The organism is Pseudomonas sp. NPDC086278, from assembly GCF_050280905.1.
Lineage (GTDB): Bacteria > Pseudomonadota > Gammaproteobacteria > Pseudomonadales > Pseudomonadaceae > Aquipseudomonas.
Window position 1 is genome coordinate 1 of the sequence record NZ_JBNNWE010000006.1, and the last position, 57,671, is coordinate 57,671.

Annotated in this window: 46 protein-coding genes and 2 pseudogenes; 21 read left to right on the forward strand and 27 right to left on the reverse strand. The window is 61.2% G+C overall.

Features of this window, described 5'->3' with window-relative positions; translation table 11 throughout:
* The first annotated feature begins 426 nt into the window (after positions 1–426).
* The 5 genes from ACQKP4_RS03350 to ACQKP4_RS03370 all read left to right on the forward strand — a co-directional run bounded on the left by ACQKP4_RS03350 (position 427) and on the right by ACQKP4_RS03370 (position 8,902).
* Positions 427–1,875 carry a sensor histidine kinase gene (locus ACQKP4_RS03350; protein WP_427630389.1) on the forward strand — a complete coding sequence of 483 codons (1,449 nt, stop codon included), beginning with the start codon at positions 427–429 and terminating at the stop codon, positions 1,873–1,875.
* Positions 1,876–2,061: 186 nt separating this feature from the next.
* Complete coding sequence (locus ACQKP4_RS03355; protein ID WP_427630391.1) at positions 2,062–4,869, forward strand: multicopper oxidase domain-containing protein; 2,808 nt, start codon at positions 2,062–2,064, stop codon at positions 4,867–4,869.
* On the forward strand, positions 4,866–5,909 hold the full coding sequence (locus ACQKP4_RS03360; protein WP_427630393.1) for an SCO family protein: 1,044 nt from the start codon (positions 4,866–4,868) through the stop codon (positions 5,907–5,909). The genes ACQKP4_RS03355 and ACQKP4_RS03360 overlap by 4 nt, the downstream gene beginning before the upstream one ends.
* Positions 5,910–6,012: 103 nt before the next feature.
* Positions 6,013–7,506, forward strand: coding sequence for a sensor histidine kinase (locus ACQKP4_RS03365; RefSeq protein WP_427630395.1), 1,494 nt, complete (start codon positions 6,013–6,015; stop codon positions 7,504–7,506).
* On the forward strand, positions 7,475–8,902 hold the full coding sequence (locus ACQKP4_RS03370) for a sigma-54-dependent transcriptional regulator (protein ID WP_427630397.1): 1,428 nt from the start codon (positions 7,475–7,477) through the stop codon (positions 8,900–8,902). Before ACQKP4_RS03365 ends, ACQKP4_RS03370 begins: the two co-directional genes overlap by 32 nt.
* 2 nt (positions 8,903–8,904) lie before the next feature.
* On the opposite strand, the gene ACQKP4_RS03375 is transcribed toward ACQKP4_RS03370, so the two are convergent.
* Positions 8,905–9,291 carry a hypothetical protein gene (locus ACQKP4_RS03375; RefSeq protein WP_427630398.1) on the reverse strand — a complete coding sequence of 129 codons (387 nt, stop codon included), beginning with the start codon at positions 9,289–9,291 and terminating at the stop codon, positions 8,905–8,907.
* 167 nt (positions 9,292–9,458) lie between these two features.
* Here ACQKP4_RS03375 and ACQKP4_RS03380 point away from each other — a divergent pair.
* A pseudogene (locus tag ACQKP4_RS03380) lies at positions 9,459–9,620 on the forward strand (SAM-dependent methyltransferase); the annotation flags it as partial.
* Positions 9,621–9,645: 25 nt separating this feature from the next.
* On the opposite strand, the gene ACQKP4_RS03385 reads toward ACQKP4_RS03380, so the two are convergent.
* The 19 genes from ACQKP4_RS03385 to ACQKP4_RS03475 all read right to left on the reverse strand — a co-directional run bounded on the left by ACQKP4_RS03385 (position 9,646) and on the right by ACQKP4_RS03475 (position 30,859).
* Positions 9,646–9,954: an addiction module antidote protein gene (locus tag ACQKP4_RS03385; protein WP_427630400.1), complete on the reverse strand. Its 309-nt coding sequence runs from the start codon at positions 9,952–9,954 to the stop codon at positions 9,646–9,648.
* A gap of 576 nt (positions 9,955–10,530) precedes the next feature.
* Positions 10,531–11,805, reverse strand: coding sequence for a hypothetical protein (locus ACQKP4_RS03390; protein WP_427630402.1), 1,275 nt, complete (start codon positions 11,803–11,805; stop codon positions 10,531–10,533).
* 202 nt (positions 11,806–12,007) lie between these two features.
* Positions 12,008–12,700: an N-acetyltransferase gene (locus tag ACQKP4_RS03395; RefSeq protein WP_427630403.1), complete on the reverse strand. Its 693-nt coding sequence runs from the start codon at positions 12,698–12,700 to the stop codon at positions 12,008–12,010.
* A 158-nt stretch (positions 12,701–12,858) separates the two neighbouring features.
* Positions 12,859–13,653: a carbohydrate deacetylase gene (locus tag ACQKP4_RS03400; RefSeq protein ID WP_427630405.1), complete on the reverse strand. Its 795-nt coding sequence runs from the start codon at positions 13,651–13,653 to the stop codon at positions 12,859–12,861.
* On the reverse strand, positions 13,625–14,845 hold the full coding sequence (locus ACQKP4_RS03405; RefSeq protein ID WP_427630407.1) for a GNAT family N-acetyltransferase: 1,221 nt from the start codon (positions 14,843–14,845) through the stop codon (positions 13,625–13,627). The genes ACQKP4_RS03400 and ACQKP4_RS03405 overlap by 29 nt, the downstream gene beginning before the upstream one ends.
* Positions 14,846–14,849: 4 nt before the next feature.
* Positions 14,850–15,536 carry an N-acetyltransferase gene (locus tag ACQKP4_RS03410; RefSeq protein WP_427630409.1) on the reverse strand — a complete coding sequence of 229 codons (687 nt, stop codon included), beginning with the start codon at positions 15,534–15,536 and terminating at the stop codon, positions 14,850–14,852.
* Between the two features lie 84 nt (positions 15,537–15,620).
* Complete coding sequence (locus ACQKP4_RS03415; RefSeq protein ID WP_427630410.1) at positions 15,621–17,540, reverse strand: hypothetical protein; 1,920 nt, start codon at positions 17,538–17,540, stop codon at positions 15,621–15,623.
* Complete coding sequence (locus tag ACQKP4_RS03420; protein ID WP_427630412.1) at positions 17,537–18,841, reverse strand: lipopolysaccharide biosynthesis protein; 1,305 nt, start codon at positions 18,839–18,841, stop codon at positions 17,537–17,539. The genes ACQKP4_RS03415 and ACQKP4_RS03420 overlap by 4 nt, the downstream gene beginning before the upstream one ends.
* Positions 18,838–19,839, reverse strand: a complete 1,002-nt coding sequence (locus ACQKP4_RS03425; protein WP_427630414.1) for a polysaccharide deacetylase family protein — start codon at positions 19,837–19,839, stop codon at positions 18,838–18,840. Before ACQKP4_RS03425 ends, ACQKP4_RS03420 begins: the two co-directional genes overlap by 4 nt.
* Positions 19,840–19,851: 12 nt before the next feature.
* Entirely contained in the window at positions 19,852–20,988 is a 1,137-nt protein-coding gene (locus tag ACQKP4_RS03430; protein ID WP_427630416.1) for a glycosyltransferase, read from the reverse strand.
* On the reverse strand, positions 20,981–21,949 hold the full coding sequence (locus tag ACQKP4_RS03435; protein ID WP_427630418.1) for a glycosyltransferase: 969 nt from the start codon (positions 21,947–21,949) through the stop codon (positions 20,981–20,983). The genes ACQKP4_RS03430 and ACQKP4_RS03435 overlap by 8 nt, the downstream gene beginning before the upstream one ends.
* Positions 21,946–23,316, reverse strand: coding sequence for an O-antigen ligase family protein (locus ACQKP4_RS03440; RefSeq protein WP_427630420.1), 1,371 nt, complete (start codon positions 23,314–23,316; stop codon positions 21,946–21,948). Before ACQKP4_RS03440 ends, ACQKP4_RS03435 begins: the two co-directional genes overlap by 4 nt.
* A complete protein-coding gene (locus ACQKP4_RS03445; protein ID WP_427630422.1) occupies positions 23,313–24,407 on the reverse strand; it encodes a glycosyltransferase family 4 protein in 1,095 nt (364 codons plus the stop codon). The genes ACQKP4_RS03440 and ACQKP4_RS03445 overlap by 4 nt, the downstream gene beginning before the upstream one ends.
* On the reverse strand, positions 24,404–25,996 hold the full coding sequence (locus tag ACQKP4_RS03450) for a GumC family protein (protein WP_427630424.1): 1,593 nt from the start codon (positions 25,994–25,996) through the stop codon (positions 24,404–24,406). The genes ACQKP4_RS03445 and ACQKP4_RS03450 overlap by 4 nt, the downstream gene beginning before the upstream one ends.
* A gap of 17 nt (positions 25,997–26,013) precedes the next feature.
* On the reverse strand, positions 26,014–27,039 hold the full coding sequence (locus tag ACQKP4_RS03455; protein WP_427630426.1) for a polysaccharide biosynthesis/export family protein: 1,026 nt from the start codon (positions 27,037–27,039) through the stop codon (positions 26,014–26,016).
* 21 nt (positions 27,040–27,060) lie between these two features.
* Positions 27,061–27,708 (reverse strand): CpsD/CapB family tyrosine-protein kinase, encoded by a 648-nt coding sequence (locus tag ACQKP4_RS03460; RefSeq protein WP_427630428.1) that lies wholly within the window; start codon positions 27,706–27,708, stop codon positions 27,061–27,063.
* Positions 27,709–28,455 (reverse strand): sugar transferase, encoded by a 747-nt coding sequence (locus ACQKP4_RS03465; RefSeq protein WP_427630430.1) that lies wholly within the window; start codon positions 28,453–28,455, stop codon positions 27,709–27,711.
* Positions 28,452–29,510 carry an NAD-dependent epimerase gene (locus ACQKP4_RS03470; protein WP_427630431.1) on the reverse strand — a complete coding sequence of 353 codons (1,059 nt, stop codon included), beginning with the start codon at positions 29,508–29,510 and terminating at the stop codon, positions 28,452–28,454. Before ACQKP4_RS03470 ends, ACQKP4_RS03465 begins: the two co-directional genes overlap by 4 nt.
* Positions 29,507–30,859, reverse strand: coding sequence for a UDP-glucose dehydrogenase family protein (locus tag ACQKP4_RS03475; protein ID WP_427630433.1), 1,353 nt, complete (start codon positions 30,857–30,859; stop codon positions 29,507–29,509). Before ACQKP4_RS03475 ends, ACQKP4_RS03470 begins: the two co-directional genes overlap by 4 nt.
* A gap of 389 nt (positions 30,860–31,248) precedes the next feature.
* On the opposite strand from ACQKP4_RS03475, the gene ACQKP4_RS03480 reads away from it, so the two are divergent.
* Positions 31,249–32,946 (forward strand): sulfatase-like hydrolase/transferase, encoded by a 1,698-nt coding sequence (locus ACQKP4_RS03480; RefSeq protein ID WP_427630435.1) that lies wholly within the window; start codon positions 31,249–31,251, stop codon positions 32,944–32,946.
* Positions 32,947–33,100: 154 nt separating this feature from the next.
* Here ACQKP4_RS03480 and ACQKP4_RS03485 read toward each other — a convergent pair.
* Both ACQKP4_RS03485 and ACQKP4_RS03490 read right to left on the reverse strand, forming a co-directional pair.
* A pseudogene (locus ACQKP4_RS03485) lies at positions 33,101–33,331 on the reverse strand (helix-turn-helix domain-containing protein); the annotation flags it as partial.
* Between the two features lie 18 nt (positions 33,332–33,349).
* Positions 33,350–34,138 (reverse strand): AraC family transcriptional regulator ligand-binding domain-containing protein, encoded by a 789-nt coding sequence (locus ACQKP4_RS03490; protein WP_427630437.1) that lies wholly within the window; start codon positions 34,136–34,138, stop codon positions 33,350–33,352.
* Between the two features lie 71 nt (positions 34,139–34,209).
* Between ACQKP4_RS03490 and ACQKP4_RS03495 the strand changes: the two genes are divergently transcribed.
* Positions 34,210–35,124 carry a LysR family transcriptional regulator gene (locus ACQKP4_RS03495; RefSeq protein ID WP_427630439.1) on the forward strand — a complete coding sequence of 305 codons (915 nt, stop codon included), beginning with the start codon at positions 34,210–34,212 and terminating at the stop codon, positions 35,122–35,124.
* Positions 35,125–35,228: 104 nt separating this feature from the next.
* On the opposite strand, the gene ACQKP4_RS03500 is transcribed toward ACQKP4_RS03495, so the two are convergent.
* Positions 35,229–36,152, reverse strand: coding sequence for a LysR family transcriptional regulator (locus tag ACQKP4_RS03500; RefSeq protein WP_427630441.1), 924 nt, complete (start codon positions 36,150–36,152; stop codon positions 35,229–35,231).
* Between the two features lie 98 nt (positions 36,153–36,250).
* On the opposite strand from ACQKP4_RS03500, the gene ACQKP4_RS03505 reads away from it, so the two are divergent.
* From ACQKP4_RS03505 to ACQKP4_RS03525, 5 genes are all read left to right on the forward strand, one after another.
* Complete coding sequence (locus ACQKP4_RS03505) at positions 36,251–37,087, forward strand: helix-turn-helix domain-containing protein (RefSeq protein WP_427630443.1); 837 nt, start codon at positions 36,251–36,253, stop codon at positions 37,085–37,087.
* A 207-nt stretch (positions 37,088–37,294) separates the two neighbouring features.
* On the forward strand, positions 37,295–39,118 hold the full coding sequence (locus ACQKP4_RS03510; protein ID WP_427630444.1) for a DUF1302 domain-containing protein: 1,824 nt from the start codon (positions 37,295–37,297) through the stop codon (positions 39,116–39,118).
* An 11-nt stretch (positions 39,119–39,129) separates the two neighbouring features.
* Positions 39,130–40,467 carry a DUF1329 domain-containing protein gene (locus ACQKP4_RS03515; protein ID WP_427630446.1) on the forward strand — a complete coding sequence of 446 codons (1,338 nt, stop codon included), beginning with the start codon at positions 39,130–39,132 and terminating at the stop codon, positions 40,465–40,467.
* Positions 40,468–40,618: 151 nt separating this feature from the next.
* A complete protein-coding gene (locus ACQKP4_RS03520; protein ID WP_427630448.1) occupies positions 40,619–41,962 on the forward strand; it encodes a DUF1254 domain-containing protein in 1,344 nt (447 codons plus the stop codon).
* Complete coding sequence (locus ACQKP4_RS03525; RefSeq protein ID WP_427630450.1) at positions 41,959–43,344, forward strand: DUF1254 domain-containing protein; 1,386 nt, start codon at positions 41,959–41,961, stop codon at positions 43,342–43,344. Before ACQKP4_RS03520 ends, ACQKP4_RS03525 begins: the two co-directional genes overlap by 4 nt.
* A 104-nt stretch (positions 43,345–43,448) precedes the next feature.
* On the opposite strand, the gene ACQKP4_RS03530 is transcribed toward ACQKP4_RS03525, so the two are convergent.
* Positions 43,449–45,422 (reverse strand): alkyl/aryl-sulfatase, encoded by a 1,974-nt coding sequence (locus ACQKP4_RS03530; RefSeq protein ID WP_427630452.1) that lies wholly within the window; start codon positions 45,420–45,422, stop codon positions 43,449–43,451.
* Positions 45,423–45,559: 137 nt separating this feature from the next.
* On the opposite strand from ACQKP4_RS03530, the gene ACQKP4_RS03535 reads away from it, so the two are divergent.
* The 7 genes from ACQKP4_RS03535 (at position 45,560) to ACQKP4_RS03565 (ending at position 52,098) form a co-directional block, all read left to right on the forward strand.
* Complete coding sequence (locus tag ACQKP4_RS03535) at positions 45,560–46,228, forward strand: ABC transporter ATP-binding protein (RefSeq protein ID WP_427630453.1); 669 nt, start codon at positions 45,560–45,562, stop codon at positions 46,226–46,228.
* 1 nt (position 46,229) lies between these two features.
* On the forward strand, positions 46,230–48,701 hold the full coding sequence (locus ACQKP4_RS03540) for an FtsX-like permease family protein (RefSeq protein ID WP_427630455.1): 2,472 nt from the start codon (positions 46,230–46,232) through the stop codon (positions 48,699–48,701).
* Positions 48,691–49,749, forward strand: coding sequence for a lipocalin-like domain-containing protein (locus tag ACQKP4_RS03545; RefSeq protein WP_427630457.1), 1,059 nt, complete (start codon positions 48,691–48,693; stop codon positions 49,747–49,749). The genes ACQKP4_RS03540 and ACQKP4_RS03545 overlap by 11 nt, the downstream gene beginning before the upstream one ends.
* 62 nt (positions 49,750–49,811) lie before the next feature.
* Positions 49,812–50,054: a hypothetical protein gene (locus tag ACQKP4_RS03550; RefSeq protein WP_427630459.1), complete on the forward strand. Its 243-nt coding sequence runs from the start codon at positions 49,812–49,814 to the stop codon at positions 50,052–50,054.
* 11 nt (positions 50,055–50,065) lie between these two features.
* Complete coding sequence (locus tag ACQKP4_RS03555; protein WP_427630461.1) at positions 50,066–50,227, forward strand: hypothetical protein; 162 nt, start codon at positions 50,066–50,068, stop codon at positions 50,225–50,227.
* A gap of 87 nt (positions 50,228–50,314) precedes the next feature.
* Positions 50,315–50,893: a hypothetical protein gene (locus ACQKP4_RS03560; RefSeq protein ID WP_427630568.1), complete on the forward strand. Its 579-nt coding sequence runs from the start codon at positions 50,315–50,317 to the stop codon at positions 50,891–50,893.
* Between the two features lie 527 nt (positions 50,894–51,420).
* On the forward strand, positions 51,421–52,098 hold the full coding sequence (locus ACQKP4_RS03565) for a type 1 glutamine amidotransferase domain-containing protein (RefSeq protein WP_427630463.1): 678 nt from the start codon (positions 51,421–51,423) through the stop codon (positions 52,096–52,098).
* Positions 52,099–52,155: 57 nt separating this feature from the next.
* Here the strand turns inward: ACQKP4_RS03565 and hglS are convergent, their stop codons facing one another.
* From hglS to ACQKP4_RS03580, 3 genes are all read right to left on the reverse strand, one after another.
* Entirely contained in the window at positions 52,156–53,526 is a 1,371-nt protein-coding gene (gene hglS, locus ACQKP4_RS03570; protein ID WP_427630465.1) for a 2-oxoadipate dioxygenase/decarboxylase HglS, read from the reverse strand.
* 168 nt (positions 53,527–53,694) lie between these two features.
* The gene (locus ACQKP4_RS03575) at positions 53,695–54,642 is read right to left on the reverse strand and encodes an alpha/beta fold hydrolase (RefSeq protein WP_427630467.1); all 948 of its coding nucleotides are present in this window, start codon (positions 54,640–54,642) and stop codon (positions 53,695–53,697) included.
* 22 nt (positions 54,643–54,664) lie between these two features.
* Positions 54,665–56,119 carry a flavin-containing monooxygenase gene (locus ACQKP4_RS03580; protein WP_427630469.1) on the reverse strand — a complete coding sequence of 485 codons (1,455 nt, stop codon included), beginning with the start codon at positions 56,117–56,119 and terminating at the stop codon, positions 54,665–54,667.
* Between the two features lie 193 nt (positions 56,120–56,312).
* Here ACQKP4_RS03580 and ACQKP4_RS03585 point away from each other — a divergent pair, with 193 nt between their 5' ends.
* A complete protein-coding gene (locus tag ACQKP4_RS03585) occupies positions 56,313–57,386 on the forward strand; it encodes a diguanylate cyclase (protein WP_427630471.1) in 1,074 nt (357 codons plus the stop codon).
* Positions 57,387–57,671: the final 285 nt, after the last annotated feature.

Consider the following 57,671-nt stretch of genomic DNA (forward strand, 5'->3'; position numbering starts at 1 on the left):
GTGTGCAGTAACTCTTCGAGTTTCAGGTCGGGGCGGCTGCTGACCAGTTCGATGTCGAAACAGAAGGGCTGATTGAGGGTTTCGCGACCGACGAAGCTGAGCACTTGCAGGTCGGTGGAAACGCCTTCGAGGGTCAGGGAAATATGAATTGCGTTCGCGTCCTGCATGCCTTGAATTCCGTCCGTTGGATAAGCAGGGGCGGATGGTGCGGGAATAAATCCATTACCTCAATGCAAAAATTTGCCCGGGGTCCTGTTTCAGACATTTCCTATAAGGAATGTCAGGTTTACTAAGCGCCGATATCTCCCGTGTAAAAGTTACGTCCCGAAAGGGCACTTGCCACCAATCCAGGGCCAAAACCCCCGACACCGGGCAAACACCCCGCAGTGGGCTATAACCCTATAGGGCGACCCTGGAACAACACCCATGAATATTCTGACCACCTCCCTCCAGCAAGAAGAGGGCGATATTCGTCTGAGCTCGCGCAAGCAGCCGTTCAATCTGCTGCGTTGGTTTTCGCTGATCAGCATGGCCGTGATCGGCACGGTGGCGGTGGCGTTAGGGGCGGTGTCCACGCGGTTTGTGCTTACCGAAAGCGTGCAGCGCGATGCGTTGCTGACCTCGCAATTCATTCAGGCGATTGCCTCGGCCGAGGTCCGCCATGTGTCGATTCCCAACGTGCGGACCATGGGCGAGCTGCTCGACCCGCGTCAGGACAAGAACTTTCCCGAGGTCGACCCACTGGCCCGCGCCAGTGCCCGGGGTGAGTTTCTCGACCACATCGAACACCTGCCGGACGTGATCCTCGCCAACATCTATGCCCCTGACCGCATGGTGATCTGGTCGACCAACCCGGCGTTGATGGGCACCACGATTGATACCGACGACGATCTGGATCAGGCGTTTTCCTCCAAGACCCCGGTGTCGGCCAGTTATCACGACGTCGACCATGCGCGGATGGAGCAGAAGTTCATCACCCCGCCGGACTACATTTTCATCGAGAACTACATTCCGCTGTTCGACGCCGACGGCGACACCGTCACCGCGATGGTCGAGATCTACAAAGAGCCCAAGGACCTGATCGACCGCATGGAGCGCGGACTGGCGCTGATCTGGCTGGCCACCGCGCTGGGCGGCGGCCTGATTTACCTGGGGTTGTACTGGATCGTGCGGCGGGCGGCGAACCTGTTGGCCGCGCAGCAGCAACAATTGATCACCAACGAAACCTACGTGGCCCTCGGCGAGATGTCTTCGGCGGTGGCCCACAGCTTGCGCAACCCGCTGGCGACTATTCGTTCCAGCGCCGAGCTGGCCCTGGAATTCGACAGCGGTCCGGCGCGCAAGAACATCAACGACATCATCGGTCAGGTCGACCGCATGTCGAAATGGGTCCGCGAATTGCTGCAATCGTTGCGTCCGCTCAACGACGAGGCCGAGCCGGTGAACCTGGTGGCGGCGCTGCACGACAGCTTGATGGCCTTCGAACTGCAAATCGCCAGGGCCAATGTTCATCTGGTGTTTGCGCCACTGGAGACGCCGATGGTCGTGAGCCAGCAAATGCAGCTCACGCAAATTCTCAACAGTTTGCTGGCCAATGCCGTGGAAGCGATGGACCGGGGCGGCACGCTGAGCATCACGCTGGAGCCGGTCGACGCGAGGATGGTTTGCGTGGTCATCAGCGACACTGGCAAAGGCATGAGCGAAGAACAGCGCAGCCTGGCGTTCCGTCCGTTTTTCACCACCAAGCAAGGCGGGCTCGGTGTCGGGCTGGTGCTGGTCAAACGGATCATGGAGCGTTTTGGCGGCTCGGTGACCCTGGGCAGCCGGGAAGGCCAGGGCACGACTGTCCGTCTGTCGTTCAAACGGATTCCCTGAAACTGGGGGCGAACTTTCCCCGGTAGCGGGTGTCAAGCCCCAGTCACTTTTGTGAGGTATGGCAGATTGATGTTGATAAGCCATTGTTTTGCCGGGTATTAATACTTTTGTATAAAGTAGTTACAAATTTGGCGGGCTCTTTGCAAAACCCCCATCACCCCCTTCATGACTTCGAGGCGGCTGGTGATGGACAGAAAAGCGCGTTACCCCTTCAAGTGGTTCGGCCTGATGACGCCCCTGAGCGTCGTTCTGACAATGACGCTGGGCTCAGCGACACTGCGCGCCAGTCCCATCGATGATGAGCGACAGCCAGAACCGTCGGACCCTTCGGCTTATTACGACGAACCGGCTGACGAACCGGCGGCGTTGAATGCCATTTTGACCATGCCCGAGGCCAACGAAGATTCCTTCGACCTGCCCGATGGCGTCAAAGGCAGCCGCAACGACACCCGTAAGGAAAACGTTCTGCCGCCAGCGGTGCAAACCAGTTTCAATTACCCCACCAACGGCAAGCCGAGCCCATTGTTTGGCGCGCAGCCGTTCACCCAACAGCTGGTGCTGTTTGAAGAGTTCGGCCCGGAAAAACTCGACCCCACCACACCGGCGGCGCCGTTGGGATTTCCACCGGCCGCTATTGGCCCGTTGCCGCAGCAAGACCCGACCAACGCCGCCCGCAGTGCGCCGCCGAGCGCGGCCCTCGATGCTTTCTTGCGGCAACCGGGGCTGACGCCGTTTCCGAGTCAGTTCTCCAACGTGGTAGACCGCAACCCGTGGCAATCGCAGATTGAAGTGTTCCTCAATCGCCATATCGGTTCTTCGGCTGAAGGCCGTCCGCCAGGAAAAGGCTGGTCGCACCAGCGCTGGAACGAGTTCTACCCGCAACTGGCCTACAAAACCGTACAAACCGGGGCGCGGGTCAACAGCGGTTGGCGTGACAGTCGGCAGATGCATGGGTATGCCGTCGGCGAATTCGGCCCCGGTGGCCTCTATCACAACGTCGCCGGTGTGCCGGCAACGGAAGGCACCGCCAAAGGCGTCGATGCGCGTTTCCACCCGAACATGCCGGTGCAGAATCACAACTCGGTCTGGACCTTCGACGGCACCTTGCCGCCCAAATTGCTGATGGTGCGCTACGGTCAACCGGTGTTGATGCGTCATTACAACGGCTTGCCCATCGACCCGTCGGCCAACATGGGTTTTGGCCTGCACACCATCAGCACCCATGAACACAACGGTCACGCACCGGCGGAAAGCGACGGCTATGCCAACGCGTTTTTCTTCCCGGGGCAGTATTACGACTATCGCTGGCCGATCCAGTTGGCCGGCTACGACACCATCAACACCGACGCCCATGACCCACGCGCAGCGTTCCCATGCTCGCCGGGCGAAACCCTGTGGACCAACGACATCAACCCCAGCCGCAAGACCTGCGAGAACGGCACGATCAAGATCCGTGGCGACTGGCGTGAAACCATGAGCACCCACTGGTTCCACGACCACATGCTCGATTTCACCGCGCAAAACGTCTACAAGGGCAACGCGGCGATGATGAACTATTACAGCGCCCTCGACCGTGGCAACGAATCGGTGAACGACGGCGTCAACCTGCGTTTCCCCAGCGGCAGCGCCTTGCCTTGGGGTAATCGCGACTACGACGTCAACCTGGTGTTTGCCGACAAGGCCTGGGATCAGAACGGCCAATTGTGGTTCAACCCGTTCAACACCGACGGCTTCCTCGGCGATCAGGTGATGGTCAACTGGCAGTGGAAACCGGCCCTGGATGTACGCGCCCGCAGTTACCGGTTCCGCATGCTCAACGGCTCGGTCTCGCGTTACTACAAATGGGCGCTGGTGCGTGAAATCAAGGGCTCCAGCGGCGAGTTCCAGGGGCCCAAGGGTTCGGGTCTGTCCTATGCCCGAGTGCCGTTCCACATGATTGCCAACGACGGCAACATCATGGAACACAGCGTGCCTTTCGACGGCACCATGGACCTCGACGCCGACGGCGATAAACAGAACCACAACGCAATCCTGCCTACCCAGGGCATTGCCGAGCGCTTCGACATCATCGTCAACTTCGCCAAAAACGGCATCAAGCCAGGGGACAAGATTTTCTTCGTCAACCTGCTGGCCCATGACGACGGCAAAGGCCCGAAAGACGCTATCTCGCTGGCCGACGTGCTGTCGGAGAAATACCTGGCGGTGATCAAGCAGAGCAGCAAAGGCCCGCAGTGGGACAAGGGCGATCCGGCGGTGGGCAAGGTGTTGCAACTCAACGTCAAGGCCTACACCGGTCAGGACCTGGCCATGGACCCGGCGCTGTACGAGCCGGCCAAACCGGGCAAGGCTGAAGGCCTGGTGATGATCCCGCTGAAGATTCATCGTGACACCGCGGCCGACAAGGCATTGCTGGCCAACGCCCGCCACCGCACCTTCACGTTTGGCCGGTCCGACGGCACCGATGAAGCGCCCTGGACGGTCAAGACTGACGGCGGTTTCGGCTTCCACATGGACCCACGGCGCTTGAACACTGCCACCCAATTGAAAAACGGTCCTACCGATGCCGGCACGGCCGGGTTCGGCACCCTGGAAGTGTGGAACATCAAGGCCGGCGGCAAGGGCTGGAGCCACCCGGTGCACGTGCACTTCGAAGAGGGGATCATCCTCAGTCGCGGCGGCAAGGCGCCACCGGAATGGGAAAAATGGGCGCGCAAGGACGTGTACCGCATCGGTTCGGAAAACGATGGCCTGGACAGCGTCGAGATGGCGATCAACTTCCGCGAATTCGCCGGGACGTACATGGAGCACTGTCACAACACCCAGCACGAGGACAACTCGATGCTGCTGCGCTGGGACATCGAGCATCCAGGGCAATTCCAGTTGATGCCGACACCGCTGCCGAGCTGGGATGGCGTGCGCTATGTCAACTCCGCCGCGTTGCCAACCTTCCGTAATGGCGATGGCTTCGGCCCACAAGTGACGGTGAAAAAATGAACCGCCGGGGAGCCGACACGTCACCGCACACGCCGCGCTCCCGCGCCTTGGGTATGCACCTGATCTTGGTGCTGGTCACGTGTTTGCTGGCCAGTCAGGTGCTGCTCGCGCATGAAGGCGCTCTGGAAAATGCCGGGGCGCCAACGGAATCGGCAACCCCCTGGGGCAGCGACTATTTCCCCAATACCCTGCTGACCGATCAGGACGGTCGGCAGGTGCATTTTTTTGACGACCTGATCAAAGACAAAGTGGTGGTGATCAACTTCATCTTCACCTCGTGCAGCGACTCCTGCCCGTTGGAAACCGCACGCTTGCGCCAAGTGCAAAAACTGCTCGGTGACCGCGTCGGGCAGGACATTTTTTTCTACTCCATCAGCATCGATCCCTTGAGCGATACCCCCGAAGTGCTCAAGGCCTACGCGCAGCGGTTCAAGGTCGGGCCGGGCTGGAAATTCCTCACCGGCGAATTCGCCGACGTCACCGACCTGCGCAAGAAGCTCGGGCTGTTCATCGAAGGTGTCGATAACGGCCGCAGCAAGGACCATAACCTGAGCCTGATTGTCGGCAACCAGTCCACGGGCCGCTGGATGAAAGCCTCACCGTTCGAAAATCCGTGGATTCTGGCCGATCAGTTGGCTAACACCTTGCAGAACTGGAAGAGGGCCAGCGCCGAAGAAAGCTACGCCAACGCACCAGAGATTCGCCCACCCAGCAACGGCGAAGAACTGTTCCGCACCCGCTGCGCGTCGTGCCACAGCCTGGGCCCGATGGACGGCCAGGGCATCGGCATGCGCAGCATCGGCCCGGACCTGATCGGCGTGACCCGGCAACGCGCCCCGGCCTGGCTCAAGCGCTGGATTCGCGAGCCGGACCGCATGCTCGCGGAGAAGGACCCGATTGCGATGGAGTTGTTTGAACGTTTCGACAAGATCCCGATGCCCAACGTGCGCATGGACGAGCAGTCGGCGCAGTCGATCATCGAATTTCTACAGGAAGAAACCGACCGCCAGCAGCCGCTGCAAGCGGCGCAGGCGCAATAGCGGCGAAATACAATCATTGGAGCCGTCTGTCACGATCATTGCCACCTACACTGATCGCAGAGACGGCTGGAAAAGGCCAGATGCAAGCATCCGGGACAACCCAATGCAGCTACCAGAACAACAAAAAGTACCTGCGCCGGCCTCGTCGGCAGCAGAGGGGCCCTGCAAACGCGGACAGTTCAATCTGTTGCGCTGGTTTTCACTGGGCAGCTTTCTGATCATCGCCGCCGTGGCGCTGGGGCTGGGCTACATTTCCACGCGGTTCGTGGTGACCGAGAGCATCGAGCGCGATTCGATGCTGACGGCGCAATTCATCCAGGCGATTGGCGATGCCGAAATTCGCCATGCCTGGATCAGCCCAAAACGGACCATGGGCGAAATGCTCGACCCGCGCCAGGACGCCTTGTACCCCGACGTCAACCCGGCTTCGCGCGCCGCTTCACGCATCGAGTTTCTCGACCATGTGGAGCATCTGCCGGACATTTTGCTGGCCAACGTCTACGCCCTGGACCGCACTATCGTCTGGTCGACCAACCCCGAGATGATCGGCATGCGCATCGAGGACGACGATGAACTGAATGAATCGTTTGAAATGAAGACGCTGGTCTCCACCAGTTACCACGAAATCGACGAGGAACGGCCCGAACAAAAGCTGCTGCGTGAACCTGAATACCTGTTCATCGAGAACTACATTCCGATGTTCAATGCCGACAAAAGCAAAGTGATGGCGATGGTCGAAATCTACAAGGAACCGGTGGACCTGGTGGAGCGCATCCAGCGCGGCTTCAAGGCGATCTGGATGGCCACGGTGCTTGGCGGCGCGGCCATTTATCTGGGGTTGTTCTGGATTGTGCGGCGGGCGGCGATGTTGCTGGAGAGCCAGCAAAAACAGCTGATCGCCAATGAAACCTTTGTCGCGCTGGGGGAGATGTCCTCGGCGGTCGCGCACAGCCTGCGCAACCCGCTGGCGAACATTCGATCCAGCGCTGAACTGGCCCAGGAAATCGCCAGCCAGAGCGCGCAGAAAAACATCGGCGACATCATCAATCAGGTGGATCGCATGTCGCGCTGGGTTCGGGAATTGCTGGTGTCGCTGCGACCAGTGAACGACGACTACGAAACCGTGGATTTGCTGCTGGCCATCGACGATACGCTCAGTGCTTTTGACCCGCAGATCAAGCGCTCGAACATCGCCGTGCAATTCACCCCGCAGCCGTGTCCGCCAGTCGTCAGCCAACAGGTGCTGCTCACGCAGATTCTCAATAGCCTGTTTGCCAACGCCCTGGAAGCTATGCCCAAGGGCGGCACGCTGACCATCGAGATCGAACAACCGCAGCCGGGGCATGTGCGCATGACCCTCAGCGACACCGGAAAAGGCATGAGCCAACAGCAGCAGCAAATGGTCTTCAAGCCGTTTTTCACCACCAAGACAGGCGGCCTCGGCGTTGGCCTGGCGTTGGTCAAACGAATAATGGAGCGGTTTGAAGGCTCGGTCGAACTGACCAGCCAAGAGCAGGAGGGAACCCGCGTCAGTCTCAACTTCAAAGTGGCAACGGGAGGGGAATATGGAGCACAGCATATTGCTGGTCGAGGATGATGAACTCCTCGCCGAAAATATCCAGACCTACCTGGAGCGCAAAGACTTCGAGGTGACGGTCTGCCACTCGGCTGAAGAGGCGTTGGAGCAACTGAGCACGTTCGCCCCGGACGTGGTGTTGACCGACAACTCGTTGCCGGGCATGAGCGGTCACGACCTGATCCAGAAGCTGCGCATCAGCGCGCCGGACCTGAAAGTGATCATGATGACCGGTTACGGCAATGTCGAAGACGCCGTGGTGGCGATGAAGGAGGGCGCGTTTCACTACGTGACCAAACCGGTGGCGTTACCGGAACTCAAGCTGCTGCTGGACAAGGCGCTGGCGACGGATCGAATGGAACGCACGCTGTCGTTTTATCAGGAGCGCGAAGCCCAGAAGTCAGGCGTGCAGGCGTTGATTGGTGAGTCGGCGCCGATGCTTTATCTCAAAGGCACCATCGCCCAGTTGCTCGACGCCGAGCGGCGCATGGCCAACACCGATCTGCCGCCCGTATTGGTCGAAGGCGAGACCGGCACCGGCAAGGAACTGGTGGCCCGCGCATTGCACTTCGACGGCCCGCGCAGCAAGGGACCGTTCATTGAATTCAACTGCGCCTCGATTCCGTCCAACCTGGTGGAATCCGAACTGTTCGGCCACGAAAAGGGCGCGTTCACCGACGCCAAGGACCGCCGTGTCGGCTTGGTGGAAGCGGCGGATGGCGGCACCTTGTTCCTCGACGAAGTCGGGGAAATGGACCTGCTGCTGCAGGCCAAACTGCTGAAGTTGCTCGAAGACCGCACCATTCGCCGGGTCGGTTCGGTGAAAGAGCGCAAAGTCGATTTGCGGGTGATCAGCGCCACCAACTGCAACCTCGAACAAATGGTCCAGCAAGGCAAGTTTCGCCGCGACCTGTTCTTCCGCTTGCGCATCATTTCGATCAAGGTCCCGCGCCTGTACGCCCGTGGCGAAGACATCCTGGTGCTAGCGCGGCATTTTCTGGCGGTCCACGGCAAGCGTTATGGCAAGCCGAACCTGTATTTCAGCGACCAGGCCGAGGAATTGCTGCTCAGCTACAGCTGGCCGGGCAACGTGCGCGAGTTGCGCAACATGCTTGAGCAAACCGTGCTGCTGGCCCAGCACGAGACGATTGCCGCGCATCAATTGAACGTGTGCCTGAGCCTGGTCGATGACCCGCCAGTGATGCAGGAAGCGCAGCACCACGAACCGCGCCCGACCTACAACGGCAACGAGTCGATGAACCTGCCGGAAGTCGAGCGCGACATGGTGCGCAAGATGCTCGATAAAACCGACTGGAACGTCACCAAGTCGGCACGGCTGCTAGGCCTGAGCCGCGACATGCTGCGTTACCGGATCGAAAAGCTTGGCCTGGCGCGCCCCGATAAACGCCAGTGGTAAGCCTATTGCAGCACCGGGCCTTGCCGGCTCAGGCATTCGAGCACGCAGCTCGGGTCGAGCACTTCTTCGTTGACGTAGACGCCGTGCACCGCGTCGTAGGAACGGATGAAGACCCGCACGGAAGCATCGGCCACCGTCGGCAAGCGCGAGTCGGTGAAGTCATGCTGGCTGGCAATCGGGATGAAGTTCTGCGGCGAGGTCGAGATGTACGAGCCCGGCGGCACCGTGCTGATGGACGGCGGCACGGGATGGGCGAAGGGCTGGTCAGCGCCGTAATAGTTGAACTCACTGCTGTAATCGGTGGTGGGCGTCAGGGTGTCGTCTGCGCAAACGCCAGTGGTGGCGGTCAGGCAAAGGGCGAACAGCAACGTCAGATCGGTTTTTTTCATGGCAACACCTGCGAACTCGGTTTTTGCGCAATTCCCCAAGGCCATTAACTATAGCTGCCGTGCGCGAACGCGTTCGGCAGGTGCGGTTTACAAGTTTCCAACAGGTTTGGTCCAAGCGCTGATCTAGACTCGTGCCGGTCAATCAAGACCCGAATCTGGAGCGCGCAATGGAAGTGCCAACAAACGAAAAAGCCATCGCCAGCAACCGCGATGCCTGGAACGACTCCGCCCGACACCACAAAGACACCGCCGAATGGCAGGAACGGTTGATCGCCGTGGGCCAGGCGGATTTTTCCTGCCTGGATGAGACTCTGACTGCCGTGTTGCAATCGCGTCAATTAGCAAAAGCGGCTTTCAGTGCGTCGATGGATTTACCGAATGACCCGGCTGTGCGCAGAGATCAATTCCAAGGGCATGAATAACTTTCAGGACCGTATCAAAGCGAGGTTTTGCACCCGGCGCGAAGGCCTTGTACAGGCTTTCGCGACCCATTCCCGAGTCTTTGGCTATTTGTGTCATTCCACGTGCTTTTACCACGTAGCCGATCGCACGAAGAAACTCCTCGTTGTCACCGTCGGCAAGCACTTGGGAAAGGTACTCGCTGATGGCTTCGTCGCTGTCCAGCAGCGCCGCCATATCGAAAGTAGTCAAAGTCTGGCTCATGGTTAAACCTCCTTTGCCATTTTTTTTGCCCGTCTGATGTCCGTGGGCTGTGAGGATTTATCGCCGCCGGCCATGCCAAGCGGCAAAGATCATAGTTTGCTCAACAAGATAATTCATTACTCAAATGTATCCATTTGGATACAGATAAGCCGTCAGGCGGTTCCTTGCCTGACTGTGTTTTTTCCTAGAGGTATGTAGGCAGCATGCCCGTTTTGTAGGAACACTCCCCGGAGCCGGCCCGCTCCCACAATGGTCCGGGGCGTTTACAAAAGGTGATGCCCTACGCAATTCCTGTGGGAGCGGGCTTGCTCGCGAAGGGCGCGACGCAGTTTTACCAGTCGAACATCAAGCCTGTGGCATTCCGGTAAGACATGCTGTGCTTTGGATGGCCTCTTCGCGAGCAAGCCCGCTCCCACAATTTGATCTGTGCTGGAGATCTCATGTGGGAGCGAGCTTGCTCGCGAAGGGCGCGATGCGGTCTACCCGCTCGTCATAAAGCCATCGCGTTCGCAGCAAGCCCAACCGCGAAGCGGTTGCAGCTGACAGCCGTTCTACATTGATGAAGTGATCAAGGCGCTAGGGCGCAACCGCCGGCGGAATCACAACAGCGCCCGATTCCAGAATCGGCGGTTTCAGGGCGGAGTCAGACAGAGCAAAACCGATGGCATATTCCTTGCCGTCGGCCCCGGTCGCGGAACCTACCGCGTAATTGCCGTCCTGATTGATCTCTTTTACATAACTTGCTTTACCGCCTTTGAAGAAGCCAATTCCGACCGTCTCAAGCGACCTCGACAAAAAAGCGCCCTGGTCGACGTTTTGGGCGTCGCGGGTGTTCAGCAACACAATGTTGTTATTGGCCGGGCCAATAGTGCTCAGGGTATCTGTTTTAGGCAGGGGCGTGATGGTGCTGACTTTGTTCTGGTAAATATTCCAAAGTGCATCGAAGTAAACCCGAGTGTCGGTATAGACGATAAGTGCATTCCCGCTACTGTTCAGTTTGGTCGGGGCATTTTGAGGGTAGGGCGGTTTATCCAGTGAGGTCGGTGGGCTGTCGATAGTTTGCCAGTACGTTGTGCGAAGTACTCCATTCGGGAAGTGGCAGACAGCTATTGTCTGGCCGGGATCATTGGTATTACCCAGTGTGCACTGAGTGCTTTTATCGGGAAGTTGCAAAGCCGTGACCACATACGTTGGACTGTTTGGCTTTTTGGTGGCGACTTTCGCTGTTGAGTTGTTCGGTGAACCGGGGCAATTGAGCGATATCCAGGTATAACCCGTGGTCGACTCCATCATTGAGGTCGGCACGCAACTGTCGCGAGATCCGGTGACCGGCTCGGCGACACCGCTGTCGAAACGCCAAACCACTGGCATCGATTGCCCTTTCTGGTTTGCCTCGGTAAAGCTTTGACCGACCAGACTGCTGCTGCCCATCGTGGTAACCGCGACGCTTTTATCCTGTCCCGCCGGCTTGAGTGCAATGGGCGCGGAACTTGGCCTGGAGCCATCCCACACCACATTTATATTCACTTCACTGGCATCCAGGCACAGGCCGTAGATTTTGCCCTGTTCGGAAATACGCAGTGCTCTACAAGATTTATTGGAGGCCAAGGGCGGCAAGACGAATATTTCGCCGGTTTTATGCCTTAGCCACGCCACTTGAAGCGAGTTGCCTTTTTCCGCGGAGCATATCCCGACGGCGCTCTGATTATTGTTTGTGGCATTGGCCACGCAGTATTGATAACCGGCTGGGCCGATGCTTTCCAGCGTCGGTGCACGCTCTTGGCCGACGGCACTGCCTATATAAATGAGAGACCCGGTTAATGTTGTAATTGCCAGAATGGTGTTTTTCATTTTGCATATCCTTACGGGTTGGCTTTCCTTTAATCGTGCGAAGTCATACCGTTACGGAAACGAAACTAGAACATAAAAAACCCCTTGCCTAGCTGTCATATATGACAGGTAGGCAAAGGGTTTTTTTATGTATTTTTATTGGGTTTTAAAGATTGATCATGTCAGCCGGCGAATGACACACCGCCGCGCTGTCAGACATCCATCAAGCCTGCGCCGCACTCGTGACCACGGGCTGGCCGGGTTTGCGCAGCGGGTCGAGGCGCGAGCCGGTGTAGCGGGTTTCGCGGTAGAAGCGCCAGAAGCCGAACAGCCCATAGACATGGGTGATGCGACTTTGTTCGTGGTAGCCCATGCGGATGTGCAGTTTGAGCGCCGGGACGTTGTGGCTTTCGCAGACGTCCACCACTTTGTTGCAGCCTTGAGCGGCCATTGTTTCCCAGAGTTCGACCTGAGCGTCCACCGACAGCTGGGTGCCAAAGTAGGGGCGGGCCAACTCACCACCGAACTGGAAGTACTCTCCAGGTTTGACCGGGAACCGGCAGCCGTAATAGTGACGGTCGTGATAATCACGGGTGCTGCCCCAGATGAACGCCACCGCATGGCCGTCGTCGTCCAGGTACATGTGCCCGGTGTGACCTTCGGCGGCGAGTTCGGCCATGGTGTCGACGCGGTCACCGAAATGCTTGCCGAACGCCGTGGCGTTTTGCGCAGTGATGGTGACCCGGCGCAAGCCGGAATAGGGGCGCAGTTTGTGCGCCGGCACCGGGCTGATCAAATCGCGCTCCGTCCACAGCAGTTCCCAATGGAAGAACACGTAGCGCTTCCACAACGTACCGAATGTTCGTCCCAGGCCCTTTTGTCTGATGCGTTGGCGAAGCTTGTCGAGTACGTTCATGAAGCCCTCCTTAGCCAAGGATGTGACCGTGCGTGGTGACGGTAACGATGGGTATAGATCACGATGGCCAATCCATGGCACTGGCTTCACCGGCAATTTGTTTCAATGTGTGTAACAGTTCTGACACATTTTCAGGCGTCAAAAAAACGCGTGATTTTTCACTCCAGAATTGTCTCCGCACGGTCGCTGAACGACTTGCCCACTACGTTGTAGGCGACCCGTTTTACCCCCGGCAAGCGTTGTTCCAGCAGCGCACTCAGCGACTCACCCTGATTGAGGTACGCATCGCCAAAATCGGCACCGAGCTGATTCGGATGGGCGACGATTTCCAGCAAGCCATCGACCGGCGGCGCCGCGTTGCGCAAGTCCACCGGGGTGCACACGTAGTCGGCGGTCGCCCCGGCCAGGCGGCTCAAACGGCGATTGAGCAAGTCCTTGAACACGCGCTTGGGCAGGCTGAGGTTTTGCCCAAGATTGCGCGCCAGGCGCACCGCAACCCCTTGGCGCGCGGCGAAGCGGGCGACGATTTCGCCAATCGGCCAGATGTTGTGCACGTGTTGATGGGAATCGAGATGACTCGGCCGTACGCCGTTATCGAGGCAGCGTTGCCATTGCGCTTCAAGTTCTTCCAGTACCGCCTCGCGATCCAGTCGACTGAGCCAGAGGCGGTGGCGGGGCAGGTTGAGGTCGAACACGCCGGCGCTGTCGCAAAAGGACCGTCGACGCAGAATCGACTGGCTCAGGGGCTTGCCGTAAGTCAGGTTGAAGTGCAGGCCGATCCGCCCCTCCAGCAACGGATGCCGGGCCAGCACACACGCCGCTTCGAAGGCCGGCATGTTGGCCATGGCCGTGGCGGAGCTGATGACGCCGGCCTGGAACGCGCCGAGGATCACCGCGTTTTCGCAGGCACTGAGCCCGAAATCGTCAGCGTTGACTATGACTTGGCGAGGCATGCTCTCCCTCCATGATTTTTTCTGTCGGCGCGGCGGGTGTGGCCGTTTTTGCGGCAGGCGCGGCCTCGGCTGCGGGTTTGACCGCCGCCGCACGCCGGGCCTTCCAGCGTTGCACCCCAGGCTTGAGCCGCTGCCAGAAACGCAGCGCCCCTCCCAATGCGAGGCCGCTCGGGCGCCACGAATAGAAACTCCAGCGCCAGTGTTCCAGTTGCCCGGTCATGCGCTCGTGGAGTTGATGGCTGGAGTTTTCCAGGCTGACCCGCGAAGCGTCGATCCAGCGCCAGTGCTCGTCCAGCCCCCAGCGAATCCACTCTTCGAGCAGCACCCGGCCGCTGCCCAGATCGGCGTATTGCGGCAGGAACGCCAGGTTGTAATCGTACAGCCGCCCCTGCTCCAGCAAGCCCAGGCGATAGCTGATGCAGCGGCCGTCGAGTTCCAGCACCACCACCCGCACCAAGCCTTGTGCGGCGAGGGCGGTAAAGGCGCGGTCCATCCATTGTCGGTGGCGCTCGTCGGCGAAGATGCCGACGCCTTCGTCACCTTTCCAGCTCACCGCTTCGACTTCGCTGATCGCCTGCAGCAACGGGCCCATGGTCGATGCGTCGGGGGTGATCCGCCGCACCTGGGCGCCACACGCGGCGATGCGTTTGCGTGCGCGCCGCAGTTTGTAGCGCGGGTCGCCGGAGACTTCCTGATGGTCGGCGTCGCTGATCACGTGCACCGGCACTCGACAACTGATCCGCCGTTCGCCGGTCGAGCTGTGGGCCATCCATTCGCTCAGCAGGCTTTCTTCGCCGACCGGTTCGGACAACTCGTTGAGTTGCAGCAACGCATGCGGGACGTGCCGCCGTATTTCGACCAGCGCCTTGCGCACGTCCCCGGCGTCCATGCTGGCGAGCAACGCGAGGCGGTCGGCGAGGGGATAGCCCAAGTGGTGCAACACCTGAAACGGCAGCCCGGCGAAACGCTCGACGCACGCCACCAGCGGCAGGCACAACACCAGCTCGTCGCCTTGCCAGCCCAGCAACACGTGCAACCGCTGGCCAGCCGTCAGCGCCTGTTCCGACGCGGTCATCCAGGCCAGCGTGTTGAACGGCGTGTGATCCTTCACCCGCAGACGCAGCGCTTCGTAAGCCGCTGCCGGGAAGTCCGTGGCGCACAGCGAAGTGCGCCATTCAAATCGAGCCGCCATAAGGTCAGGTCGCCGAGGCTGGGACAGGGTCGCGGGCCGGTTTGCGCAAGGCATCCAGCCGCGAGCCTGTGTAACGGGTTTCGCGGTAGAAGCGCCAACCGAACAGGTTGTACACGTTCATGATCCGCCCTTGCTCCTGATACCCCATGCGAATGTGCAGCTTGAGGGCCGGAATGTTATGGAACTCGCAGACATCCACCACCTTGTTGCAACCCTGCGCCTGCATGGCTTTCCACAGTTCCAGTTGCAGGTCCACCGACAGCGTAGTGCCCCAATAGGCGCGGGTCAGTTCGCCGCCGAACTCGAAGAATTCGCCGGGCTTCACCGGGAACCAGCAGCCGTAGTAATGCTTGTCGTAATAGTTGCGCGCGGCGCCCCAGATGAAGGCCACGGCATCACCTTGATCGTCGAGGTGCATTTGCCCGGTGTAGCCCTCGCGCGCCAGTTCGGCCATGGTTTCGACGCGGTCGCCGAAGTATTGGCTGAAGGCCACGGCGTTTTCCGGGGTGATCGTTTCGACCCGCAGCGGCGGGTACGGCCGCAGTTTGTGCGGGGGCACGGGACTGACCAGATCGCGCTCCATCCACAACAATTCCTGGTGGAAAAACACGTAGTGCTTCCACACCTTCTTGACGGTGGCGCTCAGGCCTTTCTGTTTGATCTGCTCGCTGAGTTTGTGCAAAACGCTCATGTTGTGTGCTCCTGACGGAATACCCGTGAGTGGCGTCATTTCAACGCGCGGCACCCGGCCTGCGCGCAACAGTGTCGATGAGGGTCATGAGGCGCTCCAGCTCAGGGCGAACAGGGTTTGCCCTGGCAGCTCGAAGCTGACGCGACCGTTTTGGCAGTTGAAGGGCGCGTCGCGGCTGCGATTGTCGGCGCCGAAATAACGCAAGGAACCTTTGCTCAGTGGGCAAGAGGTCCCGGCCAGATTGACACGCTGGAGCCGCGTGCCTTTGTTCACGCCGAGCACACTGCGCTGGGCATCGGTGGCCATGGCCAGCGCGTCCACCTCGAACGCGTCGTTCTCCAGACGCATCACGCTGCCCAGCCAGTGTTGCTGGATAAACTGCTGGGCCAGGCCCACCGGTTTCAATTCGAAATGATCGTCGCCGAGCACCTTCAACATGCCCTTGGGGTAGTTCGGCTCATCGGCGGCCTGGAACCAGTTGAGCATCTCCAGCAACCCGTCCTGCGCCGAATTGATCGCCACCGACGCCCACCACAGCGAGGCGTAATGGGTGTCCTGATCGTAGGGGCTCAGGCTGGAGCCGCTGGACATGTTGGTCTGGTCCAGCAACAAGGCCTTGCGCGGCCGCCCCTTGGCATCAAGGCCCACCAGCTCGGCGGCGCGGCGCACGCTGTCGCGGTAGACCCGCGTCGCGAGCAAGTCGCGGATCATCCATTCGTGCCAGGCCAGCGCATCGATCTGCGGGCCGGATTCCGCCAGCAGACGCCGGGCCCAATCGATGCCGCGCTTGTCCGCCGCGTTGTCGGCGAATGGGCCATTGACCAGCCGTGAACTGGCCGGCATCGCGATGCGCACGCCGGCCTTGGCGTTGGCCGGGTTGCTGCGAACCTGGCGGGCCATGCTGTTGAAAATGCTTTGGTACTGCGCGTAGTTGGCGTAGTTGAGGTTGGGCTCGTCGGCAAAGCCGATGTAATGCGTGCCGTTGCCGCCGAGGGCGCGGGTCGCGGCTAGCCAGGCATCGAGCCCGGCGTTGCTCAGGGTGTCGGCGCGCAAGTCGGCCTGGCGTTGGCTGCCGGCCAGCAGCGTGATGTCCTGGGTGATGCCGAAACGGTCCTGATACACCTGACGGAACGCGTCTTCGTAATGCGGGTTTTTCGCCGTGACGTCGACAAAGGTGTAGTAGGCGCCAGCCTTGGGTTTGAGCGCGTCGAGCAGCGCGTAACTGGAGGGCGGCGGCATCACGTAAGGCAGGGCGATGCCCAGGTTCGGCGTCGGCCCGAGCACGTCGTTGCTCAGGGCCAAACGCACGTCGCCCGCGTCCTCGCGCAGCGGTTTGAGCTGCTGCGGAGTCTGCGCGAACAGGTTGGCGGTGCCGTCGAGCCAGAACGCGACTTTGCCGCTGCCGTGCAAGTGCAGGCGCCAGACTTGTTCGTTCTGCGTGACCGGCAACTCGACCTGATCGAACTGCCAATAGGCCCGGTACGGTTTCAGCGCCACTGACAGCTGTTTGCCGTCGCCGACGCGTTGCGCTTGCAGGGCGCTGACGCCGCCGTGGAACTTGCCCGCCAGCACCGCGTGCTCGCCCGCTGCGACCTTGAAATACAACTCGTCGCCGTCACGGGTTTCGGCGCTGAAATGCACCTTGGCCGGGGCGAACAGCGCCACCGTGTGTTCGTCGTGTTCGACCTGGTAGCGACGAAAGCTGTAGCCCGGAATCTCCAGTTGGTAACTGGCGGCACTCGGTGCCAGCGGCCAGCTCTGGCTGCCGCGTGCTTCGCTGGCGGCGATCTTGCGCTCGGCCTGAAGTTTGCCTTTGCCGTCGAGCAGGTACAGCTGTTCTTCGTTGGCATCGGCTTGCCACGCCGGGGTCCAGCGAACGGTCAGCGTGTCGGGGCGATCCGGTTGCAGGTACAAGCTGCCGTCGCGGATATCGGCCCAGCGCATCGGCCCGGCATATGCGTCGAGCGACAGGCCGAGGCTGACCAGCAGCGCGAAATACCTCATGCCGATTTCCGTTGCAGCATGTGCAGCATCGGCGTCACATCGCTGGGCAGGATGATCAGGGTTTGCCAGACCGACACACCGCTCAAGCGGCAATACATCACCAGCAGCGCAAGGGTCACCGCTACATACGCGATGGACGAAGCCGCCGCCGCGCCAACGATGCCGTACGCCGGGATCAGCACCAGGTTCAGCGCCAGGTTGAGCAGCGCGGCGAGGCCCATCAGCAGCGAAATGGTGCCGGGGCGATTTTTGCCCAGCAGGTCCAGGCGCAGGATGCTCGCATAGCACAGCCCGAGCAGGCCCGGCAGCAACGCGAGCAGGGCCGGGTACGCCGGTTGATACGCCACGCCGAACAGCGTGACGATCAGCCATTCACCGATCACCGCCATGGTCAGGCACGCGCCGAGCATCACCGTGGCGGTCAGGCGCAGCGCCAGTGGCGTGACTTTGTCGATGCCTTCTTCCTGTTGCAGCAGGCGTTTCATCAGCGGCGTGGTCACCGCTTCCGGGACGATCAACAGCAACTCGGCGGCCGCGCTGGCCATGGCGTAATGCCCGAGCGCGGTGCTGCCGAGCAGCGCGCCGATGAACAGGTAATCGGAGCGCAGGATGACTTGCTGAAACAGCAGGTCCGGATGGCTGCGGGCGCTGTAGCGCAGCAATTCATTTTGACTGGCGCGGTCCCATTGCAACTTCAGTGGCTGATCGCGCTTGAGCCAGACCCAACCCGCCAGCACCACCAGGCTGATACCCGCCAGCCAACTGATCAGCGCGGCTTCGAGGGCGGCGGTTTTCCACATCCAGAACAGCGCCAGAAACAGCAGCAGCGGCGCCAGGGATTCCACCAGACGCAAGGCATTGAACGCGACCACGCCGCCCGAGGCGTTGTGCAAAGTCAGCAAGCCACTTTTGAGTACGGTCAACGGCACCGCCAGCAATAACAGCCAGGCCAGTAAACCGAGTTGCGTGGTGATGTCGAGTTCGCTGCCGAATTCGCGTGTCAGCGCCACCACCAGCAAGGTCAGCAGCGCCGCCAGCAAGCAGCCGAACACCAGCACCTGACTCAGCAACAACCCCATCGGCCGCTGCTTCGCGGCCTGGAAACCCACCGCCGAATTCAGCCCGCCGCTGGTGGCCGCGCTGATCAGGTCGGGCAAGGTGCTGAGCAGCGCAAACAGCCCGCGTTCGCTCGGGCCGAGAATGCGCGCCAGCAGCACGTTACGCAGCAGGCGCAAGGCAATCATCGCCAGTTTGGTGCCCATGCTCAGGGCCAGGTGTTTGAGGTAATGGCTGCGGCTCATGCGCGGCCTCCGCGATACAGGCGCCATGAGAGCAATTGCGGATTGCACGCCACGCGCTGACTGACGCCGAAACGCGGCAGGTTCAACGGGTCGTCGGTGCCGCGATAGATCCCGGTGCCCGTGCCCAGGGCGAACGGGTAGTCATGGTCAGCGACCTGTTCGCGCACCCGCGCATCGTTGTCGCCATTGGGGTAGCAATAGACCGGCAACGGCCGGTTGCAACCGTTGCGCAGCGCGTCGCGGCTGCGGCTCAATTCTTCGTGCAGGCGCTGGTCATCGAGGCCGGTGAGGATCGCGTGGCTGGCGCCGTGCGGGCCGAAGCGCACCAGGCCGGACGACTCAAGCGAGCGCACCTGATGCCAGTCCAGCGCCTGTGGCAACGACTGGTCCGGGCAGGCGTCGGTCAATTGATTGAGCACGTCCGGCGTCAGGGTTTTCAGGCTTTGCAGGAAATTCAGCAAGGCCAGGCTGCGCGATTCTTCATTCAACGCGGAAAACGGCACCGGCAGTGGCCGACCGGCCTGTTGCAGGCACGCGATCAACTGCGTCCGGGCCGGTTCACCGTGGCTGCCCCACAGGGTTTCGCCAATGCTTTCCCACCAGAATCGCTGGCGGCTGCCGATGAAATCGGTGGAGAGGAAAATACTCGCCGGCACCTGATATTTCTGCAGCAGCGGGAAGGCATGCAATGCGTTGTCGCGCCAGCCATCGTCGAAGGTCAGGGTGATTTTTGGCCGGTCCGAGCGCAGTTTGCCGGGCTGCAACATGTCCATCAGCGGCACGCAGTCGAAGTGTTTTTTCAGCCACACCAGCAAGTGCTCGAAGGCCTTGGGCCCCACGCACAGTTCATTGCGATGGGGCAGGGCGGCCGCGCGGTCGTCGGCCAGCACCCGATGCAACATCAGAATCACCCCGGCGCCTTGCAGTTGATTGCGCCCCACCGGGGAATTGAGGTACAGCCAGCCACTGGTGCGTTTTAACAACTGCTTGATCGCCATGGCTCAGTCCTTTCAACGATTCTGTTCCGGGTTCCATTGGGCGTACCGCTGGCCGCGCAGAAACTGCCACAGGCCGATGCTCATCCCGGCGAGAGTTACCAGCAGGAACGCGGCGAGGCGAAAGGGCTTGGGCAAGCGGTGTTGCGAGTCCAGCAACCCGGCGATGGCAATCGCGTAGCCGAGCAGTTGCGCGATCAGGCTCAAGCGATAAAAGCCGTGGTCGTTCCACAGCCAGAAATTGCTCAGAAGCAACGGCAGCAGGAGGATGGGCGCCAGCCGGCGGATCAGTTTGTGGCTGATCAACGCTATCGAATACAAGCCATGCTTGAACGGGTTCAGCAATTCACGGCGTTGCGCCAGGCTTTGCAAACCACCGACGGTCACCCGCTGACGACGCCGGAATTGCTTGTCGGCTTCATCGACGCCGTGGTCGATCACTTGCGCTTCAGGCACATAGACAATGCGTTTGAACGCCACCGGCGCGCAGGTGCTGATAAAGAAGTCATCGTTGACCTCGGCGGGCACGTTCTGGAACAGCTCGCGGCGCAGGGCCAGCAGCGCGCCGTCGGCGGACACCATGCAACCGGTGCGATTTTCCACCCGGCGCAACCAGCCTTCGTAATGCCGGTACAGGCTGTCGCCGATGCTCAAGCCGCCGCCGGTGACCGGAATCACCATGTGCCCGGCGCAGGCGCCGACCTGTGGGTCGCACAGTGGCGCCAGCAGATACCCGAGGGTCTCGCGCGACCATTGGTTGTCGGCGTCGGTGAACACCAGGATGTCGCCGGTGCTGAGCGCCACGCCAGCGTTCAGCGTCGCGGCCTTACCTTGGCGCGGCAGGTCGAGCACGCTGATGCGCGGGTCGATGACTTTGTGCGCGCAGGCCACGGTGTCATCGGTCGAGCCGTCGCTGGCCAGAATGATTTGCAGCGAGGCCGGCTGATAATCCTGGGCCAGCAGGGTGCGCAACTTGTGTTCGATGTGCCGCGCTTCGTTGTGCGCGGCAATCACAATGCTCACGTTCATCGGTTCTGCCGGCCAATGCTGGCGCGCTGCAAACAGCGGCGCCAGCAGGGTCAGCAGCAGCGGGTAACCGAGGTACGCGTAAACCGGGAGCAACAGGCACAACCAGAAAATGAATTCAGCCACGGGCGGGCCTCCTGGCATTCCAATGACACAGGCTGAGGACAAGCGCGGCGCCGGCCAGGTGCAGGCGCACCCAATGCAGGCCCCAGAGTTGCAGGGTCAGGCAGGCGTTGTGGTGTTTGTGGCTCTGACGCACGCTCATGATCAACGCCGGCACGAACGTCAGCGCCAACATCACCGCCGCGTGGTGCGGGAAGCCATCGAGCAAGGCCGAGACCGCCATGAAATCCAGCAACCAGGCGACGAGCGACAGCAGCGGAAACCGCAGCAGGCGCAGGTTCACGCCATGGGTGCGGAGCAATTGCACGTGGCTGCTCTGGCGCCACATTTCCTTGCCCATCCACTCGCGCCAGTTCATTTCGTAACCCCAATGCAGGGCGACGCTGTCATTGACCGACAGGATGCGCGCGCCGGCCTCATGCAGGCGCAGGGTGAATTCCTTGTCTTCGCCGGTGCGCAGGGTTTCGTTGAAACCACCGACCTTGTCGAACCAGGCACGGCGCATCAGCAGGTTGGCGCTGGGCAGCCAGTCCACCGCACGCGCGCCATGGGCCGAGGGGCGCAAGGTGCGGCGTTGCCAGGCGGTGGCGTACCACGGCGCTTCGGCCGGGGTGTGCAAGTCCAGGCCAAACACATCGGCCTGGCCGGTGGCTTCGATGGCGATCAGCTGGGTGATCCAGTCTTCGGGCATTTCGATGTCGGCGTCGATGAAGCCCAGCCATTCACCGGTGGCGACGGCCGTGCCGCGATTGCGCAGGGCGCCGATCAGCAGGCCGGGGAGGGTCAGCACGTGCGCTCCGAACTGTCGGGCAATCTGCGGGCCCTGATCCTGCGAGCCGTTGTCGACCACGATCAGCTCGCACTGAAGATTGGCCGCGTGCGCGGCTTTTTGCGCGGCGAGCAACGTGCGGCCGATATGCCGGGCCTCGTTGTACATCGGAATCACGATGCTGATTCGGCTCATGCCTTGGCCTCCAGGGGTGGACGTTCTTCGGCTTTCAGACGCAGCACGCTGGTCAGCGCGAGCATGATCCACACGTATTTCTGGTTCGGTGCACTGAGGAACATCAGGAACAGGGTCAGCGACAGAAAACTCATGGCCAGGTGCGTCAGCAAATCCGCTTGCTCGCGATCCCCGCGCTGCATCCAGATCCGCCGTGCGCGGATCAGGTTGTACAAGCCGAGGCCCAGCATGCCGACGAACAACAGGCCGGCGGGAATCCCCAATTCACTGAAGATTTCGAGGTAGGTGTTGTGAGCGCGGCGGTACAGGTCGCCGATTTTGCGGTTGGCCGAAAACGCCTTGGCGTAACCGGTGGTGGCGTAGTGCAGCGGGAAGGTGCCGGGGCCGGAGCCGAGCAGCGGGTTCTCGCGGATCATCGCGCTGCCGACCACGATGTACGACGCTCGCCGGCCCAGCGATTCGTCATCGTGGCCCTTGGCGCCGGCGCTCAACACACTGAGCGACTGGATGCGAGCGATGTAACCCGCCGGCATCGCATAGATCGCCAGCGGAATCACAATCGCGGCGCCGAGCATGGCAAACCCCAGGTGCCGTGGACGGATGCGCGTCAACTCGGCGCGGTAATGCCAGGCACCGATGATCAAACTGAGAAACAGCACCACCAGCCCGGAGCGCGATTCGGTCTTGGTCATGCCGCCGAGCAACAGCAGGCAGCAACCGGCCCAGAACAGCCGGTGCAGCGTGTTCGGGCTGCGCACCACCAGCCACAGCCCCAGCGGCACCGCGAAGGCAATCAGCAACGCAAAGGCGTTCGGGTCTTCGAGCAGGCCGGCGGCGCGTCCCTGATCCTGATACTTGCTGGAAAACATCGCCAGCACGCAGGTCAGGGTGACGCTGAGCGTGACCAGTTTGGCGAACAGGTCCATGTTCAGTTCACGGCCGATCAACAGCGTGATTACAAACAGAATCAGGCCGACGCTGAGTTCGCGCAGATGCCCCATCGACATGCCCATGTCGTCGGTGTTTAGCAGGCTGAGCAGGTACAGCACCAGAAACCAGATCAGGTAACGCCAGATGTTGCTGCGCAGGCGTTCCGATGGAATCTGCCGCAGCGCCAGTTGCAGCATCAGGATCACGGCCAGCGATGCGCCCAGAAACTTGCTGCCCGATAACGCGTTGTCCTTGAAAAAACCCTCGAACGGCACCAGCGCCGCAATCCCGAGCAAACCCCAGGTGGGTTTGCGGTAGAGCACGGCGATACCGACCAGGCCCAGTACCGCGCCCGGCGCCAGGTACGGATAAGGACTGGCCAGCAAACCGAGGCAGACCAGGCCGAGCAGGCTGACGATCGAGAGCGGAAAAATCATGCACGTGCCTCCCGCGCAGTACGGATATAAAGCTGCGACCAGCGTTCGGCCAGGGCCTTGAGGTCGTAGCGATCCTGTTGCGTACGTTTTGCGTTGTCGATCAGCGTCCGGGCCAGCGCCGGCTCAGTCAGCAAGGTGCCGATCTGCCGGGCGAGGTCGGCGCTGTCGGCGGGTGTCGCCAGCAAACCGTTGTGCCGGTCTTGCAGCACATCGGGGATGCCACCGACGCCGAACGCCACCACCGGCACGCCGGCCTGCATGGCTTCGAGCAAAATCATTGGTGTGCCTTCGGTGCGCGAGCTGATCACCAGCGCGTCGAGTTGTCGCCACCACACGCCCATGTCGGTCTGATAGCCGGGCAGGGTGATGCGCGTGTCCAGACCAGCGGCGTTGATCCGCGCCAGCAGCGCTTCGCGCTCCGGGCCGTCGCCGAGCATCACCGCGTCCAGTTGCGGGTGTTGCCGACACAAGGGAATCAGCGCATCGAGAAACAGGTCCGGGCCTTTTTCACTGCTCAGGCGCCCGACGTACCCGGCCAGCCAACGCTGCCGATCAACGCTGTGGGCCAACACCCCGGCAGCGGCCGGCAAACCGTTGGGGATCACTTGCAGTTTGTCCGCCCGCACACTGGCCTGACGGCACAGCAGCGCAATGCTTTCGGCGACGCAGACCACGCGATTCACCGACGCGGTACGGCACAGTTGCAAACTCAGCCAGGTGTAGAACTTCTGCTTGCGACTGCGCGGCGTGAAGCCGTGCTGGGTAATCACCAGCGGCAAACGCAACAGCGTTGCGCCGACCCAGCCGAACAGCAGGCCTTTGAAATTGTGCGTATTGATCAGCGGTTTTTCCGCCCGGCGCTGACGCAAATGCGCAAGCAGCTCCCCCAGCCCCGCGCAACCGCGGCAATCCACGCCCGCTTCGCGAAACCGTGCGATCAGTTCTGGCGGCGCATCGAGAAACAGCACCTGGTGCTGCCCCGGCGTCGCCAGGCAATGGTCCAGCAGCATCCGCTCAGCCCCATAAAACCCACCGCTGCTGAGCAAATGAATGATCGGCAGGGCGGTGGCAGGGTTGAGCGGCGCGTTCAATTGCGCACCCAATGCACAAGGCTTGGCACCGACCAGTTCTTGTGCGGATTGGACGGCTCGACGTTTTGATCGTTGATCACCAACAGCACCGGCAAGCCCAGTTCGTGGGTGATTTGCGCCGGGGCCTTGAAGCGGTGATCGAAGAACTCACGCACATAGACCAGGGCAATCGCCAACAGCAAACCGGTGAACAAGCCAAAGGGAATGATCAGCCACGGCTTGGGAAACGCCGCTTCCGTCGGTTCGTACGGCGGGCTCAGCACCCGGGCGTTGGACAGGTCGTTGTCCAGCGAACGGGCGGTGCTGCTTTCGGCAAACCGCTGCGCGTAGGTCGAGAACGCCGCGTGCAAGGCGTCGATCTCGGTGTCCATCTGCCGCAGTTTGCTTTGGGTTTCCTGCAACTGGTGGATGCGGTTTTTGAACTCGGCGATGCGCGCGGTCTTCTGGTCGATCACCGAGCTGACAATCGCCAGGTCGTTGGTGCGTTCCTGAATCCGGTTGGCCACCACTTTCAAAAACTGCTGGCGGGTGCGGGAGATCTGCTCGCGGGTCAGCAGCATCGGTTCACTGCTGGGCTGGAAGATCGCCAGGTCGTTCATGTAGCGGCTGACCTGGGTGGTCAGCGCCTCACCCATCTGTTTGATCTCGCGGTCTTCAAACGCCACGTTGTCGACCGTGGTGGTGAAGGTGTAGGGGAAGGTGTAGTCGTTGAGCTTGTTATTGCTGGCGGCGGCCAGGCTGGTTTTCAGGTAATCGAGCCAGCGCTGGCTCTGCAACCGGCGGTCCTGATACAGGTTGAGCGCTTGCTCCTCGGTGTTGATCGCGTTGAGACGGAAGGTGATTTCTTCCTTCGGATCGGACGAGCCGACGCCTTCGAGCAAGGCCAGCCGAGTTCCTTCCAGGCCATCAAGACGCACCTGGTACTGATGCTTCTTGGTTTCGTAGAAGGTTTGCGGCAGGTCGATCGATTGCAATTCCTGACGGCTGGCCAGGTAGTTTTGCAGCAGGGCGGCGACAAACTGCGTGCCCTGATGCGGGTCGCCAAAGCTGTAGACGATCGAGATCACGTTGGAGCCGGGCAGGGTTTCGACCTTGAGTTTGTCCATGGCCTCCTGGGTCAGCGCATCCAGCGTGGTGTCACGCACCGGGTCGGTTTCCATGCCCAACGCCGATTTCACCGGGTTGATCACGTACTCGCGCAGCGGCGTGGTGACGAAGCGTTTGAACGGCTGCGACACCAGTTTGTTGAACACGCCAGGGGCAGGGGTGTATTCGCCCTTTTCGCGCAACTCGCTGATGGTCTGCCGAATCAGGGCTGGCGAGCGCAGGATATTGCTCTCGGTCTCCATGTCCGCCAGCGACGGCGGGATGAAGGTCGCGTTGTCCACGGTCAGGGACGTGGTGGCGTCGCCCTGGGAGAGTTTTTTCGACTGCACGATCACTTGCGCGGTGATATCGAAGCTCTGTTTGAGCATCAGCGGCAAGATCAGCGCGATGACTGCAAAGACCAGGAACACCCGCTTCACCAGTTGCTTGTTGGCGAAGAAGATCCTGAAGAACTCGTGCAGGTAGTTTTCCTTTGGATTCATGTCAGGTCACCTGAGAGTTAGTTGCTGTTGTCGTCTTTGTTGTCCAGGCGATAGCCGAAACTGAGGCCCACACCCTGGAACAACACCACGTCCGCCAATTGCCGTGCGAGCTCACCGGCGCTGGCCAGTTTGGTCTTCGGCACGTAGAGCATGTCGTCCGGTTGCAGGTAGGCGATCTGCGACGCGTCACCCGCCAGGGCTTTCTCGACGTCGTAACGCACGGCCTGCACCTGATTGCCGTTACGGCGCATGATCACCACCGAATCGAGCCGCGCCTTGGCGTTGCTGCCACGCGCCAGGGTCAGCGCTTCCAGCACCGAGACCGGCCGGCGGATCGGGTAGGAACCCGGTTGGCCGACTTCGCCCAGCACATAGATTTCGTTGCCGGCGGTGGATTTGAGCAGCACGTCGACGGTCATCCGCCCCGGCAGTTGCGCGTAGCGTTTGTTGAGGAAGGTTTCCAGCTGATTGACGGTCATACCTTGCAGCGGCACGGCGCCGATTTCCGGAAAACTCGCGTAACCGTCAGTGCCCACGGTGATCTCCCGGCTCATGCCGGTGGCGGGGTGGTTCAGCGCACTTTTCAGGTTTTGTTCGTTGGTCAGCGGGCTGATGATTTGCACCGTCAGCTGATTGCGGTTGGGCTGGAACAACTGTTTGCGTTGATAGACCCGCTGGATCTCCTCGCGCGCTTCGTCGCTGGTCAGCCCGGCGATTTTCACCGACGTGTTGGCGCCCGGCAGTTCGATGGAGCCGTCAGGCAGCACCAACTGATTGCCATTGAGCTGGCTGGCGGCGGTGAAATTCAGGCCGATCTGATCACCGGACTGCACGCGGTAAGCGTCCGAGCCGCTGGTGCTGATGTGGAAGATCACGTCCAGCACATCCTGGGGTCGCAGCGTCTGTTCGACCTTGGGCATGTCGGTGGCCTGGGCGTTGGCCGGTGAAGCCGTGAGGATCTGCACCGGCATGCTCTGGGTTTCGGTGTTGCTGGAGCAACCTGCAAGCGGCAGCAACAGCAGGACAAGCATCTTGGCGTTCATGTCGTCATCCTTTCTGGTTGCTTACAGGTTTTTGTACAGCCATTTCGGCATGTAGTACTTGCGCCGGTTGAACACGCTGCCGACCAGTTTTGCGCCGGCCTGGGTCAGCCGTTGCACGGCGGCTTGCGCCACTTCCCAGCGTGTGTCTTCGGAGCGCACGACCATGATCACGCCGTCCACCTGGGTGCTGATGACCAAGGTGTCGGCGGCGGAATACACCGCGTCGCCATCGATCACCACAAAGCGATACTGGCTGCCGAGCTGATCGAGCAACGGGCTCAGGCGTTCGGCGGTCAGGTGTTCGTTGCCGCGCACGTATTTGCCGTTGGGCAAGATGTCGAACGGCAGGCTCGCGACGCGCACCACACAGTCCTGCAACAACGGCGGGCTCTGGGTGTTGAACAGCAAGTCGCGAAAGCCGCGTTCCTTGCCCAGGCCCAACTGCTGGGTGAGATTGGTCGCCGACTGACTGGCGTCGACCAGCAACACCAGGCCGCTGCTCATTTGCGCCAGTTGGCTGGCCAGCGCCAGGGCGCTGGTGGTAGTGCCCGCGCCGGGGTTGGCGGCGGTCAGGAATAGGATCCGCAGATCTTGATCGAGCACGGTCGAGGTCAGATTGGACTCGCTCGGGTTCGCGATGGTCAGGCTTTTGGTTGATGAACCGTCCATTTAACTCGCTCCGTGGCCGCTGAACACTTTGAAGGGGGTTTTCAACAGGATCTTCAGATCAAGCAGCAGGCTCTGCTCGGCGATGTAGCTGAGGTCCAACTCAACGCGCTGGTCGAAGTCGATATTGCTGCGCCCGGAGATCTGCCACAGGCCGGTCATGCCGGGGTAGATGCTCAGGCGTGCAAGATGATTGTCCTTGTAGCGGTAGGCGTTGAACGAGGTCGGCCGGGGGCCCACCAGGCGCATGTCGCCGCTCACTACGTTGAACAGATTGGGTAACTCGTCGAGGCTGCTGCGTCGCAGGAAGCCACCGATGCCGGTGATGCGCGGGTCTTTGTCGATCTTGAAATCGATGGCGTCGGCCCCGTGTTTGTTGAGGTGGCGCAGCGATTCCTTGAGCTCCTCGGCGTTGGCGACCATGGTGCGGAATTTGAACATTCCGAACTTGCGCCCGCGGTAGCCGGTGCGTTGCTGCACAAACATGATCGGGCCAGGGCTGCTGAACTTGATCGCCAGCGCGAGGCCGATCAGCACCGGGGAAATCAGCACTAGAATCATCAGCGCGCCGAGACAGGCGACCACCCGGTTGGTGCGCGACAACGTCCACGGCCGCCCGCCGTCACGGCCGGTGATCCAGCCACGGCCCTGCATGTGAATCGCCGCGTCCATGCGGATCCGGTGTTCGGGGTCCAGGCGCTTGTCCCGGCGCAGCTGTTGCAGTGGCACACCTTTTTCATGTCCAGTCATAGAGTCCTCCGCTGAAGTTCAGCCGCAAGCGGCGCGTGGGCGATAGGCAGGGGGTAGTAATCACGGAACCAGGCAATAAAGCGCCCGAGTCCCTCGTCCAGCTCAATGCGAGGCTGAAAACCGGTGGCCCGCGCCAGGTCACTGGCGTCGGCGCAAGTGTTGAGCACATCGCCCGGTTGCAACGGCAGCAATTCGACGATGGCCTGTTGACCGAGGTGTTTTTCCAGCAGCGCCAGGTAGTCCTTGAGCTCCACCGGGTGCTGTCCGCCGATGTTGAAGAGGCGCCACGGCGCCATGCTGCTGGCCGGGTCCGGTTGCTCGCGGTCCCATTCGGCGTTGGCTTGCGGTGGCGCATCGATCAGGCGGGCGATGCTTTCGATGATGTCGTCGACGTAGGTGAAGTCGCGCTGGTGTTCGCCGTAGTTGAACAGCTTCAGCGGCGTGCCCTCGGCAATCGCCCTGGCGAACTGGATCGGCGACATGTCGGGCCGTCCCCATGGCCCGTACACCGTGAAAAAACGCAGGCCGGTGCAAGGAATGCCGAACAGGTAGCTGTAACTGTGGGCCATCAGCTCGTTGGCTTTCTTGGTCGCGGCGTACAGCGACAGCGGGTGGTTGACGCCGTCCTGCACCGAATACGGCGTGTGCTGGTTGGCGCCATACACCGAACTCGACGAGGCGTAGATCAGGTGTTGCACCGGGTGCCGGCGGCAGCTTTCGAGGACGTTGAGGAACCCGTGCAAGTTGCTGTCGAGGTAGGCCCGAGGATTTTCCAGCGAGTAGCGCACCCCGGCTTGCGCCGCGAGGTGGATAACGATTTCAGGTCGTTCGCGGGCAAACAGCGCCTCGATGGCCGACGCATCGGCCAGGTCAACCGTGTCGAGCTGGAAAGGGCCGACCTGCTCGCGCACCCAACTCACGCGATCGCGCTTGAGCTGCGGGTCGTAGTAGGCGTTGAAATTGTCGAGGCCGAACACCTGATGCCCGTCGCGCAACAACCGCAACACACAATGGGCACCAATAAAACCGGCCGCTCCGGTGACGAGTATCTTCATGGGCGCGGCGCCTCGGGAGCGATGTGCCGCAGGCCGATGCCGCTGTAGTGCAGGCCGGCGGCGGCCACCTGTTCCGGGTTGTAGAGGTTGCGCCCGTCGACGATGACCCGCGAACGCAATTTGCTCGACAGCAGGTCGAAATCGACCACGCGGAAGTTTTTCCATTCGGTGCAGATCACCAGCGCGTCGGCGTCTTCCAGGGTGTCGTCGCGGGTGGCGCACAAGTGCAAATCGCTGCGGTAGCCATAAATGCGCCGGCACTCGGACATCGCTTCCGGATCATAGGCCTGCACCGTCGCGCCTTCGGCCCACAACGCTTCCATCAGGTAGCGGCTCGGTGCCTCGCGCATGTCGTCGGTATTGGGTTTGAACGCCAAACCCCAGATGGCGATGGATTTGCCGGCCAGCCCGTTCGGGAACTGCGCCTTGAGTTTGCCGAAGAGGATGTGGCGCTGGGTGTCGTTGACGTCGGTGACGGCGCGCAGCAGATGCAGCGGCATGCCGTTGTGTTCGGCGGTGTGCAGCAGCGCACGCAAATCCTTGGGGAAGCACGAGCCGCCGAAACCGCAACCGGGGTAGATAAAGTGATAACCGATGCGCGGGTCCGAACCGATGCCTTTGCGCACCGCTTCGATGTCGGCGCCCAGCAGCTCGGTGAGATTCGCCAGTTCGTTCATGAAACTGATTCGGGTGGCGAGCATCGCATTGGCCGCGTACTTGGTCAGCTCGGCGCTGCGGTTGTCCATGAACATGATTTTTTCGTGGTTGCGGCAGAACGGCGCGTAGAGCTCGCTCATCTGCTCGCGGGCGGCCTCGTCCTGGGTGCCGACGATGATCCGGTCGGGACGCATGCAGTCGGCGAGGGCGCTGCCTTCTTTGAGAAATTCTGGGTTGGACACCACCCGCACATTCAGGGCGGTCTTGCCACGGCGTTGCAGTTCTTCGTTGGCGGTCGCCGCGACTTGATCGGCAGTGCCGACCGGCACCGTGGACTTGATGATCAGGGTGCGATCGGCCTCCATGTAACTGGCGATCTGCCGCGCCACATTCAGCACATGGCTGAGGTCGGCGGAGCCGTCTTCATCGGCGGGCGTACCGACAGCGATGAAAATCAGTTCGGCGTGCTCGACCGCATCGCTGGCCTGGGTGGTAAACATCAGTCGACCGGCCTTGATGTTCTCTTCCAGCGTCCCCGAGAGCCCCGGTTCACTGATTGGCGGCACCGCTTGTTGCAGTTGCTTGATCTTGTTTGGATCGATATCGACACATAAGACGCGATGTCCGACATCGGCCAGTGCCGCTGCTTGTATCAGGCCAACGTAGCCCGTACCAAATACGCTCACGTCCATATTGGCGTGCCTCGTAAGACGGTGGAGAGATCAGGAATGAGACTGTCAAAAGGGGTATAGCCCAGCCGTGGAAAAGCGTGTCAGCAAAATGACATGTTGTTTTGATACAAACCCCCCAATGTTGGGGGCGAATGGCCATCAAGTACTTGCTGTAGCTGGATTTGCAGCGGTTTTGACGGGTTTTTCACAATTTCAAGAAAACGATAAACGGTCGTAACGCTTTAAATACACGGGCTACAGCCCCGCATGTGTGTCAGATTTGAGTCAACGGTTTTTTGACGCTTTGTGTAAAAGTCCGACATTTCTTGCGCTTTGATGGCCCGGTGCTAGTGTCAAAAAATGGCCGACAATCTATTGGCCAAATGCCTTTGGCGAACACCGGGAAAACTATGATTCGTTACTTTAAAGAACTGCTGTTAGTTCTCTATTTACTTAAGAATTACGACTATTACCTTGAACGTCTGAGCGCGATGGGCATCGGATTTCCGGTGTTGCTGTTTGGCGGGATGTTTATTGCGTTGACCGTCGCGCTGTTTATGACGGCGTACATTCGCCAGACGCTGATCCGTCATCTATTTGCAGTGACGATGTTTGTTTCGGCGGTATTTTTTGACGTCTATACCCGCGTCACCGCCGATTACCTGACCTACAGCAGCTTTGTCTCGCTGGTGTATTCCGGTGGTTTCATCCAGGAAGCGGCTTACCAGTACCGCGATGCGATCATCAGCGCCCTGATCGGCGGTTTGCTGTTGTTGTTCGGCATCGGCCTCAAACCTCGTCGCCGAGTGCCGCTCCCCGGCGCACTGCTGGTGGCGGCCCCGGTGCTGGGCGTGTTGCTGCTGAGCGCGGTGCTGTTTGTGCGGGCCGGCGAGGGCGCTCGCGGACTGCCGATCATGTACACGCCACTGGCCTATCTGAACCTGTTCGCCTATGAATCCCTGCACAACACCGTCGGGCCGCGTGAGCCGATCAAATTGGCGCGCAGCGATCAACCGATCGGCCACGACATTGTGTTGATCATCGACGAGAGCATTTCCGGCAATTACCTGGACATCAACGCGCCGTTCGGGGTGCACAGCAATCTCAAGGAAGCGCGTCCGGGCGTCGAGATCTTCAACTACGGCTACGCCGCGTCCATTGCCAATTGCAGCGCCGACACCAACGTCACCCTGCGCTACGGTGGCACCCGCGCCGATTACACCCGCATCAACAGCACGTTGCCGTCGATCTGGCAGTACGCGAAACAGGCCGGCCTGCGCACCGTGTACATCGACGCCCAGCGCACGGGCGGCAACTTGCAGAACCTGATGACCGATGCCGAGAAAAAGGACATCGACGAGTTTGTGCAGTTCGACCAGACCAGCGTGCGCGACCGCGACATGGCGGCGGCGGCGAAGCTGATCGAGCTGCTCAACGACGGCAAGCCCGAGCTGGTGGTGATCAACAAGGTCGGCGCGCACTTCCCGGTGCACGACAAATACCCGGATGCGTTCATGGCCTACCGCCCGACGCTGCCTCGCGGGCAGTTTGTCGAAGTCGCGGACACCGGCAAACGGGATGGTTTCAACGGTCAGCCGGACGATTGGTTGCTGTACCGCAATGCCTACAAGAACACCCTGCTGTGGAACGTCGGCGAGTTTTTCTCACGGGTATTCGCCCAGGCGAATTTGAGCAATGCGCTGCTGATCTACACCTCCGACCATGGGCAGGACCTGCATGAGCGGGGCAATCCGGGACTCAATACCCATTGCGGCGGCGATCCGGTGGAGGAGGAAGGGCTGGTGCCGTTGGTGGTGATTCAGGGCGATCAGTTGCACACGCTGGATTGGCAGCAGGCGCTGGCGGCGAACAAGGATCGGTCGAGCCACTACAACATTTTCCCGACGCTGTTGCAGTTGATGGGGTATGACCTGGCGGGGGTTGAGGCGGTGTATGGCAAGCCACTGAGTGTGCCGACCGCCGACGACTTTACGTTTAACTACCGCTTCAATGCGCGGCTGGGGGCGAAGCCGGAGTGGAAGCACATTGATTTGAAAACCATTGTGACGCCGGGGCAGGCGCCGACGAATGTGGCGGCGGGGGAGTGAGTCTGTAAGGTTTTTTTTGGCTGTTCCGGCCCCTTCGCGAGCAAGTCGGATCGTCGCACCGCCGCTCCCACATTGGATTTGTGAACGACACAAATTCCCTGTGGGAGCGGGCTTGCTCGCGAAGGGGCCGGCCAATTCAACCGAGGCCCCGGGGTTACTGCCAGCGCGCTCGATACACCCCCGGCGCGCACCCCGACCAGCGCAAGAACGCCCGGTTGAAACTTTGCACATCGCTGTACCCCAACCGATCTGAAATCTCCACCAGCTCCAGTTCCCCGGCCTGCAACAAATCCTCGGCCCGGCAGCGCCGGTATTCATCCAGCAACTCGGAAAAACTCCAGCCGAGCGCCTTCAACCGCCGCGCTGCCGTGCGTTCCAGCAAGTGATGCTCGGCGCAGAACCGCTACCAACTGGCCCCGGCGAGGTCCGCGATCAAATGGTCGCTGACTTGCTCGAGCAAGGTCGGCTCGCTGTTGCGCCGGGTCTGCTCCAGCAACGCCACCAGCGTCTGTTCCAGCGCATGGTTGTCCGGGGTCAACGCGGCGACAAACAACAGTGGGTCCAGGCGAATGCAGTGCTGCGCCTGGCCCCACTGCACCGGCGCGCGAAACGCATGTTCGTGATCCTGAGGGCTGGCGGTGCGCGCCCGGTCCAACCCCACGCCTAGAATCGGATCACGCTCCAGCCCGCTGGCGAGAAACTTGCGCCGCAGCATGCTGCACAGGCTGATGAGGATGTAATCGGCGGTCGCGGCGCTGGCCCTGACGCTGCCGCAATCGATCAGGCGCAGCTCGACGCTGCCCTCGCCGCGCACAATTTGCGCCCGGAAATGCCCGTTGAAGAACGGAAAGAATTGCTCGAAATAGTCGCAGGCACTCTCCAGTGACGCCGCGGCGTCGAACAGGTACGTCAGGCCATTGGTCGCCGTGGAGACGAATCGCCGACCGGCCGCCAGGCCAATCAATGGATCGCCGGTCTGTTCCAGCGCCAACGCCCAGAAGCGTCGCGACAGGAACAGTGGAATACGCATGAACGGCGTGCGCAGTTCGAACAGGCTGCGCCGAAACAGGCTTTCGATGGTGTCCCGGGCAACGCCTCGGGCCAGCAGTTCTTCGATGGCTGGCAGCAAGGTCGGCGCATAAAACGCGTTGAGCAGGGGTTGATGGGGCAGTGGCTGATCGCTTTTTGTCATGTAGGGCTCACAGCATGTGTACGGACACTGGTTAGGCTGCGCGACGTTAAGCGATTTGCCGGAGCAAAACCATGCTTGATTTACGCCAGCTTGACCTCAACCTGCTGCTCGCCTTCGATGCGATTTACCAGCAGCGCAGCGTCACCCGTGCCGCCGAGGTGATGTGCCTGTCGCAACCGGCGATGAGCAACGCGCTGCGGCGCTTGCGTGAATTGTGTGGCGATCCGCTGTTCATCAAAAGCCGTCTCGGCGTGACGCCGACGCTGGTGGCGCACCGTCTGGCCGACTATGTGCGTGCCGCCCTGGAGTCATTGCGCGACGGTTTGCGGATGATTCCGGCCGCGCGGCAAAACAATCCGTTATTGCGCATCAGTTGCCTGGATTGCCTGCAACCGGTGTTGCTCGATGCCTTGCTCGAAGCGCCGCATGCCGACTGGCAAGTGCGTTATTTCCAGCCGCGTCGGCGCGATGCCTTGCAGGAACTGGCGAGCGGCAAACTCGACATCCTGATCGATCTCGATCAACCGCTGGCGGGGATTGCCGGGCTGCACAAGCAGGTGCTGCCCGCCGACCGCTACGTGTTTGCCTACGGCGCCGGGCTCAAAGAGCCGCCGCGCACGCTGCAGGCGTATCTGCAGCAGCCGCAGATTCAGATTTCCAGCCGTCGCGACGGTCTGAGTCCGGTGGATTTGCACCTCGGTTTGAAAAGCTTGCGCCGAACGATTGCCGTCAACACCCAGAGCACCTTGGCCGGCAAGCTGATTGCCGATCGGCAGCCGTTCGGCATGAGTCTGCCGAGCCGGGTCGCCACAGTGCTGGGGTTGCAGCAGGTGCCGCTGCCGCTGGACGAACCGGTGGAGTTGAAACTGGCGCTGTACATCGAATCGCGTTACCGCTTCGAGCGCAGCCGCGAAGAAGCGATGCACTGCCTGCTGCGTGCGCTAGGCGAACCGCGGGCGATGCAGTCGCTCGCGCGCCGTGCCTGACCAGAGCACCGCATCGAACCCGGGGGCAGCGGGCTGGCTCGCGAAAGCGGTTTTTCGGTCAACCGTGATGTGAAGTGCATGCTCGATCCCACGGGGTGAGCGGGCTACGGCTGACTCACTGCCAGCAATCGCTGATCGACCGCCAGAATCGCATCGACCATCGCCAGTGCCGCCGGCGTCAGTGAATAACCGGCGCGGCTGACAATGCCGTAATGCAATTGCAGGCCGGGGTCATCGCTTGGCACGTCGACAAAATCCAGCAGCCGGATGTGGCCCTGTTCCACCCTTTCAGCGAGGGCTTCCATGGTCGCGAGGCCGATGGCATCGGAGCGCATGACCACGCGGCGGATCGCATCGAATTGCGCGCACTCGACACTGGGGTTGAAGTCCGGTTCGCCCTGGATGTCAGCAAGAATTTTGCGGATCATCGGCGGAATCCGCGTGCCGACCACGGCGTAGTCGAGCAGGGCGCGCAGCGACAGTTGTTCACGGTTCGCCAGCGGGTGATCGATCCGGCAGAAAAATCGCCCACGACGGGGGCGCAGCAGTTGCACCTGATACTGCGGATCGCCGGTGAAGTAACGCGAATCCGCCACCAGGAATTCAATCTGTTGCTCGCGCAGCCACAGCGCCAGTTGCTCCCAATCGCCGAGGTGGAAACGGGTGCGAATCGCCGGGTGCGCACAAATGAACTCGGCCAGCGCCTCGGGCACCAGCAATTGCGCCGGGTAGGGGCCGCTGCCGAAATGCAGTTCACCGTCGGTCAGGCCGTTGTACTGCGTCAATTCGTTGTGCAGTGCCTGACTGCCAGCGAGCAGGCGACGGGCGTGTTGCAGCACCAGTTCACCCTGGCCGGTGAGGCGAAATTCGCGGCTGCTGCGTTCCACCAGCGTGCAATCCAGATCGCGCTCCAGGGTCTGGATGCTGCGACTGAACGCTGGCTGGCTGAGGTTGATCGCTTCGGCGGCGCGGCCAAAACTGCGGTAATCAGCGAGGGCCACGAGGTGGCGAAGCTGGCGTAGATCCATCATGCGTCTCCTGCATTTTGCGAATACTTTTAATGCATTTGATCGATAACACGACGGCTGGCATAAGTACAACCCTTGCCCCTTTGCCGTAGCCTGCCATGCCTGATCAAACGTTCGCCTCCAGCGCTTTTACCCGCACTATTCTCAGCCACGCCAGGCAGTCCGGCTTGTGTCAGGACCAGCTCCTGCAACGCGCCGGCATTTGTCTGTCGTTGCTCGACAGTCAGCACCAGCGGGTGCCGGCGCACCTGGTCGAACGGCTGTGGCGCGAGTGCGAAAGTGCCGGTGTCGGGCCGCTGTTTGGTTGTGAACTGGTCAACAGCATGGCGACGACGTGCCTGCAAGGGTTGAACATTCTGCTGGATTCGGCCGCCACCCTGCGTGACAGCCTGGAATGCTTTGTCGAGTTTGTGCCGCGAGTGACCAACTACGTCGTGGCTGAATTGGAGGAGGGCGAAGCGGTATGCCTGCACCTGCGCGCAGCTGGCGCGTTGCCGCATTTCTTCGGGCTGGACGCGGCGACGTTGACCTTGGTGCGCAATATTGCGCGCCGCGTCGGACGGGCGCCGGGGGAGGTGTTTGTGCAGGTCAACCTGACGTCGCAGCAAGCGGCAGGCGACTGGTTGCGCAGTGTTGGTGTGGCGGTGGAAGAGGGCTTGCATCCGTGCTTGACGCTGTCGGCGGCCAGTCTTGATGAGCCGTTGTTGGGGGCGAATCCGTTTTTGCACCAGAGCATGCGGCGGCATTGGCAAACCGAGGCGGCGCAGCATGTGCGCAGTGACAGCCTGGAGATGGCGCGGCATTGGCTGACGGCGGGAGACCAGCCGATCGAGCGGATTGCCGAGCGGTTGGGTTATCGGCAGCCGAGTAATTTTATTCGGGCGTTTCGCAAGCAGTTCGGGATCACGCCGAAGCAGTTCCGGCTGGGGTTGTAGAGATCAAAAGCGGCAAGCGAGCGCCCCATCCTGTGGGAGCGGGCTTGCTCGCGAAGCCGTTGCTGTCGACTTTGATCCCCCAGCCCCGATCCCGGCCAAAAGACTCGGATCACCCCGATGATTACTTTTTGTCAGCCACCGCTTGCGCCTGTCAGCCAATAGTTGGGCACCGTGTCGGGGCTGAGTAATCCTGACCGGAGCCTAATAATGATAAGAATGAGCTCGGCCAAAGCCGGAGTCCGTCCGCGGCTTCATCGGCTTGGCCACCGCCCGCAACCCTTTGCGCTGGCGATTCTTGCTGCCTTGAGCAGCCCCACTTACGCCACCACTGTCGACATCAACGAAGACTGGAGCCTGTCGACCAAAACCACGCTGAGCCTGGGCAGCAGTTGGTCGACGCAGAACCCTTCCAAAAGCATGATGACCCGCGCCAACGCCCTGCAAGCCCAAGGCGTAAACGCCGACGGCAGCAGCGTCAGCGCCGACGACAACCGGCTGAATTTCGAGAAGGGCGATCCGATCTCGCAGCTCTTCAAGGGGCTCACCGATTTCAGTCTCGATGGCCAGGGCCAGGGCGCGTTCATTCGCTTCAAATACTGGTACGACCACGCCTATGAAACCCGCAAGGCTCGCTTCAAGGATTTCGACGATTCGGGTTGGGACGACCTGTCCAAGTTCAAGGGCTTCCAGATGCTCGACGCCTACGTCTGGAAAGACTTCGAGGTGGACGAACATCCGTTGACCGTGAAGGTCGGCAACCAGGTGTTGTCGTGGGGCGAGTCGTTGCTGATCCAGAACGGCATCAACGTGATCAACCCGCTGGACATCTCCGCGTTCAACCGCCCGGGTGTGGAGATCAAGGAAGGGCAGTTGCCGGTGGAGATGGTGTCGTTCAGCTTCGGCCTGACCGACAGCCTCAACCTTGAAGGTTTCTACCAGTACAACTGGCGCCCCAGTGTGCTCGACGGTTGCGGCACTTTCTTTGCCAGCAGCGATGCGATCCAGAAGGGTTGCGGGCCGCTTTACCTGAGCCAGGTGCAGACCGACCAGCAGATGCAGGCTGCCGGGTTATACGCGTATTCCAGGGGCAACGAATCACCGTCCGACAACGGCCAGTTCGGCTTCGCCCTGCGCAACATGATCCACGCGCTGAACGACGCCGAAGCCTCGATCTACTACATCAACTATCACTCGCGGTTGCCGTATTTCACCCTCGACGCGCGGAACACCAGCCTGCCTGGCACCTTCCCCGGTGGCATCCAGGCGCCCAGTTACGCGGCGGCGTTTCCGGAGAACATTCACCTGTACGGCATCAGCCTCAGTGGCGTCGAACCGAACAGCGGCATTTCGCTGGCTGGCGAGTTGAGCTATCGGCCGAACATGCCGCTGGCGATCAACGCGCCAGACATCAACGTGGCCGTGATCTCCGGGCCGAGTGGCAGTTCGTGGGTCGATCTGCCGCCGGGTTTCAGCACCACCAACGGCAGCCGTTACGACGGTTGGGTGCGCAAAGGCGTGTGGCAGGCCACCGCCTCGGCGACCCAGGCCTTCGACAATATTCTGGGCGCGACCCGCCTCAGTCTGTATGGCGAGGCCGGGGTCGTGCACATCGACGACCTGGGCGATGAGCGTCTGGGCCGCAACGCCGCGTTCGGTCGCAGCGCGCCACGCAACGGCACGCTGTGCAACACCGTGGCCTCGGGCGTGACCAACCAATATTGCACCGACAAGGGGTTTGCCACCGATTGGTCGTGGGGTTATCGCCTGCGCGCCAGCCTCGAATACAGCGACGTTCTGCCCGGGGTCAACCTGATTCCGGCCGTCAACTGGCGGCATGACGTCTCGGGTTATTCCTACGATCCGCAAGGGCCGTTTCAGCAAGGCCAGCAAGCGCTGGGCCTGAGCCTGACCGGCATCTACATGAACGATTACAGCGTGGAACTGGCTTACAACGCGTTCTTCGGTTCCAACGATTACAGCACCCTCGACGACCGAGACTTCGCATCCGTCAGCTTCAAGGCAGACTTCTAAGGAGAACCGTAATGCGTATGCAATTGTGCGTGCTGGCGCTGGCCTGCACTGTCGGCATGGCCCAGGCCAAAGGCACTGACCCTGCCGCCCTCGGCAAAACCCTGACGCCCATGGGCTCGGAAATGGCGGCCAACCCCGACGGCAGCATTCCGGCCTGGACGGGAGGCCTGGCGAGTAACGCTGGCACCGTCGACAGCAAGGGCAGTTACAGCGATCCGTACGCGGCCGAAAAACCGTTGTTCACCATCGACTCGAAGAATGTCGCCCAGTACCAGAAGTTTCTCAGCCCCGGCCAGATCGCCTTGTTCAAGCGTTTTCCCGACAGCTACAAGATGAACATCTATCCGACGCACCGCAGCGCCACGCTGCCAAAAGAGGTGCTGGCGCAGAGCCGCGACAACGTCGCCAAAACCAGCATGGCCGATGGCGGCAACGGCTTGCATGACTATGCGCGAGGCATTCCGTTTCCATTGCCCACCGAAGGCCTGGAGGTGATGTGGAACCACATGACCCGTTATCGCGGCGGCAGTTACGAGCGCATCAGCAGCTCGGCGCTGGTACGTGAGAACGGCGCCGCCAGTTACGTGCGCAACCAGTCGCTGATCAACTTCGCCGACACCGTGGGCGGTCTTGAGCCGGGCGCCAACATCCTGTTCATGTTCAAGAGCCGCGTGCTGGAACCGGCGCGTTTGTCCGGTGAAGCGGTGTTGGTGCACGAGCCGATTGACCAGGTCGCCGAACCTCGCTCGGCGTGGCAATACCTGCCGGGTCAGCGTCGGGTTCGTCGCGCGCCGATGATCGCCTACGACAACAGCGCGCGTTACAGCAATGGCTTGATCACCGCCGATAACATCGACGGCTACAATGGCGCGCCGGACCGTTTCGACTGGAAACTGATCGGCAAGCAGGAGCTGTTCATCCCTTACAACAGCTACAAGATCGGCAGCCATGCGCTCAAGTACGACGAGGTGATCAAGCCCAATCACATCAATCAGGACCTGGCGCGTTACGAGAAACACCGGGTGTGGGTGGTCGAGGCCACGCTTAAACCCAATGCCCGGCACATCTACGCCAAACGGCGCTTTTATGTCGACGAGGACAGCTGGCAGATCGCTCAATCGGACCAGTACGACAGTCGTGGCGAACTGTGGCGCAGCGGTGAGTTGCACGCCATTCAGCAGTACGACCATGGTTTCACCTACAACGTGCTGGAAACCTCCTATGACCTGATTTCCGGGCGTTACTACGCCGGTGGCCTGGCCAACGAAGAGACCGAGCCGATGCGGGTCGGCTTCGCGGCCAAGACCGATGACTACACCCCGTCGGACCTGCGTCGCTGGGCTAAATAAGCGCAATTTCCAAGCCGCCCACCTACCCAATGGGGGAGTGGGCTTGCTCGCGAAAGCGGTGGGTCAGTCGCCATCGACATTGCCTGGCACATCGCCTTCGCGAGCAAGCCCGCTCCCACCGGGGTCACTGTTATCTGCCAGGAGATCTGCCATGCGCTACTGGATATCCGCATTCGCCCTGGGCGCAAGCCTGGGCACTGCTCACGCTGCCACCCTCGATCAACCTCAGACCAAAGCGCTGGCGCAGGAGGCTTACGTCTTTGCCTACGCCACCGTCGAGCACGACAAAGTGCTCAGCGCCATCGCCGCCAAACTGCCGTTCAACCGGCTCTACAGCGAGCCGCGATTGTTCGGGCCGCAGGACAACAAAGTGGTGTCGCCAAACAACGACACCTTCTACTCCCGCGCCTTGCTCGACCTGAGCGGCGAACCGGTAGTGCTGGACGTGCCAGCGGTGGAAGGTCGCTATTACAGCTTCCAACTGGTCGACATGCGCACTGACAACCTCGACTACATCGGCACCCGCGCCACGGGCAGCCAGGCGGGACGCTATCTGATTGCCGGGCCGGACTGGCAGGGCCCGACACCAAAGGGTTTCAGCGGCGTGATTCGCTCGCCGAGTCGCCTGGTGTTTCTGCTCGGGCGTACCGAAGTCAAAGGCGAAGCCGATCAGAAAGACGCGGCGAAGGTGATGATGGGCTATGTGCTGCAACCGCTTTCCAGCGTGATGGGTGGCGCCGCGCCGGACCTGGCACCGCTGCGATTGCCGGCGTATCAAGACACCAAGCAAGGGCCGGCGCAGGCGCTGTTCAGCACGTTCAACGCACTGGCACCGCTGCATGAATGGACCCCCAGCGAGCGCGCCAAACTGCAACGCTTCGCAGCCATCGGCCTCACGCCCGGCGCCGCGTTTGCGCCACCGGCAGACTTGAGTGAAGCGATTGCCCAGGGCGCCGAGGCGGGTCGCGAGCAAGTCCGTGCGGCTTCAAGCAAAGTTTCGGTAGAACAGCAGGGCTGGTTTCGCTCCCCGGCCAATGTCGGCAAGTTCGGCGACGACGACCTGACGCGCGCCGCTGTCGCCTGGCGCTACATCTATGCCAACGATCCGGTTGAAGCGGTTTACCCGATGGCGTTGCACGATGCCCAAGGCGAGACGCTGGACGGCACCCACGCTTATCGCCTGCATTTCCCGGCCGGGCAGTTGCCACCGGTAAACGCCTTCTGGTCGTTGACGCTGTACGACAGCAGCAGCCAATTGCTCGCGGCCAATCCGATCCAGCGTTACGCCTTGGGCGACCGCAGCCCGGACTTGCACTACGACGCCGACGGCGGCCTGACCCTGATCCTGCAGCCCGCCGCACCGACGCAACAGCAAGGCAACTGGCTGCCGACGCCGCAAGGCCCGTTCAACCTGCTGCTACGCTTGTACCTGCCCAAGGCCGGGGCGCTGGATGGCAGCTATCAGTTGCCGACCATCGCGAGGATCGAGCCATGAACCTGACCGTCAGTCGTCGCCGGGTGCTCGGCGGCATGGGTGTACTTGGAGGAAGTTTGATGATTCCACGCTGGTTGTTGGCCGCGGACGTCGATGACGTGCGGAGCAATGCGCAGGAGGCCTGGATTTACGCCTACCCGATGCTCATGCATTACCAGACGATGGAAAAACAGCTGCTCAATCCTGCCGCGCCGGAGTACGTCGGCGGCTTTAATTGCTTCCGGCACTACAGCGAGTTGTACACCCCGAAGAACCGCGAAATCGTCACGCCGAACAACGACACGCCGTACTCGTGGGCCTGGCTCGACCTGCGCAGCGAACCGCAAGTGCTGAGCGTGCCGGCGGTCGACAAAGACCGTTATTACGTTCACCAGTTGGTCGACCAGTACACCCACAACTTTGGCTACGTCGGCGTGCTTAGCACCGGCCGCGAGGCCGGCGACTACCTGATCGCCGGGCCGGACTGGCAGGGTGCGACGCCGCCCGGGATCAAGGCCGTGCTGCGCAGCGAGACCGAGATCGTCATGGTGCTTGGACGGACCGGGTTGCGAAACGCCGATGACTTGCCAGCGGTGCGCGCTCTGCAGCAGCAATACCGTTTGCGTGCACTGCATGAATACACCGCCAGCCCGGCACCGGACGCGGCGCCCGTGATCGCTTGGCCGGCGTGGGACAGCAAGACTGGCTTGGGGCCGGATTTCATTGCCGTACTCAATCAGATCCTCACGCTGTGCCCGACGCAACCGTCAGAACAGGCGTTGCGTGCACGGTTCGCACGGATCGGCATCCTTGCGGGTGAGGCGTTCGAGGTGAATGGCTTATCGGCGCCAGTGCGGCAGGCATTGATCGACGGGATTCAGGCTGCGCAAGCGCAACTGAAAACGGCGGTGACCCAAGTGCGCACCACCCTCGGCCTGTTTGGCACACGCGAGGCGCTGCACGGCAACTACCTCAACCGCGCCGTCGCCGCCAATGTCGGTATTTATGGCAACAGTGTGGAGGAGGCGTTTTACACCGGTTCCCGACAGGACAACCAGGGCCAGCCGTTGCAGGGCGGTCGTCGTTACCAGCTGCACTTCGCGCCGGGGCAGTTGCCGCCGGTTACGGAGTTTTGGTCGTTGACGCTGTATGACTTGCCCGACCGGCAACTGGTGGCCAATTCGATTGATCGTTATTGCCTGAGCAGCCGCGACAGTTTGCAGGTGGATGCCGATGGCGGGGTGACGCTGGTGCTGCAGCCGTCGGTGCCACAAGCACCGAGCAACTGGTTGCCGACGCCGGCGAGCGGGGCGTTTACCCTGGTTTTGCGCTTGTATGGGCCGGGGCGAGAGGTGATTTCGCAGCAGTGGCGGATGCCGGCGGTTGAAGTGATTCCAGCGTAACTGGACAGCAAGCCTTCGCGAGCAAGCCCGCTCCCACACTGAATTTGTGAGCAACACAGATCCAGTGTGGGAGCGGGCTTGCTCGCGAAGGACGCGACGCGGTCTTAAGGCGTCACGATATTGAACTGCGGACTGAAACTGTCCAGGCTCCCCAGCAATTCTCCAAGCTTCTTGCCGTTGCCCTGCACTTTAACCAACCCTTTCTGCATCGCCGTCGGAAAATCCAGCTGCGTCAGGCTGATCTGTTCCAGCGTCGCCTTGCTCAGCGTCACACTGGCATCCGCCGCCGGATTCAGCCCCGTGCGATGCGTCAACACACCATTGCGCAAGGTCAGGTTGAAATCCTTGTGCTGATCGTCGAACGTCCAGTTCAGCGTCAGGTCATGACCCACGGCCTTTTCGCTGTCGAGCCGAATCGCCAGGTAATCGAAGAACATGTCTGGCGTCATCGCCCGCACCATGTCCACCGACACCGAACTGCCGGCATGCTGCGGCACGCCATTGCGCAGTTCCATCGCCCCGGTCAGGTACATGTTGCGCCAGGTCGCGTTCTCGCTTTGATAGCCCAGCTGCTCCAGCGCATCCGCCTGGGCGCTGCGGCCCGGGGCGTTGTCGGGCTCGGCGAAGATCAATTGATTGCCCAACTGCGCAGCCCAGCGGTAATCACCCTTGGCCATCGCCGCGCGGATTTTTTCGACGACCGCCGCACCACCACCCATGGCCTCGACCATGCGTTTGGCGGTGTCCACTGGCGGCAGCGGATTGAGGTTGGCCGGGTTGCCGTCGTAGAACCCCATGTAGCGCTGGTACACCGCCCGCGAGTTGTGGCTCAGCGAGCCGTAGTAACCACGGGTGTACCATTTCTGGTCGAGATCGCCCGGCAGCTTCTGCATGTTCTCGGCGATTTCCATCGGCGTCAGGCCCTGGTTCAACAGGTGTAAGGTCCGGTCGTTGAGAAACGCGTACATGTCACGCTGATCGGCCAGGAACGTTCGAATGCGCTCGCCACCCCAGGTCGGCCAGTTGTGCTGGGCAAACAGCACGTCGCTCTTGTCGCCGTAACGCGCCAGGCTACTGTCGAGATATTGCGCCCAGGCCTTGGCATCACGCACTTGCGCGCCGCGCGGCGTGAGGATGTTGTGCATCATTTGCGTCGCGTTTTCGGCCATGCACAAGGCACGCAATTGCGGCAGATAGAGGTTCATTTCCGACGGCGCTTCGGTGCCCGGCGTCAGCTGGAACTCGACGTCGATACCGGCGATGGTGCGGGTTTCCAGTTCCTGGCTGATCAGGTCGGTGGGCTCGATCAGAGTAATGGTGCCACCGGTGGGCAAGCTCTTGCCCATGCCCGAGTCGACCTGGCCTTTCTCGCCACGCGGCAGCAGGCTGCCGAACTGGTACTGCGCACGGCGGCTCATGGCGTTGCCGGCGTACACGTTCTCGCTCATCACGTGTTCCATGAACCCGGCTGGCGCGAACACTTTGACCTTGCCGGCCTTGACGTCTGCCTCATCGATCACCCCGCGCACCCCGCCGAAATGGTCGACGTGGGTGTGGCTGTAAATCACCGCCACCACCGGTTTTTGCGGACGATTGGCGTAGTACAGCGCCAGGGCCGCCTTGGCGGTTTCCGCCATGGTCAGCGGGTCGATGATGATCAGGCCGTCGTCACCTTCGATGATCGTCATGTTCGCCACGTCGAAACCGCGCACCTGATAGATCTTCGGGCTGACTTCGAACAGACCGGCGTGCGCACTGAGCTGTGCCAGGCGCCACAGGCTCGGGTTGACCGAGGCCGGTGACTGATCCTTGTCGAGGAAATCATAGGCGCCGATGTCCCAGATGACCTTGCCGGACGGGTCCTTGACCTGGCCTTTGAACGGCGCGATCAAGCCGCGACTGACCGATTCGAAATCGGTGCGGTCACTGAAAGGCAGGTGTTGCAACACCGCCGAGTTGTTCGTGGCCGTGATGGAACTGGCGTTGGCCGGCTCATCCACGGCGTACACCGGGTGCGTCAGGCACGCGGTGATCAGGCAGGCCAGCAGGCCACGAGGGCTCAAAATGAAACGAGGCATGAAGTCTCCGTTTTTTATCGTTATGGTTAAGCCAGCCTCAAGGGTAGGGCGCCGGCCAGGCGCGCCAGCAATCGTCAACGGACAAAAACCATGCAAGGCCGCTATCCTTGCCTCTCGTTTCTCAAACGGATTTGCCCATGCTTCAGGTTCAAGGTGTCTTCAAAAGTTACGCCACCCCGCAAGGTCCGCTGCCGGTGCTGCAAGGCATCGACCTGACCTTGAAAAACGGCAGCAGCCTGGCGTTGATGGGCGAGTCGGGCAGCGGCAAAAGCACCTTGCTGCACTTGATCGCCGGGCTCGACAAGGTCGATCAAGGCAGCATCCGCAGCGGTGAATATCGGCTGGACCAAATGAATGAAGGGCAACTGGCGAACTGGCGCCGGACCGAAATCGGCCTGGTGTTTCAGCAGTTCAACCTGATCGGCAGCTTGCGTGTCGAAGACAACCTGGCGTTTCAGGCACGTCTGGCCGGGCGGCACGATTCGCGTTGGCAGGCGCATCTGGTCAAGCGGTTGGGCCTGAGCGATGTGCTGCGGCGTTATCCCGAGCAGTTGTCGGGCGGGCAACAGCAGCGGGTTGCGCTGGGCCGCGCGCTGGCGTCGCGGCCGAAACTGCTGCTGGCCGACGAACCTACCGGCAGCCTCGACGAAGCCACCAGCGATGACGTGTTGAAGTTGCTGCTGGAACTGCTCGACGACAGCCCGACCACCTTGTTGATGGTCACGCACAGCCCCCGCGTTGCCGCGCGGCTGGCGGAAAAAGTGCTGCTGCACCGTGGCCGTCTGGCTGGCACGGACGAGCGCTGAGGTGCGGATTTTTCGTGAGACATTGCGCGCGCTGCTGAGCCATTGGCGTCAGCACCCGGTGCAGTTTTTCAGCGTGCTGACCGGGCTCTGGCTCGCCACCAGCCTGCTGACCGGGGTGCAGGCGCTCAACAGCCAGGCGCGGGACAGTTACGCGCGGGCCAGTCAGTTGATCGGCGGCGAACCGCAAGCCAGCCTCACTGCACCCAGCGGCGCGACCTTTGCCCAGGCGTTGTTTATCGACCTGCGTCGTGCCGGCTGGCCGGTGTCGCCGGTGTTGCAAGGCCGGTTGAACCTCCAGGGCCATGAAGGCCAGCGTCTGCAATTGATGGGCATCGATCCGGTAACGTTGCCGGCCGGTTCCGCCGTGGCCGGGCAGGCCCTGGCGATGGAGCGGGTTGTCGGGTTTTTCAGTCCGCCGGGCAGCACCTGGATTTCACCGCAGACCTTGCAGATGCTGGGTCTGCACGAAGGTGAACGACCGCTGAGCAGCACTGGCGTGGCGCTGCCGCCGCTGCACGCTGAAGCGGACATGGCCCCCGGCGTGTTGCTGGTGGACATCGGCTACGCCCAGCAGATTCTCGGCTTGCCGGAACAACTGTCACGCCTGCTGTTGCCGAAGGATTTCAGCGCGGCATTGCCCGATCAATACAAAGGCCAATTGCAGCTGAAAACCAGCGGCGAAGAAAACAACCTTTCGCGCCTGACCGAGAGCTTTCACCTGAACCTCGACGCCCTGGGTTTCCTCTCGTTCGTGGTCGGCCTGTTCATTGTTCACGCGGCCATCGGCCTGGCGCTGGAGCAACGCCGAGGCCTGCTGCGAACACTGCGCGCCTGTGGCGTCAGCGCGCGCCTGTTGATGACCTGTCTGGCGGTTGAACTCGGTGGTCTGGCGCTGCTCGGCGGCCTCGCGGGCGTGGTCAGTGGCTACCTGTTGGCCAGCGTATTGCTGCCGGATGTCGCCGCCAGTTTGCGCGGGTTGTACGGCGCCGAAGTGGCGGGGCAATTGAGCTTGAGCCCGTGGTGGTGGCTCAGCGGCATTGGCCTGAGTGTGCTCGGCGCGTTGCTGGCCGGTGCCAACAGTTTGCTGCGGGCGGCGCGTTTGCCATTGCTGGCGCTGGCTGATCCGCAAGCCTGGCATCAGGCGCACGCGCGCTGGTTGCGGCGTCAGGGTTGGGTGGCGGTGATCGCGGTGGGCATTGCACTGAGTGCGTTGATTTGGGGTGACAGCCTGGCCAGCGGTTTTGTCTTGATGGCCGCGCTGTTGCTCGGCGCGGCACTGGCGTTGCCGGTGGTGCTCAATGGCGTGTTGAACCTGCTGTTGCAGCGCAGCCACTCGGTGCTCGGCCAATGGTTTGTCGCCGATTGCCGCCAGCAATTGCCGGCGTTGAGCCTGGCGTTGATGGCGCTGCTGCTGGCGCTGGCGGCGAACATCGGTGCCGGCAGCATGACCTCGGGTTTTCGCCAGACCTTCAGCGACTGGCTCGAACCGCGGCTGACCGCCGAGCTGTATATCAACCCGCAAAACCCGGCGCAGGCCCGCGAGTTGAATGCCTGGCTCAAACAGCAGCCTTCAGTGACCGCCGTGCTGCCTAGCTGGCAGGTGTCGATCCAGTTGCAAGGCTGGCCGGCGGACGTGTTTGGCGTGATCGATCACCCGACCTATCGCCAGCACTGGCCATTGCTCGAAGCCGTCGGCGACAACCCCTGGGAGCGCTTGGCCAAGGACGACGCACTGATGCTCAGCGAACAACTGGCGCGGCGTCTGAAAGTGCGTCTCGGTGACCGTTTGACCATTCCCACGCCGGGCGGCAACTGGTCGCCGCGCATCGTCGGCATCTACGCCGACTATGGCAACCCCAAGGGCCACCTGCTGGTCAATTACAACCATTTGCTGCGCGGCTGGCCGCAACTGACGCCCAACCGTTTCAACCTGCGCATTGAGCCGGCGTTGATTCCGGTTTTCTTGAAAACCCTGCAAGCACGCTTTGCGCTGGATGACAGCCGCATTGTCGATCAGGCGCGGCTGAAGGGTTGGTCGACGCAAGTCTTCGAACGCACTTTCGCCGCCACCGCCGCGCTCAACAGCCTGACCTTGTGTGTCGCGGGCGTGGCACTGTTCATCAGCCTGTTGACCCAAAGCCAAAGCCGACTTGGGCAACTCGCGCCGCTGTGGGCGCTGGGCGTAACGCGACGCCAGTTGATGCTGCTCAACCTCGGGCAAACCTGGTTGCTGGCGGTGTTAACGCTGGTGCTGGCGCTGCCGCTGGGGATCGCCCTGGCGTGGTGCCTGGACGCGGTGATAAACGTCCAGGCCTTCGGCTGGCGCCTGCCGTTGCGGCTGTTTCCGTTGCAACTGTTGCAATTGATGGGGCTGGCGCTGATCGCGACATTGCTGGCCTCGGCGTGGCCCCTGTACTCGCTGTACCGCACGCAACCGGCGGACTTGCTCAGGACGTTTGCACATGGGGATTAAGGTTTGCCTGGCACTGGTGCTGCTGCTTTTAGCCGGCTGCGACAACTCGACGCCCGTTGAGAAGGGCTTCGCCGGTTTGGGCAGCGAGGCCGCTGCGTTCACGCCGGTGGTGCCCGGTCGAGTGTTCAGCTTCCCGGCGGATCATGGGCCGCATGACGGTTTTCGCATCGAATGGTGGTACGTCACCGCCAATCTCAAGGACGCTCAGGGTCGCGAGTTCGGCGTGCAATGGACGCTGTTTCGCAGTGCGTTGAAAGCGACGCCCGAGGTCGCGGGCTGGGGCAACCAGACGCTCTGGCTCGGGCATGCGGCGGTGACGTCCGCGACGTCTCATCATGCCGCCGAACGTTACGCCCGGGGTGGCATCGGGCAGGCGGGCGTGAGCCTCGCACCGTTCGCCGCGTGGATTGATGACTGGCGTTTCAGCAGTCAGGCGGCCGACCCTTTGACCGACCTGCAACTGAGCGCGCGAGGCAAGGATTTCAGCTATCAACTGCGCCTGACCTCCACGCGGCCGTTGGTATTGCAGGGCGACAAGGGTTTCAGCCAGAAGTCCGAACAAGGCCAGGCGTCGTACTACTACAGCCAGCCGTTTTTTCAGGCCGACGGCACAGTGGACATCGACGGTAAACGCTATGAAGTCAGCGGTCCGGCGTGGCTTGATCGCGAGTGGAGCAGCCAGCCGCTGGCTGCCAATCAAAGCGGTTGGGACTGGTTCTCCCTGCACCTGGACAGCGGCGAACAGGTGATGCTTTTCCGCCTGCGGCAACAGGACGGCGCGCCTTACATCACCGGCACCTGGATCGACGCCCAAGGCCAGACGCAACTACTGCACGCCGACGACATCCGCCTGACCCCGCAAGACACCGCCAAGGTCGCCGGACGGTCGATGCCGGTGCGTTGGTCGATCAAAATTCCCGGCAAACACCTCGACATCACCCTCAACGCCCTCAACCCCAACGCCTGGATGGATTTGCGCATTCCCTATTGGGAAGGACCGGTGCAATTCGACGGGGGCACGGGCTACCTGGAAATGACCGGTTATTGAGTCGGAACTCTCGGCGTCGCCACGTCCTCCTACGTAATGAAGCCCGTTCACAGGAGCCCGCCATGAGCGACGACCTCACCCTGCCGGACCTTGCCGCGTGGCAACGCTTGTTCGACGACAAGGCCTACTGGCAGCAATCCCCCGACGCCCACTACAGCGAACTGCTGCGGCTGGCCGACGACTTGCTGGGGCAGGGCGCCATTGACCTCGAGCAGTGGCAGGCCCTGAAGGACAAGGCCGAGCAATCCCACAAGGACTCGCCCGCCGTAAACGTCGCCCAAGCGGTTGACGATCCCGATGCCTGAGGAGACCCGAGATGAAACCCGATTCCGAACACCCTGACGAACCCCGGCCACCGGGCGAAGTCGAGCGCGACAACGATGCTTTGCGCCCCACCGATCCCAACCGGCGCAAGGACAGCGGCAAAGGCACCGACAGCGGTGAATCCACCGCGCAAGAAACAGCCAACACTCCCTGAACAGCGTCTATGCTCAGTGGCACGGTCGGCGCTGACCTGCGCGCCAGCGCTGACTGCTGCCATCTATTAACAGGGAAAGCATTACTTATGAAACTCCACGCACTGACGAAAGCCATCACCCTCGCGACGTTGCTGTCGGCCGCCAGCCTGAGCGCCATGGCGGCGGACATTCCATTGTCTGAGGCCGTGGAGGCTGATCAGGTGACCGCCAGCGTCGTTTCGGTCGATGCTGCCAATCACCAAGTCGTTCTGAAAGGCCCGGAAGGTCGTGAAGTCCATGTGCAACTGACTGACCAGGCAAAAGACCTGAACCATCTGAAAGCAGGCGATGAGGTCAAGGTCGATGTTCTCCATTCGGTCGCGGCTTACCTCGAAACTGATGTCAGTAAGGGCCTGCCAGGTGCTGTTGAACGCACCGGCGAAATTCGCGCCACTAAGGACAATCCCAACCCTGGGGGCGAAGCTTACCGCCAGATACAAGTTCAACTGAAAATCACCCACATTGATGTCAAAAACCACAAACTCACCTTCGAAAACCCGGCCGGCCAATCGAAAACCGTTGAGGTCGTCAGGCCGGAAGTGCAAGCCAAACTGAAGGATTTGAAGGTGGGGCAGGACGTTGTCGTGACCTATACCGACATTCTGAAAGTGACGACCCAACACTGAAGTTGAGCGTTAGCTCTATATATATTGGTTGTTCTTGTACAACTATTTGTACAAGAACAATCAGTTTGATGTCCGAAAGATAAGTTCAACTAATGGTATTAAGGACGACATTCAAGAGATGTTATTTCAGTAAATTTCTTTTGTTTAAGGCGCGGACATATTGCGCAACTTCCATTAAAATGCCTCCCGTTCGCCCAGTGTCAGGGCTCTTTACCGGTGCATGGATTGCCAGGCCATTACACTGGGCGAACACCTTTCAAGTGCGACACGCACCGGCGGCAAGGCGTTAACTTCGCGGCTTGTTTCAACGCCAGGACGACAACGGCAGCCGCCGTTCAGATACCAATCAAACCTTTCTCGCTTTCTATCCCTGGGCCTCTATTGGCAGCGGGTGAGTCGTGTGCTGGCCAACTATCCGACCCTCGGCACCCTTCACGAATGCAACAAACCGGTGCCGCGAGTGGTCACTGAAACAGTCGTGAAGCGCTCTGTGCGTCCGAATAATCCTGAAATGAAGTGAGAACGACATGAAAATCCTGATGGTTTTAACGTCCCACGATCAATTGGGTGACACCGGCAAGAAAACCGGGTTCTGGCTGGAAGAATTCGCCGCACCGTATTACGCCTTCAAGGAGGCCGGTGCGCAGCTGACGTTGGCCTCGCCCAAGGGCGGTCAACCACCGCTGGACCCGAAAAGTGACGAGCCGGACTCCCAGACAGACGAGACCAAGCGTTTTCGCATGGACTCCGCCGCCCAATCCGCGTTGGCCTCCACGGCGGTGCTGAGCACCGTGAGACCGGAAGATTACGACGCCGTGTTTTATCCCGGTGGCCATGGTCCGCTATGGGACCTGGCCGAGGACACCTATTCAATCGCGCTGATCGAGGCGTTCATCAAGGCCGGCAAACCGGTCGCGGCGGTCTGCCACGCACCGGGCGTGTTACGTCACGTCAAGGGTGAGGATGGTCAGGCGCTGGTCAAGGGCAAGCGTGTGACAGGGTTTACCAACACAGAGGAGGAGGCGGTGCAACTGACGAAGGTGGTGCCGTTTCTGGTGGAGGACATGCTGAAGCAGAAGGGCGGGGAGTATTCCAAGGGTGACGATTGGGCGAGCTACGTGGTGACTGACGGGTTGCTGATCACCGGGCAGAATCCGGCGTCTTCGAAGGCGGGTGCCGAGGCGTTGCTGGCCAAGCTCCGTTAAACCTGCAGCAGCTGGCGCAACGTGCTGCGCCAGCTGCTACAGATTCACTTCCGGTTTTCAGAGCGCAAAACACGCCTCGATCGAACGCCGTTGCGTCTCGGCGTACAACCCCAGTTCATCAATCGTCGGCCGGCCAAGCGCCTGTTCAAACGCTTGCTGGTTTGAATGCACGCCGTAATGGGTTTGCGCCGCATCGCCCAGGTTCGACTGGAATATCCCCGCGGCACTCACCGGCAGAAAATCTTCATACACCAGCGGCTCGACCCGCAAATAGCCGGCGCTGAGCAATTCTTCCAGCGTCAACGATTTCAACGCGTCCGCGCCTTGGCCTTTTTCGGTGACGAAGTAGCGAAAGTACGCCAGCTCCTGTTGGCGCATGCCTTCATAGGTGTCAGGGAATTCGCCAAAGTGCTGCGTCATCAGCGCGTTGTAGCGCGCGGCATTGCTCTCATTGGGGAAGTCTTTCAACTCGTCACGCGCGGCGTTGAGCAAGCGGTCGTACAGCGCGCGGCCCTTGGGCGTCAGCGCAGCGCCCCGTTGCTCGATTTCACCGAAGCGCGCGCTGTGGCTGCCACGGGTCTGCGCTTGATCGGTGAACGCAATGGGCTCGTCCAGCGCCTTGAAACTGGTCTGGCGCAGCAGGATCGGGCACTGACGGCGTGGCGGGCCTTCGATCACCGCTTTGGGGGTGATGCCGTGGGCCGGCATTTGCGCCTGGACGATGTCGATGTCCAGGGTGCGCGGCGTCAGGTGATTGATGTGCGGGCCTTTGAACGCCACCACGTCGGCGATCAGCCGATGCTGGGCGCTCAGTTGCTGGTATTGCTCGACGGTGACGGTGGCGCTGTGGTGCCAGCGGAAGGTTTCCAGCGCCTGCTCGACGAAGTCCTGCGCTTGCTCTTCGGCAAGACCGCCCTCGGTTTCGGCGCGCTCGATCAGCTCAAGCGCTTTTGCAGTGAAGATCTGGCGTTTATCCAGGACCGATTGAGCGAAACTGCGCAGTTCCCGGTCTTCGATCAATTCCAGACGCAGCAGCGAGGTAAACACCCGGAACGGGCTGACCTGCAACGCCGCTTCGTGTGCCGCGCGGAACGCAGTGGAATGCACCGGCACGCCGGCGGGCGTCAGGTCGTAGTAACCGACCGGCTGCATGCCCATCACCGCGAACAGGCGGGCGAGGGTCGCCAGTTCCGCCGCCGTGCCGACGCGGATCGCGCCGTGACGTTCGAGGTCGAGCCGCTCGATTTCGCCGGTGCTGTCGAGCTGCCGGGCGATCTGCGGCTCGCTGTCGAGTACGTGGCGGTTGGTTTTCTCCACCAGCTCCAGCAGCGCACCGTACAGCGGCACTTCTTCGCGGTACATGTCGGACATCGCTTTGGAAAAGCGTTGGCGGATCAGGTCAGGGCTGACGAAGCTCGGGTGGCTCATGAAGAATTCCTGGCGCGGTGACGTAAAGGATGTGCGAAAAGATCGCAGCCTTCAGCGGCGCCGACAAACGAAGAATCTTACGGACTTCATTCTGCCAAGGACTGCTTAACCCATCCCGTAGCCACTGCCCCCTCACCACAGGTCACCTGCTACACCAAGGGGCGGTGGTTAGAGGACAGAACGGCTCTCCGAACGCAGCGACCCCAGAAACTCGCGGTACAGCCGCGCCGTATTCGCCGGTTGTTCAACCATCGGCATGTGCCCGATGTGATCCCAAATATGTACCCGCAAATCGACAATGCCTTTGCTCCAGACCGCCACGCTGCTGACATCGATCAAGCGGTCCTTGTGGCCCCAGAGCAACAGTGCCGGGCACTTGATGTCGGCGAGTCGCGGTTCCATCGGCGGGCTGGCGTGGAAGTCCTTGAAGATTTCTTCCAGCTCCTCGCGATTCTGTTCGTAGCGCTGGGCAATCGCGTCCAGCACCACGCCGGGCACCCAAGGTGGTTCGGCCATGGTCATGGCGTAGAAGCGGCGGAATTCCTCCCGTGAATGGATCAGGAACGGGTTGTGCCCCTTGGCCAACTGGCGCTCCATGTCGCTGGCTTCGGGCGCCGTCACGCCGGCCGGGTCGATCAGCGCCACCGAGGCCACCCGGTCCGGGTAGGTGGCCGCCAGCCATGCCGCGATATAGCCGCCCATCGAGTTGCCGATCACGTGCACTTTGTCGACGCCGCAAACATCCAGCAGCTGAATGATGCGTTTGGCTTGCAGCGGGATGTCATAGCCGCCACCGGCCTTGAACCCGGTTTCACCGTGGCCGGCGATGTCGGGAATGATCACCCGGTAATTGCCGACGAAGTGCCGGGCGAAACGCAGCCAGAGGTTTTTGTCGGCGCTGTAGCCGTGCAGCATCAGTACGCTGCTGGAGGCTTCATACGGCCCGCCTTGCCAGGTCGAGACGGTCATCTCGTTGATCGGCACGACAATTTTGTGCAACCGATACAACTTGGCTTCTATGGCCATGCTCCAGTCATAGATCCAATAACCGATGGCCGGGTAGCTCAACCAGCTCCAGGCCACGAACACCGCGATGAGGACAACTAGCACGAGCATCGGACGACTTCCTTTTACGTGTTCAGGACAAAATGTGGTCTGCGGGTTTCAGTGCCCGGGTCAACCGGTGGTAGCTGAAACTGAACCCCGGAAACATGGCGATCACATGACCGCTCTTGCTTTGATACCAACTGTGGCAGCCGCCGGACTTCCATACCGTGCGCTCCATCTCTCGATGGATCATTTCAGTGTAGGTACGTTCCGCCTCGGGGCGAACTTCGATGCTGCGTAAACCCTGTTTTTTCAGGGTGCGGATGCAGTCGAGGATGTAATTCATCTGCGACTCGATGATGAACAGCGCCGAGGTGTGGCCGATTCCGGTGTTGGGCCCGGTGACGATAAACAGATTGGGGAACTCCGGCAGGCTGGTGCCCAGGTACGCGCGCGGGTATTGCGCCCAGACGTCTTTGAGCTGCGTGCCCTGACGACCGGTCACCGGATAGGAAATCACCCCGTCGGTGGCGTCGTAACCGGTGGACCAGACGATCAGGTCCAGGTCGATGTGTTGGCCGTCCTGGGTGAGGATGCCGGTTTCATCGATGGACTTGATCCCCTGTTCGCGACTGTGCAGCGTCACGTTGGGGCGGCTCAGCGTCGGGTAATAGGTGCTGGACACCAGCACGCGTTTGCAGCCGATGGTGAAGTCCGGGGTTAACTTGCGGCGCAGTTCAGGGTCCGGCACCTGGCGTTTGAGCAAGCGCAGGGCCTGCTGCTGCACGAGATGAATCGCCGGCCTGGAATATTTGAACGCGATGACCCGGGTCTCGAACTGCCAGTAAATCATCCAGCGCAGCAGCTTGTAGGCGGGCTTCAACCCGAGCAGCCAGCGCTGGAACGGCCCGAAGACCCGATCTGCCCGAGGCAACACCCAGTGCGCGGTGCGTTGAAACACATGCAAATGCTCGACATCCGGCGCAATCACCGGGATGACCTGCGCCGCACTGGCGCCACTGCCGACAATCGCCACGCGTTTATGCCGATAGTCGTAGGCGTGATCCCAATTGTTCGTGTGAAAAGTCTTGCCCTGAAAGCGCTCGATGCCGTCGAAGTGCGGGATGACCGGTTGGCTCAGCGGCCCGGTGGCGTTGATCAGGAACTGCGCGTAGAACGTGCCTTTGCTGGCGGTGTGCACGGCCCAGCGCTTGGCATCGTCGTCCCATTCGATGTGTTCGACATTGGCGTTCAGCTGCACTTTGTCGCGCAAGCCGAATTGCTCCACCACATGTTGGGTGTAGCGGTGCAGCTCGGCCTGGCCGGCGAACATCTGCGTCCAGCGATAAGGCGCGAACGACAGCGAATAGAGCGGCGAGGGCACGTCGACCGCGGCGCCGGGGTAGGTATTCTGGCACCAGGTGCCACCGAAAAAGTCCCGCCGCTCCAGCAAAAGGAAATCGTCGATGCCGGCCTTGAGCAAGTTGACCGCCGCGCACTGACCGCCAAAACCGCTGCCGATGATCAACACCTGAAAAGTCTGCATGAGCCTCCTGTTGATCGTTGTCTAGCGAACCCTCCTTTCATGTATAGCCAAACATTGCGCACAACAGAAGCGCCGATGACCGGGTATTCAGGCTGCCCGTCGGTGATGGCTATTTAACGTTGCCCTGATAGACTCCAGACACATCCGACCACCCCGGTGTTTGCAGATTTCTTTCAGCGGTGCAGAGGCCCCCATGGGCAAAACGGCAAAAAAGGGACTTTCATTGGCCAGGAGGCTTTACACGTCGAGAACCCTGGGCCTGACCCTTGGTTTATTGTGCGTGGGCGCTGCGATGTACCCGCTCGATCCGGCGCCCTGGGTCTGGGCGTTGATGCTGTTCAACGGCATTCTCTGGCCGCATCTGGCTTACCAATGGGCGCGGCGGTCCGAGCGCCCTTATCACGCCGAATACCGTAATTTGCTGGTCGATGCCTTTCTCGGCGGCTTCTGGGTCGCCGCCATGCAATTCAACCCGCTGCCCAGCGCCGTAACGCTGTCGATGATGACCATGAATAACGTGGCCCTTGGCGGCTTGCGTTTCCTGCTGCTAGGCGCGGTCGCGCAAGTGCTCGGGCTCGGCGTCGGCCTGCTGGTCTTCAGCCCCGCGTTCATTGCGCAAACCAGCCCGTTGCAGCTGTATGCCTGCCTGCCACTATTGGTCCTGTACCCGTTGGCGCTGGGCTGGATCTGCTTCCGTCAAGCCACCACCCTTGGCCGCCACAAGCGTGAACTGCTGGCCCTCAGCCGTACCGACAGCCTCACCGGCCTGCTCAATCACGGCGCGTGGAAGGATCAACTCGAGGTCGAATACCTGCGCTGCCAACGCCAGCAGCAGGGCGGGGCGATTGCGCTGATCGATATCGACCATTTCAAAAGCATCAACGACACCTACGGTCACGTCGCCGGGGATATCGTGCTGCGCCAACTGAGCAAGATGCTCAAGCAGAACCTGCGCGCCACCGACGTCGCCGGGCGTTATGGCGGCGACGAGTTCTGCGTGATCCTGCCGGACATGCCGCTGAGCAGCGCCGCTGCCGCCATGGAAGCCTTGCGCGACCGCTTCGTCACCTTGGGTTATGAGCAGAGCCCGGCGTTGAAGGTGAGCCTGAGCATAGGCCTGGCCGCCTTCAATCCGGCACACGCCGAGGCGACGTTGTGGCTTAACGATGCCGACCAGGCGCTGTATGAGGCCAAGACCACCGGCCGAAATCGGGTCATCTGCCGCACCGGTGGCAAGCCGTCTCGCCAATTGCTCGATTCGGTGTGAAGAGCGCGCAACACATGCTGCTGATCGTTCCCATGCGACGCCGGGGACGATCAACTTGCGGCGCACAACTTTTCAAGACGTTTCCTACAACGTACCCTGTTGCCGCGTTTTGGTATCGACCCCTATAGTTCGGGCTCGCGGAAAACTCCGCGAACGACCTTGGCCGGTCGGGCACTCAAAACGCATCAGCGTCATTGTTCAGGCATTTCCATGTCTGGATATCGTGTTATGGCGGCTGTGCGCGGGACACCTTCGGGTGTGCCGGATTGATGGGTGCCGGTCGGC

Excerpts from the sequence above, each read along its gene's own strand:
- ACQKP4_RS03350 (WP_427630389.1), top strand. The coding sequence starts at position 427 with ATGAATATTCTGACCACCTCCCTCCAGCAAGAAGAGGGCGATATTCGT.
- ACQKP4_RS03355 (WP_427630391.1), top strand. The coding sequence starts at position 2,062 with ATGGACAGAAAAGCGCGTTACCCCTTCAAGTGGTTCGGCCTGATGACG.
- ACQKP4_RS03360 (WP_427630393.1), top strand. The coding sequence starts at position 4,866 with ATGAACCGCCGGGGAGCCGACACGTCACCGCACACGCCGCGCTCCCGC.
- ACQKP4_RS03365 (WP_427630395.1), top strand. The coding sequence starts at position 6,013 with ATGCAGCTACCAGAACAACAAAAAGTACCTGCGCCGGCCTCGTCGGCA.
- ACQKP4_RS03370 (WP_427630397.1), top strand. The coding sequence starts at position 7,475 with ATGGAGCACAGCATATTGCTGGTCGAGGATGATGAACTCCTCGCCGAA.
- ACQKP4_RS03375 (WP_427630398.1), bottom strand. The coding sequence starts at position 9,291 with ATGAAAAAAACCGATCTGACGTTGCTGTTCGCCCTTTGCCTGACCGCC.
- ACQKP4_RS03385 (WP_427630400.1), bottom strand. The coding sequence starts at position 9,954 with ATGAGCCAGACTTTGACTACTTTCGATATGGCGGCGCTGCTGGACAGC.
- ACQKP4_RS03390 (WP_427630402.1), bottom strand. The coding sequence starts at position 11,805 with ATGAAAAACACCATTCTGGCAATTACAACATTAACCGGGTCTCTCATT.
- ACQKP4_RS03395 (WP_427630403.1), bottom strand. The coding sequence starts at position 12,700 with ATGAACGTACTCGACAAGCTTCGCCAACGCATCAGACAAAAGGGCCTG.
- ACQKP4_RS03400 (WP_427630405.1), bottom strand. The coding sequence starts at position 13,653 with ATGCCTCGCCAAGTCATAGTCAACGCTGACGATTTCGGGCTCAGTGCC.
- ACQKP4_RS03405 (WP_427630407.1), bottom strand. The coding sequence starts at position 14,845 with ATGGCGGCTCGATTTGAATGGCGCACTTCGCTGTGCGCCACGGACTTC.
- ACQKP4_RS03410 (WP_427630409.1), bottom strand. The coding sequence starts at position 15,536 with ATGAGCGTTTTGCACAAACTCAGCGAGCAGATCAAACAGAAAGGCCTG.
- ACQKP4_RS03415 (WP_427630410.1), bottom strand. The coding sequence starts at position 17,540 with ATGAGGTATTTCGCGCTGCTGGTCAGCCTCGGCCTGTCGCTCGACGCA.
- ACQKP4_RS03420 (WP_427630412.1), bottom strand. The coding sequence starts at position 18,841 with ATGAGCCGCAGCCATTACCTCAAACACCTGGCCCTGAGCATGGGCACC.
- ACQKP4_RS03425 (WP_427630414.1), bottom strand. The coding sequence starts at position 19,839 with ATGGCGATCAAGCAGTTGTTAAAACGCACCAGTGGCTGGCTGTACCTC.
- ACQKP4_RS03435 (WP_427630418.1), bottom strand. The coding sequence starts at position 21,949 with ATGAGCCGAATCAGCATCGTGATTCCGATGTACAACGAGGCCCGGCAT.
- ACQKP4_RS03440 (WP_427630420.1), bottom strand. The coding sequence starts at position 23,316 with ATGATTTTTCCGCTCTCGATCGTCAGCCTGCTCGGCCTGGTCTGCCTC.
- ACQKP4_RS03450 (WP_427630424.1), bottom strand. The coding sequence starts at position 25,996 with ATGAATCCAAAGGAAAACTACCTGCACGAGTTCTTCAGGATCTTCTTC.
- ACQKP4_RS03455 (WP_427630426.1), bottom strand. The coding sequence starts at position 27,039 with ATGAACGCCAAGATGCTTGTCCTGCTGTTGCTGCCGCTTGCAGGTTGC.
- ACQKP4_RS03460 (WP_427630428.1), bottom strand. The coding sequence starts at position 27,708 with ATGGACGGTTCATCAACCAAAAGCCTGACCATCGCGAACCCGAGCGAG.
- ACQKP4_RS03465 (WP_427630430.1), bottom strand. The coding sequence starts at position 28,455 with ATGACTGGACATGAAAAAGGTGTGCCACTGCAACAGCTGCGCCGGGAC.
- ACQKP4_RS03470 (WP_427630431.1), bottom strand. The coding sequence starts at position 29,510 with ATGAAGATACTCGTCACCGGAGCGGCCGGTTTTATTGGTGCCCATTGT.
- ACQKP4_RS03475 (WP_427630433.1), bottom strand. The coding sequence starts at position 30,859 with ATGGACGTGAGCGTATTTGGTACGGGCTACGTTGGCCTGATACAAGCA.
- ACQKP4_RS03480 (WP_427630435.1), top strand. The coding sequence starts at position 31,249 with ATGATTCGTTACTTTAAAGAACTGCTGTTAGTTCTCTATTTACTTAAG.
- ACQKP4_RS03490 (WP_427630437.1), bottom strand. The coding sequence starts at position 34,138 with ATGACAAAAAGCGATCAGCCACTGCCCCATCAACCCCTGCTCAACGCG.
- ACQKP4_RS03495 (WP_427630439.1), top strand. The coding sequence starts at position 34,210 with ATGCTTGATTTACGCCAGCTTGACCTCAACCTGCTGCTCGCCTTCGAT.
- ACQKP4_RS03500 (WP_427630441.1), bottom strand. The coding sequence starts at position 36,152 with ATGGATCTACGCCAGCTTCGCCACCTCGTGGCCCTCGCTGATTACCGC.
- ACQKP4_RS03505 (WP_427630443.1), top strand. The coding sequence starts at position 36,251 with ATGCCTGATCAAACGTTCGCCTCCAGCGCTTTTACCCGCACTATTCTC.
- ACQKP4_RS03510 (WP_427630444.1), top strand. The coding sequence starts at position 37,295 with ATGATAAGAATGAGCTCGGCCAAAGCCGGAGTCCGTCCGCGGCTTCAT.
- ACQKP4_RS03515 (WP_427630446.1), top strand. The coding sequence starts at position 39,130 with ATGCGTATGCAATTGTGCGTGCTGGCGCTGGCCTGCACTGTCGGCATG.
- ACQKP4_RS03520 (WP_427630448.1), top strand. The coding sequence starts at position 40,619 with ATGCGCTACTGGATATCCGCATTCGCCCTGGGCGCAAGCCTGGGCACT.
- ACQKP4_RS03525 (WP_427630450.1), top strand. The coding sequence starts at position 41,959 with ATGAACCTGACCGTCAGTCGTCGCCGGGTGCTCGGCGGCATGGGTGTA.
- ACQKP4_RS03530 (WP_427630452.1), bottom strand. The coding sequence starts at position 45,422 with ATGCCTCGTTTCATTTTGAGCCCTCGTGGCCTGCTGGCCTGCCTGATC.
- ACQKP4_RS03535 (WP_427630453.1), top strand. The coding sequence starts at position 45,560 with ATGCTTCAGGTTCAAGGTGTCTTCAAAAGTTACGCCACCCCGCAAGGT.
- ACQKP4_RS03545 (WP_427630457.1), top strand. The coding sequence starts at position 48,691 with ATGGGGATTAAGGTTTGCCTGGCACTGGTGCTGCTGCTTTTAGCCGGC.
- ACQKP4_RS03550 (WP_427630459.1), top strand. The coding sequence starts at position 49,812 with ATGAGCGACGACCTCACCCTGCCGGACCTTGCCGCGTGGCAACGCTTG.
- ACQKP4_RS03555 (WP_427630461.1), top strand. The coding sequence starts at position 50,066 with ATGAAACCCGATTCCGAACACCCTGACGAACCCCGGCCACCGGGCGAA.
- ACQKP4_RS03560 (WP_427630568.1), top strand. The coding sequence starts at position 50,315 with ATGAAACTCCACGCACTGACGAAAGCCATCACCCTCGCGACGTTGCTG.
- ACQKP4_RS03565 (WP_427630463.1), top strand. The coding sequence starts at position 51,421 with ATGAAAATCCTGATGGTTTTAACGTCCCACGATCAATTGGGTGACACC.
- hglS (WP_427630465.1), bottom strand. The coding sequence starts at position 53,526 with ATGAGCCACCCGAGCTTCGTCAGCCCTGACCTGATCCGCCAACGCTTT.
- ACQKP4_RS03575 (WP_427630467.1), bottom strand. The coding sequence starts at position 54,642 with ATGCTCGTGCTAGTTGTCCTCATCGCGGTGTTCGTGGCCTGGAGCTGG.
- ACQKP4_RS03580 (WP_427630469.1), bottom strand. The coding sequence starts at position 56,119 with ATGCAGACTTTTCAGGTGTTGATCATCGGCAGCGGTTTTGGCGGTCAG.
- ACQKP4_RS03585 (WP_427630471.1), top strand. The coding sequence starts at position 56,313 with ATGGGCAAAACGGCAAAAAAGGGACTTTCATTGGCCAGGAGGCTTTAC.